The sequence below is a fragment of the Sphingobium lactosutens genome, assembly GCF_013393185.1.
In the GTDB taxonomy this organism is placed as follows: domain Bacteria; phylum Pseudomonadota; class Alphaproteobacteria; order Sphingomonadales; family Sphingomonadaceae; genus Sphingobium; species Sphingobium lactosutens_A.
The window spans coordinates 56,886-114,556 of record NZ_QJQX01000013.1 but is presented as its reverse complement, the minus strand read 5'-3'; the positions used below and the strand labels follow the sequence as shown (position 1 = coordinate 114,556).

Genomic DNA, 57,671 nt, shown 5'->3' with positions numbered 1-57,671 from the left:
TCTGGCTGAAATCCGGCACGCAAGCCGCAATCTGGTTCCTGCATGATCCGGCTGGAAAATGTCTCGAAGGCGTATCGGATACGCTCCGGGCCACGTTGGGTATTCCGCGACCTCAACCTCACGCTGGAGCGGGGTGAGAAGATCGGGATATTGGGGCGTAACGGTGCAGGCAAGTCGACCTTGATCCGTCTGATCGGCCGGGTCGAACAGCCGACGTCCGGTCGCCTCCTCACCGACATGTCGATTTCCTGGCCACTGGCCTTTTCCGGCGCCTTTCAACAGTCGTTGACCGGCCTCGACAATCTGCGTTTCATTTGCCGCGTCTATGGTTCCGATCCGGTAGAGGCAGCTGCCAAGGTGGACGATTTCGCCGAACTGGGTCGCTATATGCGCGAACCGCTCAGAACCTATTCCGCCGGTATGCGTGCAAGGCTGGGCTTCGGCATTTCGCTCGCCGTCGATTTCGACTGCTTTCTCATTGACGAGATTGTGGCGGTCGGTGATGCGCGCTTCCAGCAGAAGTGCCACGATGAACTGTTCGTGAAGCGCAAGGATCGCGCGATGATCCTCGTGTCGCATAATGATGGCTATATTCGCGAACATTGTGACCGTGCATCGGTGCTGGCCGGGGGGTCGCTGACCCATTTCACCGACATGGACGCGGCCTATGATTATTATCAGGCGCATGATCGCGAATGAAATGGCTGGCAGGGCTGCTGGAACGCTTCGTTTCGACGGCAATGGGACGATCCGCCACGGGGCCTTTCGCGCCTCGCCGGCTTTTGGTCGATGTTTCGACGATTGCGCAGCATGATGCCGGTACCGGCATCCAGCGCGTCGTGCGGGCGATCTGGCTCCATCTCCATCGTATGGATCTGGGTGATGTCATGCTGCTGCCGATCGCTGCAACGGCGCGGCGCGGCTATGGCATAGCCCGGTTCGATCGCGAAACCGGCCGGTTGTCGCTGCCCGAAACGGACGCGCCGCTGCTTCAGGCCGGGGCTGGGGATATGTTCCTGGGCCTGGATCTCGCCGCGCACCGCCTGTCGCGTCATGAACGTCAGATCGCGCGCTGGCGGCGGCGCGGGGCGACGATCCACATTCTCGTTTATGACCTGTTGCCGCTCCAACGTCCCGAATGGTTTCCGGAGAGCACTGGGCGCAATTTCCGCAAATGGATCAACGTGCTGGCCCGTCGTGCCGACAGCGCCATCTGCATCTCCCGGCAGGTCGCGGCTGATCTGGACGACTGGCTTGCCGCCATGAAGGCGCCGCGCCGGATGGCAATTGTGCGCCCCGTTATCTCGTTGAGCGGGGCGGTGGAGGCGACCAATCCCACGCAGGGCATTGGCGAGCGGGGGCATGACGCCATCAGGCGAGCCAGGAAGCGGCAGACGGTGCTGATGGTTGGCACGGTGGAGCCGCGCAAGGGGCATGACTGTGTGCTCGACGCAATGGCGCATCTCTGGCGGGTGGCGGGGGAGGATGCCCCTGACCTCCTGCTCGTTGGCCGCCCCGGCTGGCGCACCGAGACGTTGCAGGCGCGGATGCGGTCGCTTGAGGCGGAAGGCGCTCGCTTCACATGGCTCGAACAGGCATCGGACGAGCTGTTGAATGCGCTATATGCGTGCGCCGCCCTGGTCGTCATGCCGTCCCGCGGTGAGGGCTTCGGCCTGCCCATCGTCGAGGCTTTGTGGCAGGGGCGCAAGGTGCTGGCGCGCGATCTGCCGGTGTTTCGGGAATTGGCTCGGCCAGGGCTCTTCTATTTCGACGACGAAGCGCCCGATGCCCTCGGCGCCCATATCCTTAATGTGTTGCGGGAGCCTGATCCGGCGCCTTGGGCTATGGATGGCTGGGATGACAGCGCGATGGCGTTGCTGCGTGCGCTGGGTGTGACGGTCGACCCGGACGCCGTCGGGGATCGGCCGCTCGTCTCCTGATCGGTTCGTGTAATCGGCGCCATCATCCGTCAGGGCATTGTGCGGAGCCAAAGGCCAGCGCAGCCAAAAGTGGGAACCGGTTTTAGCTGCGCTGGCCTACGGTTCCGCTTAAACGATGCGACCACAAAACTTGGAGCGCGCGACCCGCGTCAGATAGTAGGCAGCACGATCGAGGCCGGCTGGCCGGCCCCGCTTGCCATCCTTGGGAAGCAGGGCCGTACCTTATCCCTCGCTCTTGATGGCGGCGATCATGACGCGCAGGTTCGCGCGCCAGTGCGGCGTGGGGCCGCCCAGCGCGGCGAAGGTCGATGCCTTGTCCAGCACCGAATAATGCGGTCGCGTCGCAGGGGTGGGATAGTCGCTGCTTGGAATTGGCACGATCCGCGCTTCCTGTCCCAGCAGGCCTGCCGCCAGCGCTTCCTCCTGAATCGCGACGGCGAAGTCGTACCAGCTGGCCGCGCCACTGTCCGTATAATGGTGCAGGCCGGTGATGCCGGCCCGGGCCATCGTCCAGAGCGCACTCGCCAGGCCGGGTGCATAGGTAGGCGTGCCGATCTGGTCGGCGACGACGCGCACCTCCGGCCGCTCACCCATTAGTCGAAGCATCGTCCGCACGAAATTGCCGCCCGTCGGCGCATAGACCCAGGCGGTTCGCACGATAAGCGCATTCGGACCCGCCAGTTCCTCGCCGACCAGCTTGGTGCGGCCATAGGCGCTCAACGGAGCGGTCGGCGCATCGGGCCGATAGGGCACGCCTGCCAAGCCGTCGAAGACGAAGTCCGTCGACACATGGACGAAACGGGCGCCGACCGCGCGGGCGGCGTCGGCCAGCGTGCCGACCGCCGTGCCGTTGATCGCCAGCGCCAGTTCCTCTTCCTGCTCGGCCTTGTCCACCGCGGTATAGGCGGCGGCGTTGAACAGCAGGTCGGGCCGTTCCCGCGCGACGAAGGCCTGCACGGCCTCCGGCTGGGTGATATCGAGTTCATCGACATCGACGCAGGTCAACATCGCGTCGGCTGGGGCTGTCGCCTGCAAGCCGCGACCCAACTGGCCCTTGGCGCCTACGATCAGCGCCTTCATGCGAAGGCCTCGATCTCGTCCAGCGTCTTGCCGACCGCGTCCTTGCCCGACAATTGCGGCTCCAGTCCCTCAAGCGGCCATTCGATCCCGACCGCGGGATCGTTCCACATCAGCGACTGTTCGGCCGAAGGATCGTAGGTGGCAGTGCATTTGTAGAGAAATTCGGTGCCGTCCTCCAGCGCGACGAACCCGTGCGCGAAGCCTTCGGGCACCCAGAACATGCGCTTGTTCGCGGCGGACAGTTCCAGGCCTACCCACTTGCCGAAATGGGGGCTGGACTTGCGCAGGTCGACCGCGACATCCCACACGCGACCGGCTGTGACGCGCACCAGCTTGCCCTGCGGATTGGGGTTCTGGAAATGCAGACCGCGCAGCACGCCGCGCGCCGACTTGCTGTGATTGTCCTGCACGAAGTGGAGGTCGAGCCCGGCTGCCTTGAAGGCGGTGGCATTCCAGCTTTCGTAGAAAAAGCCGCGATCGTCGCCGAATATGCGCGGTTCGATGATCAGCGGGCCGGGAATGGCCGTTTCAATGACGTTCATGCAATTGCGCCCTTACCCTTGAGCAGGTCCATCAGATAGTTGCCATAGCCGCTCTTGCGCAGCGGCGAGGCAAGAGCTTCGAGCTGGCCATCGTCGATAAAACCCTGCCGCCAGGCGATTTCCTCAGGGCAGCAGATTTTGAGGCCCTGCCGCTCCTCGGTCACGCGAACATAGAGCGCGGCATCGAGCAGCGATCCGTGCGTGCCTGTATCGAGCCAGGCGTAGCCACGCCCCATGATCTCGACGGAAAGCGATCCCTCCTCCAGATAGAGGCGGTTGAGGTCGGTGATTTCCAGCTCGCCACGGGGTGAGGGGGCCAGGTCGCGCGCCATGTCGACGGCGCGGCCATCATAGAAATAGAGGCCGGTGACGGCATAGTTGGACTTGGGCTGGGCTGGTTTTTCCTCGATCGTCTCGGCGCGGCCCTCCTTGTCGAAGGACACGACGCCGTAGGCGGCTGGATCGCCGACATAATAGCCGAAGACGGTGGCGCCGTTGTCGCGCTGCCCCGCGCGGATCAACAGGTCGACCAGGCCATGGCCGTAAAAGATATTGTCGCCCAGTACGAGTGTGGAAGGGTCGCTGCCGATGAAGTCGGCGCCGATATGATAGGCCTGAGCCAAGCCCTTGGGTTCGGGCTGGACGGCGTATGAGAGGGAAATGCCCAGTTCTTTGCCGTCGCCCAATAATGCCTGAAAGGAAGGAGCATCATGCGGCGTAGTGATGATAAGGATATCACGGATCCCCGAAAGCATCAGGGTCGACAATGGATAATAGATCATCGGCTTGTCATAGACAGGCATCAATTGCTTGGAGACGCCCTTGGTTAGCGGATAGAGTCTGGTACCGGACCCGCCCGCCAATATTATTCCCTTACGCACATCTGTCTCCCGTAGAAGGCTCCGGGGGGTGTAAATGGCGCCGGAAGCGATTGCAAGACGATGTTGCGGCGCATCAAAAATCGGCGATATGGAAATCGGATATCCTGCGCGCGTCTATATTATAGTTGTCTAGCTACAACGGTTGATATGGCGATGAAATCGTTCGCCTGCATGAGGGGTGGCTATGCCGTGACAGCGGAAGTGCGGGGTTTCTCATTGACATGCAGGGCGTTGCGGTCAGAGATACGGCCCATCAGGGGCTGAGAGGCGGGCGTTAAGTGGACGATATGGTGTCGACGACAAATAGGGGTGCGGCGAATGACGGTAGCCTGCGGAACCCCGCGGGCATGGCGGATGCGCCCGATATCCATCCCGTTGTTCAGGCCAAGCGCACGGCCGTTCTCGTCGTGGCGATGCATCGTTCCGGCACCAGCGCGCTGTCGCGCACGCTCAATCTTCTGGGGTGCGACACTTCGCCCAACCAGATGCCTGCGGACGAATATAATGCATCGGGCTATTGGGAATCCCGACCCATCTATGAGCTGAACGAGAAGATTCTCAGTTCGGGCGGTGCGGGATGGGCGGACTGGATGGAATTCAATCCCAACTGGTTCCGATCCTCCGCCATGGACCGCTATCGCGAACGGGCGGAGGCCTGCATCGAAGCGGAGTTCGGCAAGTCCAACCTGTTCGTGATAAAGGATCCTCGCCTTTCCCTGCTCATGCCCTTCTGGCGCACGGTATTCGAGGGGCAAGGGATCGAGCCGGTCGTCATCCATACGCTGCGTAACCCGGTCGAGGTCGGCCGTTCGCTGGAGCGTCGCAACAAATTCCTGATGTCCAAGGGTATCTTGTTGTGGCTGCGCTACACGCTGGAGGGGGAGCGTGGCACACGGGGATTGCGCCGCTTCTTTACGACCTATGACGATCTGATGGACGATTATGTCGGTTTCATCGAGCGCTCGCAGGAAAATCTGGGCCTGTTCTGGCCCCGCAATTCCGACAAATTGCGCCGTGAACTCAGCACCTTCCTGGCGGACGGGCTACGCCATCACAAAGAAGCCGGGAAAAGCCTGCGTTCGCTGAGCTATGCCGCAAAATGGGTGGAGACCACCTATGACGTGCTCAAGGATTTCGCGGCAAATGGGGAAAACGACGCCGGAAGGGCGGTGCTGGATGCCGTCCATGCCGAATTTACCGCAGCGGGCCATGCGCTCGGTTCGATCGTCAAGGAAAATGACGAGCGTTTTGCGCATATCGGTCAGCTCAAGCAGGAGCATGAAGAAAGCGAGGCGCGCAAGGCCGAACTGGAGCAGGCTGTCGCGCAGGCGAAAAGTCAGCAGGATGCGGTAAAGGTCGAACGGGCCGCCGTCGAAGCCAAGGCGGCCGCAGCGCTTCAGCGCAGCGAGGCGCTGCAGAAGGAAAAGGCTGCGGTCGAGGATCAGCATCGCGCGACGCAAAAGGAGCGCGAGGAACTGCGGCAAAAGACGCAGGCGCTGGAAAGCGCCGTGGCGCAGGCTCGCCAGCAACGCGACGAGATCAAAGCGGCGCAGGCTGAAATCGAGGCCCGGGCCGTGAAGGCGCAGGAACAGGCCGACGCGATTCAGCGCGCCAAGACCGCACTGGAGCAGCGCCATCTGGCGACCCAGAAGGAACGGGACGGGTTGCGAGAAGTGAGGGCGCAACTGGAAGCGGAGCAGGCGGCTGCCGCCAAGGAACGGGACGATCTGCAGGACCGGGCGTCGAGCCTTGACGAGGCTCTGGCCGGAGCGGTTAAGGAGCAGGAGGCGCTCAAGGCGGCCCAGGCCGGGATTGCAGCCGAGGCGAAGGCGGCGCAGGAGCGCGCGGACGCGATTCAGCGGGCGAAGACGGCGCTGGAAGAAAGGCATCTCGCGACCCAGAAGGAGCGGGACGGGTTGCGCGAAATGAAGGCGCAACTGGAAGAAAAGCATCTGGCAACGCAGCAGGAGCGCGATACTCTCCGCGGGCTGCGCGAAAAGCTCGAAGCCGAGCAGGCCGTTGCCGTGCAGGAGCAGGCGGCGCTGCTGGCTGAAAAGCAGGCTCTGGAAACGGCGGCCGTGGATGCTGATCGCGCTCAGGCGACCCTCGCGGATGAAAAGGCCCGGTTGCAGGGCGAACTCGATATGCGGGATGAAGCGATCGGAACGCTGACTCGCGACCTGCAGGACAGGGATGCCGCGCTGGCGGTGCGCGACCGGGATCTGGCAAGCCTGACCGTCGTGCTGGCGGATACCGAGCGAACCTCCGGCGATCATCAGATCAAGGCCGTCCAGACCGAACAACTGGCACAGCAATGGGAAACGGAATCCCAGCGCCTGGCCGCGGAATTGCAGGCCGTGCGCGAGGCGGGCGAGGCTGAACTGTCGGCCTTGCAGCACGCCCTTGCCCAAACCGAAAGTGCACTGCGTCAGCGCCAGCTCGAAAGCGAGCAGACGGGCGAGGAACTGATTGCGATGCAGCGGCAGGCGAGGGTCGAGCGCGAGGCCTATGAAACCGCCAAGGCGGTCTTCGACCAGAAACTGGAGGAGGAACGCTTCCGCGCCTCTTCCATGGAGAGAGGCCGGGCCGCGGCGGAGCAGGAGATCCAGCGTCGCTTCGACGAGATTGCGAGCGTTACAGAGCAGTTGGTCGGGCGGGAAGCTGACCTTGCGGTTGCCCGTGACGAGATGGCGGGCATCGCCGAGCAGCTGGTCGGCCGCGAGGCCGAACTCGCTGCTATCCGCCATGAGATGGCCGGCCTGGTCGAGCAATTGATGGGGCGTGAGGCGGAGCTTGTCAGCAGCCGTGACGGCCTGGAGAGCCTGACCGCTTTGCTCGCCGCGCGGGATGCCGAATTGGTGGAGGCCGGCAGGGCGCTTGCGGATGTGCGCCAGCGGGCCGGCGAGCATGAGCAGGAAATCCACAGGCTCCGGCATGAAATGGATGTCGCCGAGGGACGCATGCGCGAGAATCTGGCGCAGTCGGGTGCCAGCGAGCGGCGCTTCGTCGAGACGATGCGCGACTTCACCGCCGTGCTGCAGGACAAGGATGCGCGCCTGGTGCAGCTTGAGCAGCAGCATGGCATCGCGCTTCAGTCGGTGGAGACGGCGCGTGAAGGCGCCCGGCAGCAACGCGACATGTTGCAGGCGATGATGATCGCCAGCCGGGAGGATGTGGAAGCCCGGCGGAACGACGCCATGGGTACGCGCCAGGCCGGTGAGCAGATATACCAGCAATTCCTGGTGACGCTCCGGGCGATGCTGGCGCAGGCTGTCTTGCCCTTTCCGGCGCTCACGCGGCGCAAGACCATCGAACGGCAGCGGCGGATATTGGAGGACCATGCCGGCTTCGATCCTGCCTGGTATATCGCCGCCCATGAGGATCTGCGCGATTCGGGCGTCGACCCCTATCGTCACTATATCCGCCATGGCGTGGCGGAAGGGCGCGCGCCCAACGCGACGATGGAGGCATTGCGCGCCAGGATGTCCCCAGACCGGAATTGAGCCGCACGCGCGTCGTTCGGCCGTAACGCCGGCTGAACGACGCGGGTGCCGTTGTCGCCCGTCACGGCGTTCGCCCGAACATCATTGCGGTGCTGATGTGCCTTCCTCGACGGAAGACCAGTCTCCTTCCGTCTTTTCTGAAGCGCGTCTTCATCCCGTGGCAAGAGGCGCACGCCGGCGCTTCGCTACTATATCGCAATGATGGCGAAACATTGGAGCGACGAACTTGATCCGACCGGGCCGGATCATCTGTCCTGGTCCATGACTATTCGATTGTTCGACGTATCAACTTCACAAATATCGTGCAGTTTGTGGGCGTCATGGGCACGGATAGGACAAACTTAACGACTTTTTACACTTGCTTTGGCACGCCCCAAAGGTCAGGCTATATCCGTCCCAGTGACGATTAATGGCAGACGCAAGTCCATTGCGCTGAGGATGACCGGGGCCATGGGAGAGGCTACCGACGAGCCATTTGGCTGATCGTCAGGAATAAGAGGGGAAGTTGGTGCAGAATGTGAAATTGGCCGGGGCGGTGTCTGCCGATGACGTTGCCCGGATCAAGGAGTCGGACCTGTTCGACGCCGCATGGTATCTCAAAACCTATCCGGACGTTGCAATTCTCCAGATGGACCCGGTCGAGCATTATCTCTGGCTCGGGGCACGGCTGGGGCGCAATCCTTCTCCCCATTTCAGCACGACCTCCTATCTTGAGGTCAATCCCGACGTGCAGCAGGCCGGGATCAATCCTCTCACCCATTATGCCAGGAGCGGGCAGCGGGAGGGGCGCAGGATCGCACCGCGTCGCCGCGCGCTCGATCCCCAGTCATGGCTAAAGGGCGATGTGTCGGTCATCGACGATGCGCCCTCCATTCTCCTGTGCGCCCATGAAGGCAATGCGCAGATGTTCGGCGGGGAGCGCAGCTTCCTCGATATGCTCGAAGCGCTCGCGCAGATGCGGCTGAATGTCTATGTCGCGATGCCTGGCGAAGGCAATCTCGACTATATCGAAATATTGCGCCAGAAAAGCAGTGGCGTCTTCTGCTTCCCTTATTTCCAGTGGTCGAAGAACCGCAAGCCCGATGAAACCTCGATCGAGGATTTCACCCACATCATCGAACAGTGCAATATCAGTCTGGTCTATTGCAACACGATCGTGCTGGTCGATCCGCTGATCGCCGCGCGGCGCGCCGGCCGGCTGACCGCCATCCATGCTCGCGAACTGATCGATCATGACGAACATCTCTGCAATCGCATGGGCATGGACGCGCAGGGCATCATCGATCGCGTCCTGCAGCAGACCGATTATGTGATCGCCAATTCCGCCGCGACCCAGCAATTATTCGCCCACAGCCGTCGCAGCTTCCATGTGCCCAACGTCGCCAAGGTCGATCTGCTCGACATGCCCAACGTGCTGGGTGAAAATATCATCTTCGGCATTGTCAGCTCCAACATTCCGAAAAAGGGCATCGCCGATTTCGTCGAGGTCGCGCGCAAAGCTGAATCGCTGGTTCCCAGCGCCCGCTTCCGCGTCATCGGGCCGGACAATGACTATGTGGCCGAACTGAAGGCCGGGGATTTGCCGGGCAATCTCGAATTTGCCGGCTACGCCCACAGCCCTGCCGAAGCGATGGAGCAGGTCAATGTCGTCCTGACCCTTTCGCACTTCGCTGAATCCTTCGGCCGGACGGTGGCGGAGGCGCAGGCCGCGCGCCGGCCGGTGATCGGCTATCGCTGGGGTGCTGTGCCCGAATTGATCGATGAAGGGCAGACCGGCTTCCTGGTGGGCTACAAGGATGTCGAGGCGGTGCTGGCGCGCGTCAACAAGCTGTGCAAGGAGCCGGGCCTGATCGCCACCATGGGTGAGGCGGGGCGGCAGAAGATTGTGCGCCAATTCGCGCCGGTCGCGCTGCGCAACAATCTGCGCCACGCGCTGTCCGCGATCCTGGCCGAGGATGTGCCGCTGCGTGCCGATGCGACCCGCCGGCTGACCATCATCGTGCCGGTCTATAACGCGCCCGACGCCGTGGAGCGTTGCCTCAATTCCGTGTTGGCCAAGACCGATCTCTCCGCCAACCGCGTGCTGATGATCAACGACGGCAGCAGCGATGAACGCATATTGCCGATGCTGGAGGCGTTCGCCCGCAATCCGGGCTTTCACCTGCTCGTCAATCCGCGGAACATGGGCTACACCCGCACGATCAACCGCGGCATCGACTGGGCGGACAAGGATGACATCCTGTTGCTCAACAGCGACACGATCGTCCATGACGGCTGGATCGAGGGCATGCAGAAGATTGCGCTCGGCACGCCGAAGGCCGGCACGGTGACGGCGATGGGCGACAATTCGGGCGCCTTCTCCTTCCCGACCGCCAACATCGTCAACCCCATGCCCGAAGGCTTCACCCATGATGAATGGGCGAAGCGGATCATCGCCTTCACCGGGGAAACCGCGCCGATCGATGTGCCCACCGGCAACGGCTTCTGCATGTATATCCGGCGCGATCTGCTGGCGCATGTCGGCCTGTTCGACGAGGATGCCTTTCCCCGCGGCTATGGCGAGGAAAATGATTTCTGCATGCGGACGATGAAGGCCGGGTGGAAGAATTTCATCACGCCGCACGCCTATGTCTTCCACCAGCGCACCGCCAGCTTCGGTGCGGAGAAGGAAGGGTTGATGAAAACGGCGATGGAAATCGTCAACCAGCGTCATCCCGATTATGTCCGCCGGGTGCAGACCGCGTTCGGTTCGGGCCGGATGAAGGCGCTGCGGGCGCTGTCTGCCAGAGCCTATGAGGATGTCGCCGTGCCGGCCGTGCCCGCCTGGCGATCCGCGGCGGTGGGGGAGCCGGCCGACGGTTCCAGATATCGCGTCGGTCCCGAAAAGCGTTTCCAGTCGCTCAATCAGATGGTGATCGACTGGCATGGCCTGCGCGGGCAGGCGCCGCAGCGCGATCCCGATCTCGTGTCGATCATCGTCTGCGTCTACAATCAATATTCGCTGACCAACAAATGCCTCAACGCGCTGGCGCGCCACTGCGGCCGGGCGAAGATCGAAATCATCATGGTGAACAATGCCAGCGATGAGGAAACATCCGGTCTGCTCGACGAATGGGCGGCACGGGATGGCCGCATCACGGTGATCCATAATTTCGACAATCTGAACTTCTCGCTGGGCAACAATATCGGATTTGCCGCTTCGCATGGCGCTCGGGTGGTCTTCCTGAACAATGATACCGAAGTGCAGCCGGGCTGGCTGGAGCCGCTGCTGGCGCCGCTGGCGGACCCGGAAGTGATGGGGACGCAGCCCAAGCTTCTCTATCCCGACGGTCGTGTGCAGTGCGTGGGCGTGGTCTTCTCGGGCAAGACGCCGCTCGGCTACCCCATCTATGTGGATGAGGCCGCTGATTCACCGCTGGTGACGCAGAACCGGCGTTTCCGCGCGATCACCGGCGCCTGTTTCGCGATGCGCGCCACCGATTTCGCGTCGGTCGGTGGGTTCGACACCGTCTTCATCAACGGGCAAGAGGATATCGACCTCTGCTATCGCACAGGCCATGGCCGCAATGTGTTCGAATATGTCGCCGGGTCGACCGTCACGCATCATGAAGGGCGCACCAAGGGCCGCGGCCGCTTCATCATCCATAATCGCTACAGCTATGCTGCACGCTGGAGCAACGTCTTCCCTGGCGACGACGCTAGCTATTATATGCAGGACGGTTTTGCGGTCGCGGAATATGTGATCGATCGGCCGGAACTGGACGAAGCGGGTATCGCCTGCTGGCGCGCGCGGATAGAAGCGACAGCCACGAATCCGATATCCGTCAGCGGGTAATAATATCCTGTTCATGGAAAAATCCAAATTGCGGAAGAATTAAGCAAGAAATGCCCTTAGACGTTCGTCCCAATCTGATCATCGCCGGAGCACAGAAAGCGGGAACGACGACCCTGGCGACGCGCCTTGCCGCTCATCCGCAGATTTTTATGCCGCCCGAGAAGGAGCTGAATTTCTTCACCAAGGAGCGATGGTATCTGGAGATAGAAGCCTATCTCCAGCGCTACGTGTCGGGCGGTGAAGCGGTCTATCGACTGGACGCAACCCCTGGCTATCTCTGGACGGAGCGGGAAGATACCCGCTTTTACGTGCCTGCCAAGAGGGCCAAGCCGCCGATCCCGGAATCCATCAAATCCTTCCTCGGATCGCGAACGAAGATTCTCGTCATCCTGCGCCATCCTTCGCTGCGGGCCATTTCGGGCTTCTTTCACCAATTTCGCATGGGCCGTATCGGAACGGCCGACCGGATTCGGAACCTGCCGAAGAAATTCGGGTTGGTGGATATTGGTTTTTATTCCGATCATATCGCAAATTATCGAAAGGTCTTCAGCGAAGACAATATGCGAGTCTTCTTCCTTGAAAAGTATGGGAAGAATAAATCGGCCTATGATCGCGAGATATTCCAATGGCTTGGTCTTGACCCGGATGCGGTGGCGGATCGCGTGGGCAAAAATATCAAGGAAGACAGCAACGCGAATTTCCGGATCGGCTATGATGGCCGATCATTGATATTCCAGGATGGGATCGATCAGGTTCTGCGTCTGAAGATGCAGGACAATCGCTACAAGAAAATGCTCGAAGTCGATCCACCGATCGTCGAGCCGGAGGATATTGAATTTCTCAATAGCGTCTATCAGAAAGAAATTTCGCAGATGCGGAATCTGTATCCTGAGACGGCGGAGATATGGGACATGAATCCTACGCTGGCCGATTATTGATCCGCGAACGAAATTTCTGAAGAAAGAAAAGAATGAACGTTTCAAACAAGAATAAGGAGATCGTGGAGATATTCCGTAATTTCGGAATAAATCACAATATGTCGGCAAAGGAAATCGCTCGGCTCTGGGGTGAGATCGAACCGCCTGTACGCATATCGGAAACACGGATTTTTCATGACTTCAGCATGGGGGCCTTTTCCTATGTTTCCGGTGGCTTCCTCTATCATACGCATATCGGACGCTATTGCTCGCTCGCTAATCAGCTACATATCGGGCAGGGAAATCATCCGGTCGACTGGCTGAGTACGCACCCCTTCCAATATCAGCAGGGTATTTTCGATGTTCGCGACGGCTTTGAGTTCAAGGCCGAATATGAAGCCGACCGTTCGGCGCATGTGAAGAACGCCGTCCTGGGCCGCCCACAGCCCACCCGGATCGGCAATGACTGCTGGATCGCCCATGGCGTCTATATCAAAAATGGCGTGACGATCGGGGATGGCGCGGTCATCGGTGCGCGTAGCGTCGTGACCAAGGACATTCCGCCTTATGCCATGGCGGTCGGTTCGCCTGCCAAGATCATCAAGTTCCGCTTCGACGAACTGCTGGTCGAACGGCTTCTTCGCCTTCAGTGGTGGCGGTTCGCACCATGGCAGATGCGCGGCCTCGACATGTCCAACCCATCGCGGGCGCTCGATGGATTGGAGCAATTGATCGATGATGGCCTGGAAGAATATCGGCCGAAAAAGCTGGTCGTAAAGCGATGAGGTAGGGCACCGGCCGCAACGCGGCCCGTGGCTTTTTTAATGAAATGCCGCACTTTCATCGGCCAGTCTGGCCGACAGGATCTGCGCGAGAATCGCGACCAGCTCCGAAAGTGGTTCATTGCTCTCACGGCACTTTTCCACGACCTGATTGCACAGCTGCAATTGCTGCTCGGTCGTCTGGAATGGATGATGCAGAACTTGGGTCACGCTTCAGCCTCTTGTCATGAATGAGCCTGGCGTGGTCGCCTCGGTCGCACAGGGTGCGAAAATTCGCCCCGGATAATATCCATTGATCTATCTGCCGGCCCGCGCGGGAGTCAACAAGTTTCTCTATTGAATAAGTAGAAAATAGGCGGCTGGCCTGCGCATCGATGCCGTGGATCGCTCCTGTTCAGCCATCGTCCAAGTTCATATGGTTAGCATGATGGATCGCTATTGGCATTCTCACGTTGATCCCGTTCCCGAAGATGAAGGATATCGGATATGGCGCGTCAGTTGACTGCTGTGAAATGGACTTGCCTGTTGATCTGCGGGGCAAGCGCAACGATCGCCGCTTCGGAGCCGCGGCGCCGTCTGTCCATGGATTTCGACGAAGGGCAGGCAATGGCGTCGAAGCAATCGAGCACCATTGTTGATGCGCGTAGCCGGCAGGATTTCCGCGCGACGATCGACAAAGGCACCAAGGCGGCGGATCGTCCCCAAATCGTGTCGCAGGGATGCCATACCCCGCCCAGCTGCCTGCGCGTGTCATTGGATCCGAGCGAGAAAGGGGCGGCCAAGAACAAGATCATGTACAGCTTCTGGTCGCATTACAAACCCTTGCCCGGTGGGGAAGGGGGCAGAATCGTGATCGGCGACGGCGGCACGACGCGGATCCGTTTTTCCATGAAGCTGGACAATCGCTATGACACGCCGCTGCATCAGATGATCCATTTCCAGATCTTCCAGCCGGCCAAGGCGGGCGGCAATCCCAATGGCGAGGATATCAAGCCCGGCGGCCCTGTCGTGTCGCTGCGAATCGTCCCGGTGTCGCGACGCAAGGACAAGTCACCGGATGTAGAAGAGTTCATTATCGCCGTCCGCAATCCGGGAGCACTGAATTATCGCTATTATGACACGCGCGATCCCGGCGTTCTCTATCGCGGCACGATCCGTAAGGGGGAGTGGAACAGCTATAGCTTCGTGCTCCAGTCCGCGCGGCGTGGCGGCGATATGGCTGGCAGGATCGGTTTCTGGCTGAACGACCAGGAAAAGGTCGACAAGATCGTGCCATGGGGTTTCAACCCGGCCCAATTTGCCGTCAGCCCGCAACTGGGGGCGGAGCTTGGCAGCTATCGCAGCGCGGACGTCACCGGCCACCAGACCGTCTATTTCGATGATGTGACGATCGATCGCTGACGCATTTGCGAACGGGCAGGGGCCACCTGCCCTTCAATTGGAGCGAGATGACTTTACGTTGAGATGGCGGGATTTGTCTTATGTCATCCTGCTCAAAAAAAGCCCGCCGACGCTGACGCATCCGGCGGGCTTTTTTGCGTCCATCACGGCTGCAAAGGCTTGGGAGCCGCTCCCTGAAGGAGCGGCTCCCTAACTTCCAAAGCGCTTATTCCATGTCCTCGGTGGTGAAGTCCTCACCCTGGACGGCGGCCAGTGGATCGTCGCCGATCGCCGCTTCCGGGCCCTGGCGCAGTTCGGCCGCATGCTCTTGCGCAGCGGTCTTGGGCGCGATCAGGTCGACCTGGCTGGAAGCGCGCAGCGCGGCCCGCATCGCCGCGTCACGCGACGAGGCGGCAACGCGCATGCGGTTCATGCCCGCGCCGGTGCCCGCCGGGATGAGGCGGCCGACGATGACGTTTTCCTTCAGGCCGACCAGCGTGTCCTTCTTGCCCTGAACCGCCGCTTCCGTGAGGACGCGGGTGGTTTCCTGGAAGGACGCGGCCGAGATGAACGAACGGGTCTGCAGCGAGGCCTTGGTGATGCCGAGCAGCACCGGCTTGCCCGCGGCGGGCGCGAAGCCCGGCTGGAGCTTGCTGTTGATCTCGTCCATTTCCTCGCGGTCGACCTGCTCGCCCACCAGCAGCGTGGTGTCGCCGGACTCGATGATCTCGACCTTCTGCAGCATCTGACGAACGATCGTCTCGATGTGCTTGTCGTTGATCTTCACGCCCTGCAAGCGATAGACTTCCTGGATTTCCGCGACCAGATATTCGGCCAGCGGCTCGATGCCGAGAACTTCCAGAATGTCATGCGGGTCAGGCGAACCACCGATCAGGTTGTCGCCACGCTTCACATAGTCGCCTTCCTGAACGTCGATCACCTTGCTCTTGGGGATCAGATATTCGACCGGCTCGCCGCCATCCTCAGGATTGATGGCGATCTTGCGCTTCGCCTTGTAATCCTTGAGGAACTGGACGCGGCCCGACACCTTGGCAATGATCGCATTGTCCTTGGGCTTGCGGGCTTCGAACAGTTCGGCGACGCGCGGCAGACCACCGGTGATGTCGCGGGTCTTGGCCGCTTCGCGGCTGACACGCGCCAGCACGTCACCGGCCTGAACCGGCGCACCGTCATCGACCGACAGGGTGGCACCCACCGCCAGCATGTAGCGGCCGGCTTCACCCGACTGGTCGTCAAGCAGGGTGAGGCGCGGACGGAGATCTTCCTTGGTGCGGGCGGCGCCGCGATGCTCGATCACCACGCGCTGCGCGATACCGGTCGCTTCGTCGGTCTGCTCGGTCAGCGTCTTGTTGTCGATCAGGTCGACATACTTAACGATACCGGGCTTTTCCGTGATCACCGGCATGGTGAACGGATCCCACTCGGCGAAGCGGTCGCCCTTCTTCACGGTGTCGCCATCCGCAAACAGGATGGTGGCGCCGTAAGGCAGGCGGTGCGTTTCGCGCTCGCGACCCTCATTGTCGATGATCGCGATCTCGCCGTTGCGAGCGAGCGACAGGCGGCGGCCGTTCTTGTCCATGATGGTCGGCATGTCACGCAGTTCGATCGTGCCGTCCGACATGGATTCGAGGTTCGACGTTTCGTTGAAGTTCGCCGCGCCGCCGATGTGGAAGGTACGCATGGTGAGCTGCGTACCCGGTTCACCGATCGACTGCGCCGCGATGACGCCGACCGCTTCGCCGATATTCACCGGTGTACCGCGGGCGAGGTCACGGCCGTAGCACTTGCCGCACACGCCCATCTTGCTTTCGCAGATCAGCGGGCTGCGGATCTTCACGGCCTGCGTGCCGATCGCCTCGATCTGCGCGATCATGGCTTCGTCCAGCAGGGTGCCGATCGGGATCACCACGCTGCCGTCCTTGCTATCGACGATGTCCTGCGCCGTGGTGCGGCCCAGGATGCGCTCGCCGAGCGAGGCGATGACCGAACCACCCTGGACGATGGCCTTCATCTCCAGCGCCTTTTCGGTGCCGCAATCTTCCTCGACGACCGTGCAGTCCTGCGACACGTCGACCAGACGGCGGGTCAGATAGCCCGAGTTCGCCGTCTCGAGCGCGGTGTCCGCCAGGCCCTTACGAGCGCCGTGGGTCGAGTTGAAATATTCAAGGACGGTCAGGCCTTCCTTGAAGTTGGAGATGATCGGCGTCTCGATGATCTCGCCCGACGGCTTGGCCATCAGGCCGCGCATACCGGCGAGCTGCTTCATCTGGGCCTGCGAACCACGGGCGCCGGAGTGAGCCATCATGTAGATCGAGTTGATCGGCGCCAGACGGCCGGTCTGCGGATCCTTGGGCTGGGCGCGGATTTCGTCCATCATGGCGTTCGCGACCTGGTCGCCGCAACGGCTCCAGGCGTCGATCACCTTGTTGTACTTTTCCTGCTGCGTGATCAGACCGTCCTGATACTGCTGCTCATAATCGGCCACCAGCGCCTTGGTTTCGTCAACCAGCGTCACCTTGCTGTCGGGGATGACCATGTCGTCCTTGCCGAAGCTGATGCCGGCCTGGAATGCATGACGGAAGCCCAGCGACATGATGGCGTCGGCGAACAGCACCGTGTCCTTCTGGCCGGTGTGACGATAGACCTGGTCGATGACGTCGCCGATTTCCTTCTTGGTCAGAAGGCGGTTGACGACGTCGAAGGGCACCTTGTGCGACTTGGGCAGACATTCGCCCAGCAGCATGCGGCCCGGCGTGGTCTCAAAGCGCTTCATATACTGCTGACCGTTCTCGTCGGTCTGCGGCACGCGGCTGATGATCTTCGAGTGCAGGGTGACGGCCTTGGCATAGAGAGCCTGGTGGACCTCCTGCATGTCGGACAGGAGCATGCCTTCGCCCGGCTCGCCTTCGCGCTCCATGGACAGGTAATAGATACCCAGCACCATGTCCTGCGACGGAACGATGATCGGCTTGCCGTTGGCGGGCGAGAGGATGTTGTTGGTCGACATCATCAGCACGCGGGCTTCCAGCTGGGCTTCCAGCGAGAGCGGCACGTGGACGGCCATCTGGTCGCCGTCGAAGTCGGCGTTGAAAGCCGAGCAGACGAGCGGGTGCAGCTGGATCGCCTTGCCTTCGATGAGGACCGGCTCGAACGCCTGGATGCCCAGGCGGTGCAGCGTCGGCGCGCGGTTCAGCATGACCGGGTGCTCGCGAATGACTTCGTCGAGGATGTCCCAGACTTCCTTGCGCTCCTTCTCGACCCACTTCTTGGCCTGCTTCAGGGTCATGGACAGACCCTTGGCGTCCAGACGCGCGTAGATGAACGGCTTGAACAGTTCGAGCGCCATCTTCTTGGGCAGGCCGCACTGGTGCAGCTTGAGTTCCGGGCCGGTCACGATGACCGAACGGCCCGAATAGTCGACGCGCTTGCCGAGCAGGTTCTGACGGAAGCGGCCCTGCTTGCCCTTGAGCATGTCGGACAGCGACTTGAGCGGACGCTTGTTGGCGCCGGTGATGACGCGGCCGCGACGGCCGTTGTCGAACAGGGCGTCGACGGCTTCCTGCAGCATGCGCTTTTCGTTGCGGACGATGATGTCCGGCGCACGCAGTTCCATCAGCCGCTTCAGGCGGTTGTTACGGTTGATGACGCGGCGATACAGGTCGTTGAGGTCCGACGTCGCGAAGCGGCCGCCGTCCAGCGGAACCAGCGGGCGCAGTTCCGGCGGAATGACCGGCACCACGTCCAGGATCATCCATTCGGGACGGTTGCCCGATTCCAGGAAGCTCTCGACGACCTTCAGGCGCTTGATGATCTTCTTGGGCTTCAGTTCCGACTTGGTGGTCGCCAGCTCTTCGAGCAGCGCCAGCTTCTCGCCTTCCAGGTCGAGGTCCATCAGCATCTGCTTGACGGCCTCGGCGCCGATGCCGGCGGAGAAGGCGTCCTCGCCATATTCGTCCTGCGCGTCGAGCAGTTCGTCCTCGGTCAGCAGCTGGAACTTCTCCAGCGGCGTCAGGCCCGGCTCGGTGACGATGTAGGATTCGAAATACAGCACGCGCTCAAGCTGCTTGAGCTGCATGTCGAGCAGCAGGCCGATGCGCGAAGGCAGCGACTTCAGGAACCAGATATGCGCGACAGGGGCGGCCAGTTCGATATGGCCCATGCGTTCGCGGCGGACCTTGGACACGGTCACTTCCACGCCGCACTTTTCGCAGACGATGCCCTTGTACTTCATGCGCTTGTACTTGCCGCACAGGCACTCATAGTCCTTGATCGGACCGAAGATGCGGGCGCAGAACAGGCCGTCACGCTCGGGCTTGAACGTGCGATAGTTGATGGTTTCCGGCTTCTTGATCTCGCCGAAGGACCAGCTGCGGATACGCTCCGGGGAGGCGAGGCCGATCTGGATCTGGTCGAAGGTTTCCGGCTTCTGGATCGGATTGGCGAAGTTCGTCAGTTCGTTCATATTTCAAGTCCCTCTAGAGGGTGTATTTCTCGGGCGAAGACGGGGAGCGGGCGCCGCCATGACGGCGCCCGGCAATCCCTTATTCCGCCGCTGCCGCGAAACCGTCGTCGTCCTCGACCTCGTCCATGGACGCGAGTTCGACGTTGAGACCCAGCGAGCGCATTTCCTTGACCAGCACGTTGAAGCTTTCGGGAATGCCGGCCTCGAACGTGTCGTCGCCCTTGACGATCGCCTCGTAGACCTTGGTGCGGCCGACCACGTCGTCCGACTTCACCGTCAGCATTTCCTGCAGCGTGTAGGCGGCGCCATAGGCCTGGAGCGCCCACACTTCCATTTCACCGAAGCGCTGGCCACCGAACTGCGCCTTACCGCCCAGCGGCTGCTGGGTGACGAGCGAGTAGGGGCCGATGGAGCGTGCATGGATCTTGTCGTCGACCAGGTGGTGCAGCTTCAGGACATATTTGTAGCCCACAGTCACCTTGCGGTCGAAGCTGTCGCCGGTGCGGCCGTCGAACAGAGTCACCTGACCCGATTCATCCAGGCCTGCCAGCTTCAGCATCGCCGACACGTCGGCTTCGACCGCGCCGTCGAACACCGGGGTCGCCATCGGAACGCCGCCACGGACATTCTGCGCCAGCTCGACGATATCCTCGGCACTGCGCTGGTCGATCTCGGCGGTGTAATTGGCGCCATAGATCGTCTTGAGCAGGTCCTTGATCGCTTCTGGCGGTGCGCCGGCCTCGGGGTTCGGATTGGCTTCGCGCCAGCTGTCCAGCGCCTTGCCGATCTGGGCGCCCAGGCCGCGAGCGGCCCAGCCCAGATGCGTCTCGAAGATCTGACCGACGTTCATGCGCGACGGCACGCCCAGCGGGTTCAGCACGAAGTCGACCGGGGTGCCATCCTCCAGGAACGGCATGTCTTCGGCCGGCAGGATGCGCGAGATGATACCCTTGTTGCCGTGACGGCCGGCCATCTTGTCACCCGGCTGCAGCTTGCGCTTCACCGCAACGAAGACCTTGACCATCTTCAGCACGCCCGGGGGCAGTTCGTCGCCGCGCTGCAGCTTGTCGACGCGATCCTCGAACTTCTCGACAATCAGCTTCACCGCTTCGTCATACTGCGCCTTGACGGCTTCGATGCCGGTCTGACGGAGATCGTCCTCGACCGCGAACTTCCACCATTCGTGACGCTCGACTTCTGCCAGCAGGTCCTCGTCGATGACCACGCCCTTCTTGACGCCCTTGGGCGCTGCCGAAGCGGTCTGGCCGATCAGCATTTCCGCCAGACGGTTGAAGGTCGCACGGTTCAGAATGCCGCGTTCGTCCTCGCGATCCTTGGCGAGGCGGTCGATTTCCTCCCGCTCGATCGCCATGGCACGCTCGTCCTTGTCGATACCGTGGCGGTTGAACACGCGCACTTCGACGACCGTACCGGCAACGCCCGGCGGCAGACGCAGGGACGTGTCGCGCACGTCGCTCGCCTTTTCACCGAAGATCGCGCGGAGCAGCTTTTCTTCCGGGGTCATCGGCGATTCACCCTTGGGGGTGATCTTGCCGACCAGGATATCGCCCGGCTCCACTTCGGCGCCGATATAGACGATGCCCGCCTCGTCGAGGTTGCGCAGCGCTTCTTCACCAACGTTGGGGATGTCGCGGGTGATGTCTTCCGGCCCCAGCTTGGTGTCGCGGGCCATGACCTCGAACTCCTCGATATGGATCGAGGTGAAGACGTCATCCTTCACGATCCGCTCGGAGATCAGGATGGAGTCTTCATAGTTGTAACCGTTCCAGGGCATGAACGCGACGAGCACGTTGCGGCCCAGCGCCAGCTCGCCCATCTCGGTCGACGGGCCGTCGGCGATGACGTCGCCGGCCTGCACCAGTTCGCCCACCTTCACCAGCGGACGCTGGTTGATGCAGGTGTCCTGGTTGGACCGCTGGAACTTCTGCAGCGTGTAGATGTCGACGCCCGACTGGCCGGGTTCGACATCGCCGGTGGCGCGAATAACGATACGGGTCGCGTCGACCTGGTCGACGATGCCCGCGCGCCGCGCGGCGATGGCAGCGCCCGAGTCACGCGCAACCGTGCCTTCCATGCCGGTGCCGACGAACGGCGCTTCGGCACGGACCAGCGGCACCGCCTGACGCTGCATGTTCGATCCCATGAGCGCGCGGTTGGCGTCGTCATTTTCCAGGAACGGAATGAGCGAGGCCGCGACCGACACCAGCTGCTTGGGGCTGACGTCCATCAGGGTGATGTTGTCCTTGGGCGCCATCAGGAATTCGCCGGCTTCACGGGCGGAAATCAGATCCTCGGTGAAGCTGTGGTCGGCGTTCAGCTCCGCGTTCGCCTGCGCGATCGTATGCTTGGCTTCTTCCATCGCCGACAGATAGACGACGTCGTTCGTCACCTTGCCGTCGATCACCTTGCGATAGGGCGTTTCGATGAAGCCATATTTGTTGACGCGGCTGAAGGTCGCAAGGCTGTTGATCAGACCGATGTTCGGGCCTTCGGGCGTTTCGATCGGGCAGATACGGCCGTAATGGGTCGGGTGAACGTCGCGGACTTCGAAGCCGGCGCGCTCACGGGTCAGACCGCCCGGCCCAAGCGCCGACACGCGGCGCTTGTGGGTGACTTCCGACAGCGGGTTGGTCTGGTCCATGAACTGCGACAGCTGCGAGGAGCCGAAGAATTCACGCACAGCAGCCACGGCGGGCTTCGCGTTGATGAGGTCGTTCGGCATCACGGTCGACACGTCGACGGAGGACATGCGTTCCTTGACCGCACGCTCCATGCGCAGCAGGCCGACGCGATACTGGTTCTCCAGCAGCTCGCCGACCGAGCGGACGCGACGGTTGCCGAGATTGTCGATATCGTCGATCTCGCCCTTGCCGTCCTTCAGGTTCACCAGTTCCTTGACCACGGCGAGGATGTCCTCGACGCGCAGGGTGGTGACGGTGTCCTCTGCGTCCAGGTCGAGGCGCATGTTCATCTTGACGCGGCCGACGGCGGACAGGTCATAGCGCTCGGCGTCGAAGAAGAGGCCGGCGAACAGCGCTTCGGCCGTTTCCTTCGTCGGCGGTTCGCCGGGGCGCATGACGCGATAGATGTCGCTCAGCGCCTGGTCGCGTTCCTCGGCCTTGTCGGCCTTGAGCGTATTGCGGATCCAGGGACCGGTGGTGACATGGTCGATGTCGAGCAGTTCCAGGCGATCGATGCCCGCACGGTCCAGCTTTTCGAGGTTCTCAGGCGACACTTCGTCGCCGGCCTCGATGTAGATCTCGCCGGTGCTTTCGTTGATCAGGTCGTAGGCGCTGTAGCGGCCGAAGATTTCCTCGGTCGGGATCAGCAGCGTCTCAAGCCCGTCCTTCTCCGCCTTGTTGGCGGCGCGGGGCGAAATCTTATGACCGGCGGCGAACACGACTTCGCCCGACTTGGCGTCGACGATGTCGAAGGCGGGCTTCAGGCCGCGCCAGGCTTCGGCGAGATAGGGAATCTGCCAGCCGCCTTCGCCGCGGACATATGTCACCTTGTTGTAGAACTCGCCCAGAATGTCTTCCGGCGTCAGGCCCAGCGCGAACAGCAGCGCTGTGACCGGCAGCTTGCGCTTGCGGTCGATACGAACGTTGACGATGTCCTTGGCGTCGAATTCGAAATCCAGCCAGGAACCGCGATAGGGGATGACGCGCGCGGCGAACAGATATTTGCCCGACGAATGGGTCTTGCCACGGTCATGGTCGAACAGGACGCCCGGCGAACGGTGCATCTGCGACACGATGACGCGTTCGGTGCCGTTGACGATGAAGGTGCCGTTCTGCGTCATGAGCGGCATGTCGCCCATGTACACGTCCTGCTCCTTGATATCGAGGACCGAACGGGTTTCGGTGTCCTGGTCGACTTCGAACACGATCAGGCGCAGCGTGACGCGCATCGGCGCAGCATAGGTGATGCCGCGCTGGCGGCATTCCTCGACGTCGTACTTCGGGTCTTCCAGCTCGTAATGAACGAAGTCCATCTCGGCGGTGCCGGCGAAGTCGCGGATCGGGAAGACCGAGCGCAGCGTCTTTTCCAGACCCGACACATAGCCGATCGACGGGTCGGAGCGCAGGAACTGCTCGTAGCTCTCCCTTTGCACTTCGATCAGGTTCGGCATCTGCACCACTTCGTGGATGTCGCCGAACACCTTGCGGATGCGCTTCTTAGCGCCGGTGTTGATCGTTGGGAGAGCCTTGGTCGCCATGCGTTGTCCTTGCCTTCATTCGTCGCGTTTTTTCGCATCCCGGCGAAAATTCAGCCTGGCATGGAGGATAAAAGGGGTGATTCGCCCATTTTCCGCCACGCAAAAAAGTGCGGGCCGGGACTGTCCGATCCGCACTGTCAGCGTCTTGTGATCCCAGGATTTCCGCCCATTCTAACCGAAACCGTGCGCAACGCGGTCCGGAACCCGGCAAGAAATCCAAGGCCGATCCATGGGCGCAATCGCGCCGTCCGGATCGGAGTTCGCCGACCCATATAGGCCAGCCCGTCGGATTTGTGAAGGGGCGGCCGGGGATCGTATTTCTTATCTGCTTCTCCGGCGCCCGCGAAGGATGTTCAGGGCGATGCCGGCTTGGCCGCCATATCGGGCGGCCCGATCTTCACCGTCTCGAACCGCTCCTTGCGCCGGATGCCGGCCAGCCCGCTGTCGCCCGGCGCGACCGGCGTCGGCAGCGCCACCGTGGGGACGCGCTGGCGCATGCACTGGCTCGTGGTGGCGCGGGGCGTCTGCGCGCAATTCCACAGCGCCCGCTGCAATCCGCTGGCGGCATTGTGGATATAGGCGAAGCTCATCGTCTCGATCTCGCCATCGCCCAGCGGCAGCTTGGTCGGCGCGCTGCCCGCCCGCCAGGCCATGATCCGGCATTCCGTGCGTCCGGAGCAGAAGGTCTGCGCCATGGCGGGCCAGTTGTCCGGCGTGCCCGTGGGCGGCAGTTCGACCATGAAGCTCTTGCCGTCCGGTCCCAGCACCGTCAGGCGCACCCCGCCGATCGTCTTGCCCAGCGACGCCGCATCGATCGCCTGCTGCGGTTGCGCCGCGAGCGCTACCGCACCCAGGCCTGCCACCAGCACCGGCTCTCCTTCCGCGGATGGCGCATTGCCTTCCAGATGCGCGGTCGACAGGCGCGCAATCTTCGGGATTAGCGGCTCGCCCCCCTCGGCTCGCTTGCGGAAAGCAGGCGGCGTTCCCCACCAGCCGCGCCAGCGGAAGAAGAGGTGGGTGCCTACCGCGGTGATCTTGTCCAGGCTGCCGCTCCAATAGGGCACGACCCAGTCGGTATGATAATGGGTGGCGTGGCCGACCGGCTTGTAGACCTTGCCGGCCAGCGCGCCGCGCGCAATGTCGCGTGCGCGCTCCCACGCCGCCTGTCCCGGCGTCCGCGCCAGCGCCCCGTCGCAGGTGAAGGTGAACTGGCAGCCGGTGGTCCGCTCCTGCCCCTGGAACACCACGCCACATACGCTCTTGGGAAAGGCGGGATGGCGCACACGGTTGAGCACGACCTGCGCCACCGCCTTCTCGCCCACGCTATCATCACCCGCTTCATAAAGTTCCGCCGCCGCCAGGCAGTCGGTCGCCCGCGCCAGATCCGTCTCCGATCCGGCGAAGACATAGGGGCGAGCGGCCGGATTGGGATCGCGGGAAAAGGGAATGGACTCGTTGAAGCTGCGCGCCTGATCGGGGGGCAGCGCATAATTCTCGACCGGATCGACCGCTGGGGGCGGCGTTTTCGGCCTACGCAGCCGCGCCGCCGCCATCGCATCGAAACGGGCCGACGCACCGGGCGGGCGTGGCCGGCTTTCCCAGCCGGCCACCGCCACGGGCAGGCCGACGAACAGCAGCGCCCAGACCAGCCACATGAAGGCATGTGGCCGGCTTTTGGGGGATGCGTCGGTCATGCGCTGTCCGGTACGATCTTATTCGGGCAGGAAGTCCGGCACCGACAAATAGCGTTCGCCGGTATCATAGTTGAAGCCCAGAACACGGCTACCGGCCGGGAGTTCCTTCAGCTTCTGCGCGATTGCGGCAAGGGTGGCCCCCGAAGAGATGCCGACCAGCAGCCCTTCTTCGGTCGCGGCACGGCGGGCAAAGGCCTTCGCATCCGCCGGATCGACCTGGATAACGCCGTCGAGCAGCTGGGTGTGGAGGTTCGCCGGGATGAAGCCCGCGCCTATGCCCTGGATCGGGTGCGGGCCGGGCTGGCCGCCGCTGATGACCGGCGACAGGGTCGGCTCGACCGCATAGACTTTCAGGCCGGGCCATTGCTTCTTCAGCACTTCGGCGACGCCGGTGATATGGCCGCCGGTGCCCACGCCCGTCACCACCGCATCGATCGGCGTGTCGGCGAAGTCGGCCAGGATTTCCTGCGCCGTGGTGCGGACATGCACGTCGATATTGGCGGGGTTCTCGAACTGCTGCGGCATCCAGCTGTCGGGCGTCTGCGACACCAGTTCCAGCGCGCGCTCGATCGCGCCCTTCATGCCCTTCTCGCGCGGGGTGAGGTCGAAGCTGGCGCCATAGGCCAGCATCAGCCGGCGGCGTTCGATCGACATGCTTTCGGGCATGACCAGGACCAGCTTATAGCCCTTGACCGCCGCCACCATGGCAAGGCCAACGCCGGTATTGCCGGACGTCGGCTCGATGATGGTGCCGCCGGGCTTGAGTTCGCCGGAGGCCTCCGCAGCCTCGATCATGGCGAGGGCAATGCGGTCCTTGATCGATCCGCCGGGGTTCGACCGTTCCGACTTGATCCAGACTTCGGTGCCATCCGGCGCGTCGGCGAACAGCCGGCTGACGCGGATATGCGGCGTATTGCCGATGGTTTCGAGTATCGTGGCAGCTTTCATAGGGCCTTCTCCTGGCTGGCATCTGCTCGCCCGTTTACGGGTGGATCGAAGCTACGTGCTAGGCGCAATTCGGGGAAGAGTCGCGCCCAAATAAGGGTGATGATGATCGCGCCCACGCCGCCGCCGATCACCGCCGCGACCGGGCCGACCAGCGCGGCGAGGAAGCCGGATTCCGCCTCGCCCAGTTCGTTGGAGGCGGAAATGGTGAGCTGCGACAGGCTCGACACGCGGCCGCGCATCGCATCGGGCGTGTGGATCTGCACCAGCGACTGGCGCACGAAGACCGACACCATGTCCGCGCTGCCCAGCACGACCAGCGCGACAATGCCGGCCTCCACCGCGATGCTGCGCGGCAGGAAGGCGGTGCAGCCGAAAGCGATGGTGGACAGGCCGAAGAGGATGACCGCGGCCAGCATCTTGAGGCCCACCTCCGTCTTCATCGGGCGAAAGGAGAACCACAGCGCAGTTGCCGCCGCGCCGACGCCGGGCGCTGCGGCCAGATGACCCAGGCCGGCCGACCCTACATGCAGGATATCGCGGGCATAGACGGGCAGCAGCGCGGTCGCGCCCGCCAGCAGCACGGCGAACAGGTCGAGCGTGATCGTCGCCAGCACCAGCCGGTTGCCCTTCACATAGGAGAAGCCGTCGATCATCTGGCGCACCGGATGGCGGCTGGTGTCGCGTGGCGGCTGGGGCACCTTGCCGATCATCAGCATGCCCAACAGCGCCACAGCATAGAGTGTCGCGGCCAGCGCATAGGCGCCCCAGGGCGTCGCCGCATAGGCATAGCCGCCCAGTGCCGGTCCCGCGATCATGCCCGCCTGCCAGGCGACGCTGGAAATGGCGATGGCCTCGGGCAGCACCGCAGGCGGCACGAGGTTCGGCGCCAGCGCGCCATAGGCCGGCCCGTTAAAGGCGCGGGTGATGCCGACAATGACCGCGATGCCGAAGATCAGCGGCAGGCTGACCCAGCCTTCATAGGTCGCAAAGGCCAGCAGCCCCGACGCTATGGTCAGCAGCGCCAGCGTGATGCGGGTGATGACCCGCCGGTCATAATGGTCCGCGACCCAGCCGGTGATCGGCGTCAGGAAGAAGAGCGGCAGGAACTGCGCCAGCCCGATCAGCCCCAGCTGCGCCGAAGCGCCCGCCGTCGACATCGTTTCGCGTGCGATATTATAGGCCTGCCACGCCAGCACGATCATCATGCTGTACTGCGCCAGCACGGCGCACAGCCGCCCGACCAGATAGGCGCGGAAATTGCCGAAATGCAGCGGATGACGGGGCGGGAGAGGGGCTGTCATGGGGAGGGCTTTAGAGCATTCTGAAGTCGGCTGGAACAGCCGACGGCTCGCAGAATGCGGTAATCAAAAGACAAATAAAGCCGTGAACGATTCAATCTCATCGTTCACGGCTCTAGCCGCGCGTCGGAGCGATAGGCAATCACTCCGCAGGCTGCCGGCATACAAGATTTGCTTTGCCGCTTATGAGCGACAGAAGAGGATGTGGCGAAAAATATTTCCCATCCGCGATCATGACGGAGGCGTGGTAGAGCGCTTACGCCATCTCGCTGGTGAAATAGCCTTTCAACCAGTCCCTGAGATTGTCCAGATCGCTGTCCAGCTTCACCGCCGCGCCAAGGTCGGGCTGGCCGGGCCATCCGGCGTCCGCGACCGCCACGCCGGCCGCGCTGCGTGTCCCTTCATAGCGGGGCAGGACGTGGAAATGGACGTGCGGGTCGACCATCATCAGCATCAGATAGTTCATCCTGCCGTAGTTCACCGCTTTCGCCAGCGCAGCCTCGATCGTGGCGGTGACGGTCTTGAGTTCGGCATGGGCCTCGGCCGGCAGGTCGCCAAAGGCGGTCGCGTCGCTTTTCGCCGCCAGTATCAGCGATCCCAGCGTCGGCTGGGCGGGGCGCAGCAGGACCAGCCAATGGTCGAACTCCGCCACCAGAGTCGCGGGCCAGCCAAATTTCTCGATCGTCGCGTTCATGCTGCCGCCGCCTCGGCTTCATCCATCCAGCTGACGATCGGCCGGCCGCTCCGGCTGACGGCATAGGCCTGCCCCAGCCGCACGGCGTGCACCACCAGCGAAATGATCGTCCACCAGGCCAGCGCGATCAGGCCGATGTCGGGGCGGCCGAGCAGCAGCGCGCCGAACAGGATCACCATGTTCGGGTTGCGGCGCGCGGTGATTAGGCGGAACTGGCTGTCGAAGGGGCGCCAGACGTGAATGTCCATCTTGAAGTCCTTGAGGAACATCCCTTCGATCAGCCGTTGCAGCACATAGCCGGCGATCACCGCGGTCATGATGAAGGTGAAGGTGGCGGGCGACAGTTGCAGCCCCCAGTAAACCAGGCCCGTGCCCCAGAAATACCACCAGAAGGGCGGGTGGACCAGGTCGACGCCATGGTCGATCACATTGCCCCATTTGGACGAGGTAATCGTGCAGCGGGCGAGCTTCCCGTCGACCGTGTCCAGCACCATGAAGATGAAGCCGGAGAGGAAGCCGCTCCAGTACATGCCCTTGGCGAAAAGGAAGGTCGCGACGAGACAGAGGGTGACGCCGATCACCGACACCATGTTGGGGGTCATCTTCAACTGCGCGGCGATGCGGGTCAGGATCAGCGCCAGTTCGGGCCAGAGATATTTGGTGAGCAGGTCGGTCACGCCCTTATAGGCGCCGAAATAGCTGCGCCGCTCGATCTCTCGCCGGGTCGATGGGGTGAGTTCGCGCACCATCGGCTGCTCCAGCTTGCGCAACTGGCGGTTATAGAGCTTGCGGCCGTCCGACAGGTCGATGACATGCGGGGCGGTGAGGGGATCGCTGCCCTGCGTCACCTGTCCGACGATCGGCGTACCGGCCCAGGCGAACAGCGTGCCCGGCGTTTCCAGTGCCAGGCGCAGCAGCAGCGGGTCGAAGGCATAGGTGAGGTTGAAGAGCAGTTCATGCCCCTCAGCCAGCGTGCTGCCGTTCTTTGCGGAACTCTCGGCCATGCGACGGTTGCGCTCGGCATTGGTCATGCCCCAGATCGGCGTCGCATTCTCGCCGATCAGGCGAACGGGGCCGAGGGTGGTGGTCAGGATCTGGCTCATGCAGGACTCTTGGCAAAATTCAGGATCAGGTCGGCCTGCCGCTGCGAGGCGGGGACCGGGGACAGGTCGATGGATTGCTGCATCGCCGCCTTTTGCGCAGCAACATAGGTCGGTTGCAAGTCGTTCGCGCGGGACAGGGCATCCGGCAGGGCATCCGCGCGCTCGATCACCTGCCCCAGCTTCCAGTGGGCGAAAGCGTCACCCGACCCGTCGCGCCGATCGAGGTTGAGGAAGATGCAGGGGCGCGGTTCGATCAGAAACTCATAGACCTGGCTCGACACGTCGCCGAGATAGGCGTCCGCGCTCATCGTATAGCTCATGTCGATCGAATGGCGGCTGCCCATATCGACGCGAATATGGGGAGCGCTGCTGGCGATCGGCGGCGCCTTGCGCGCCAGCTTCGTATGCGGCGCGATGATGACGTTCCAGTCCTCCAGCGACTCAAGCGCTGCCAGCATTGCCGGTCCATGGTTGATCCAGGAGGAAAGCTGCGGGTCGAAATGCGGATTGTAGAGCAGCACCGGCCTGTCATCGGGAAAGAAGCGCTGGCGCTCCGCCTTCAGCTCGAACTTGGGATAGCCGCCGACTGCGACCGTCTCCTCGGTGCAGAGGCCGCGGTCGATCATGCGGCGCCGATCCTTCTCGCCGGCGACCAGCGTCAGGTCGAAATCGCGGTGGCGCTTCTTGTAGCCGCCTTCCCGGTCGCCCGCGCCGTGCTTGATGAGGATCAGCCGGGAGCGGAAGCCGGGGACGCGGCGCAGCCAGGCGCTGCTGATCTCGGTCGTCACCAGCGTGGGGAAGCGGGCAATGGTCGGATAGTTGAGCAGCAGCGTCGCCAGCCGCGAGGGCTGGCGGAACAGCGAGTCGGGTCCGGAGGGCGGGCGGCGCAGCCGAATGCGGGTCAGGCGACCGTCGGGATCATAGCTGTCGACCAACGCCAGTATCTGGTCCGAGGGCGAGAGGATGCTGACCCGTATATCGGGTCGACGCGCGAGTTCGAGCGCGGCGGGCAGCCAGTGATAGAGCTGCTGCGCTTCGGCGATGGCGAGAAAGGCGATGTCGATCGGCAATATGAAGTTTCCCACAGATTTCGCCGCCCTAGCGTGGATATTGAAGGAAGCAAGAAGCGGGCCGATCGATCAGCGAATAATTGCAAGCCATTTGCAACAAGGACTTGGGGACAGAAACATGGTCCTCAGTGCTGGACCTTTGCAGATTTTTCGCTATGCGGACCCCCAACAGACAGACATCGACGAAGAGGCTCGACGAGCGATGGCCGAATTTGCTTTGCCCAAGAACAGCAAGATCAACGGCAAGGGTGTGACCCACAGGGCACCCGAAGGTGCGACGAATGTCCGCAGCTTCAAGGTCTATCGCTATGATCCCGAATCCGGCGAAAATCCGCGCTACGACACGTTTGAGATCGACCTCGACAAGTGCGGTCCGATGGTCCTGGACGCGCTGCTGAAGATCAAGAATGAATATGATCCGACGCTGACCTTCCGCCGGTCGTGCCGCGAAGGCATTTGCGGTTCCTGCTCGATGAACATGAACGGCCGCAATGGCCTGGCCTGCACCACCGCGATCGACGAGTGCGCGGGCAAGCAGGTGCAGATCACGCCGCTGCCGCACATGGACGTCATCAAGGATCTGGTGCCGGACTTCACCCACTTCTATGCGCAGTATAACTCGATCCAGCCTTGGCTGAAGACCGTGTCGCCGCCGCCGTCGGGCAAGGAGCGGCTCCAGTCGCCCGCCGACCGCGAAAAGCTGGACGGTCTCTACGAGTGCATCCTGTGCGCCTGCTGTTCGACCAGCTGTCCTAGCTATTGGTGGAACAGCGACAAGTTCCTGGGTCCGGCAATCCTTCTCCAGGCCTATCGCTGGCTGGCCGACAGCCGCGACGAATATACCGGCGAGCGTCTCGACGAGCTGGAAGATCCCTTCCGCCTCTATCGGTGCCACACCATCATGAACTGCGCGAATGTCTGCCCCAAGGGTCTTTCGCCGGCCAAGGCGATCGCCGAAACCAAGAAGATGATGGTCGAACGGCAGCTGTAAGTTGGCGAGTGACGGCGTTGCGGGCGGGAAACCGCTGACCGAGGGAAAATGGTCGGGTTGGACGCAATGGTCCGACCCGCATCCCGATACTTTCCTGCAAGCCATCGGCCGTGGTTACATGCGTGGCGAGAGCGCGACGAAGGCGCTGGTGGGACTGGAAACACGGTCTAGCCATCGCAATCGACTCGACACGCTACATGGCGGTTTTCTGGCTGCCTTCGCCGATCATGCCTATTTCGGTGGCCTTTGGGCGATGGGGCGTGAGGAGCAGGTCAATGGCGTGACCATCGACCTTTCCATGCAATATCTCGACGCTGGCAAAGTTGGACCCGACCTGATCGCTGAGTTGGAAGTGCTGCAGGAAACCGGGCGGCTCTTCTTCCTGCGGATGCTCATCACTCAGAACGGCCAGCCGGTCGCGGCGTCCACCGCGACACTGCGCAAGATGCCAACCCGCAAGTGACGAGCGTCATCGCCCGCTACGACGCGCTGGTGCAGGCCGGCGAACTGAGGCCTGACCCGGACCAGCGTGCGGGCGCGGAACGACTCGATCGGCTACAGCAGGAGCTGGAGGCGGCCCCGGCGCGCGGATCGACCCTGTGGAAGCTGCTGCGCAAGGCGCCCGAGCCGCCGCGCGGCCTTTATATGTGGGGTGGGGTCGGGCGCGGCAAATCGATGCTCATGGACCTGTTCTTCGATACGGTTCAGGTGAAGCGCAAGAAGCGCGCCCATTTCCACGAATTCATGCTCGACGTCCATGCGCGGCTGGCCGAGGCGCGCAAGTCGGAGACGGGCGATCCGATCCCGCCGGTGGTCGAGTCGCTGGCCGAAGAGGCGCGGCTGCTCTGCTTCGACGAGATGGTCGTCAACAATATGGCCGATGCCGCGATCATGTCGCGCCTGTTCACCGGCCTGCTGGAAAAGCGGGTGACGATCGTCACCACGTCTAACCGCGAGCCGGACGAACTCTACAAGAATGGCCTAAACCGCCAGCTTTTCCTGCCTTTCATCGACCTCATAAAGGCGAAGCTGGACGTGATGACGCTGAACGGGCCGACCGATTACCGGCGCGACCGCCTGGGCGATTCGAAGCTGTGGCATGTCCCTAACGGCCCGGAAGCGACGAGGGCGCTGTCCGAAGCCTTTTTCCGCCTGACCGACTTTTCGGTTGAGGATCGGGCAAAGGTGCCTTCGGAGGAAATCGTCGTGCAGGGTGGGCGCACCATGCATGTGCCCAAGAGCCTGAAGGGCGTTGCGGTCTTCTCGTTTAAGCGGCTCTGTGCGGAGGCGCGTGGCGCGCCGGACTATCTGGCTATCGCGCGCAAATATCACACCGTCATCATCGTCGGTGTTCCAGTGCTGGGGCCGGAGAAGCGCAACGAGGCTGCACGCTTTGTGACGCTGATCGACTCGCTCTACGAGTATAAGGTGAAGCTGCTGGCGTCAGCCGATGCGGAGCCGATGCGACTCTATCCGGAGGGCGATGGCGCGTTCGAGTTCGAGCGTACCGTGTCGCGCCTGATGGAAATGCAGTCCGACGACTATCTGGCGCTCGGCCACGGGCCGAAATAGGCTTTTCGCACATCGATCAACTCGTCGCCGGGTAGAATCCACCCGTCCGATGTTGCGTGCGCCGTTCATCTGAACGCAATTTTTATAAAGGAAAACAGGCCGGGCGCCCCCGAGGAGGAAAGACGCCCGGCAGGATACCTCTGCAGGGAAGGCTGGGGACCAGGGTAGGAGCCCTCAGCGACAGGGTGTGAATCGGCCTTAATGCAATTGCGAACGAATTGCAAAGATAATTTGGCTTCCACGGATTTCCGCGGTTGAAACCCCTCTCCGAAGGGCGTAGGCGGGCCAGCAATTCCAGTAGTCACGACTTGGAGGATGATTGCATATGGCCCGTAACAAGATCGCGCTCATCGGCGCAGGCAATATCGGAGGCACGCTGGCGCACCTCGCGGCGCTCAAGGGTCTGGGTGATATCGTACTGTTCGACGTCGTAGAAGGCGTGCCGCAGGGCAAGGCGCTCGATCTGTCGCAGTGCGCTTCGGTCGAAGGTTTCGACGCGAAGATTACCGGTTCGAACGATTATGCCGACATTGCGGGCGCGGACGTCATCATCGTCACCGCTGGCGTCGCCCGCAAGCCGGGCATGAGCCGCGACGACCTGCTGGGCATCAACCTCAAGGTCATGAAGGCCGTGGGCGAGGGCATCGCCGCCAACGCGCCCGACGCCTTCGTCATCTGCATCACCAACCCGCTCGACGCGATGGTGTGGGCGCTTCGCGAATTTTCGGGGCTGCCCCACAACAAGGTCGTTGGCATGGCCGGCGTTCTTGACAGCTCGCGCTTCAACCACTTCCTCGCCGAAGAATTCAGCGTGTCGGCCAAGGACGTCACCAGCTTCGTGCTCGGCGGCCACGGCGACACCATGGTTCCGGTGATCGAATATTCGACCGTCGCCGGCATCCCTGTCCCCGACCTGATCAAGCAGGGCCGTTCGACCCAGGAGCGCATCGACGCCATCGTGCAGCGCACCCGTTCGGGCGGCGGCGAGATCGTCGCGCTGCTCAAGACCGGTTCGGCCTTCTATGCGCCCGCCACCAGCGCGATCGCCATGGCTGAGGCCTATCTGGGCGACAAGAAGCGTCTGCTGCCCTGCGCCGCCAACCTGACCGGCCAATATGGCGTCGACAATCTCTATGTCGGCGTGCCGGTCATCATCGGCAAGGACGGCGTCGAGCAGGTCATCGAGATCGAGCTGAACGACGAAGCCAAGGCGAACCTCCAGGTGTCGGTCGACGCCGTCAAGGAACTGCTGGAAGCCTGCAAGGGTATCGATCCCTCGCTCGCCTGAGCTTTCAAGCTGCACCGTCCCGTTCCAGGTAAGTGCGCAGCCTGGAACGGGACGCTTTAGACCCAAGTGCCACGTCCACAGAGAATAAAGGGACACATATGTCCATTCTGGTGAACAAGAACACCAAGGTCATCACCCAGGGTATGACCGGTGCCACCGGCACCTTCCACACCGAACAGGCTCTGGCCTACGGCACCCAGATGGTTGCCGGCGTGACCCCCGGCAAGGGCGGCACGACCCATATCGGCCTGCCGATGTACGACACCGTCGCGGAAGCCAAGTCGAAGACCGGCGCCGATGCTTCGGTCATCTACGTTCCGCCGCCGTTCGCCGCCGACTCGATCCTGGAAGCGATCGATGCCGAAATCCCGCTGATCGTCGCGATCACCGAAGGCATCCCGGTTCTCGACATGGTCCGCGTGAAGCGCGCTCTGTCGGGTTCGAAGTCGCGCCTGATCGGCCCGAACTGCCCCGGCGTCCTGACCCCCGGCGAGTGCAAGATCGGCATCATGCCCGGTTCGATCTTTTCGAAGGGTTCGGTCGGTGTCGTGTCGCGTTCCGGCACGCTGACCTATGAAGCCGTGTTCCAGACCACCAACGCTGGCCTGGGCCAGACCACCGCGGTCGGCATCGGCGGCGACCCGGTCAACGGCACCAACTTCATCGACGTGCTGGAACTGTTCCTGGCCGACGACGCCACTGAATCGATCATCATGATCGGCGAAATCGGCGGCGACGCGGAAGAGCAGGCTGCCCAGTTCCTGATCGACGAAGCCAAGCGTGGCCGCAAGAAGCCGATGGCCGGCTTCATCGCGGGTCGTACTGCCCCTCCGGGCCGTCGCATGGGCCATGCCGGCGCGATCGTGTCGGGCGGCAAGGGCGACGCGGAAAGCAAGATCGCAGCGATGGAAGCGGCCGGCATCAAGGTTGCCGCCAGCCCGTCCGAGCTGGGTTCGACGCTGGTCGAAGTGCTGAAGGGCTAAACAGCTCCTATAATATGAGGGCGGCCGGGCTGCACCCCGGCCGCTATTTTCCCGCTTCCGCGACTGCACGCGGCTGGGATGGGACAAGGCAATGGGTTACGAGAACCAGGAATTCGAGATTGAGCGAGGCCCAAGCTGGGCGCGCGATAACTGGCCGCTGAGCGATACCGACGATCTGACGGGGGCAATGGACCCCACGCAGATGCAGGTCGCCGTGAAGGCCGCCGCCAAGGCTGCGGGCAAGGCCGTGTCGGACACCGACGCCGTTGCCGCCGCCGATGATGCCATCCGCGCGCAGTTGCTGATCCGCACCTATCGCGTGCGCGGTCATCTGGCCGCCAACCTCGATCCGCTGGGCCTGGCCAAGCGTGACCTGCCGGCTGACCTCACCCCGGAATATCACGGCCTGACCGACCTCAACAAGAAGGTCTATCTGGGCGGTACGCTGGGCGTGCAATATGCGACCGTGGCGGAGATCGTCGCGATCCTGCGCGCCAATTATTGCGGCAATGTCGGCCTTGAGTACATGCACATCGCCGACGTGGAGGAGCGCCGCTTCCTTCAGGACCGTCTGGAAGGCAAGGACAAGGAAATCCACTTCACGCCCGAGGGCAAGAAGGCGATCCTGGCCAAGGTCATCCAGGGCGAGCAGTATGAAAAGTTCCTGGGCCGCAAATATGTCGGCACCAAGCGCTTCGGTCTCGACGGTGGCGAGTCCATGATCCCCGCGCTCGAAGCGGTCATCAAATATGGCGGGTCGTCGGGCGTGCGCGAGATCGTGTTCGGCATGGCCCACCGCGGCCGCCTGAACGTGCTGGCCAATGTGATGGCCAAGGGCTTCCGCGTCATCTTCCACGAATTTTCGGGCGGCACCGCCAACCCCGAAGATGTGGGCGGTTCGGGCGACGTCAAATATCACTTGGGCACGTCGACCGACCGTGAGTTCGACAGCATCAAGGTGCACATGTCGCTGGTTCCCAACCCTTCGCACCTCGAAACCGTCGATCCGGTGGTGCTGGGCAAGGTCCGCGCGCAGCAGACCTTCCGCGATGACCTGGCCAAACATGAGCAGGTCCTGCCCGTGCTGATCCACGGTGACGCGGCGTTTGCGGGGCAGGGCATCGTCTGGGAATGCCTCGGCTTCTCGGGCGTGCATGGTTACAATACCGGTGGCTGCGTCCACTTCATCATCAACAACCAGATCGGCTTCACCACCAGCCCGCAATTCTCGCGCGGCTCGCCCTATCCGTCGGATGTGGCGAAGGGTGTCCAAGCGCCGATCCTGCACGTCAATGGCGACGATCCCGAAGCCGTGACCTTCGCGTGCAAGCTGGCGATGGAATATCGCCAGACCTTCCACCGCGACATCGTGATCGACATGTGGTGCTATCGCCGCTTCGGCCACAATGAAGGCGACGAGCCGGGCTTCACCCAGCCGCTGATGTATAAGGAAATCCGCCAGCATCCGCCTGTCAGCGACGTCTATGCGGCGCGCCTGAAGGCGGAAGGCGTTGTCGACGATGCGTTCGTTGCCGGCACCACCGACGAGTTCGTTGCCCATCTGGAAGACGAATTCGAGGCGGCCAAGAGCTACAAGTCGAACAAGGCGGACTGGTTCGCCGGCCGCTGGTCGGGCCTGCACAAGCCCGCCGACGCGGAAACCGCGCGCCAGAGCGTGGAATCGGCGATCAGCACCAAGCTGTTCGACGGCCTCGGCAAGACGCTGACCACCGTTCCCGAAGGCCACAACATCCACAAGACGCTGAAGCGCGTGCTGGATGCCAAGGCCGAGATGTTCAAGTCGGGCGAGAATTTCGACTGGGCGACCGGTGAGGCGCTGGCCTTCGGCTCGCTGCTGTCGGAAGGCTATGGCGTCCGTCTTTCGGGTCAGGACTCGGGTCGCGGCACCTTCAGCCAGCGTCATGCGGTCTGGACCGATCAGGACAGCGAGAAGAAGTACATCCCGCTCTCGACCGTGCCGCATGGCCGTTTCGAGGTGCTGGATTCGCCACTGTCCGAATATGGCGTGCTTGGCTTCGAATATGGCTTTGCCTTGGCCGATCCGAAGAGCCTGGTGATCTGGGAAGCCCAGTTCGGCGACTTCGCCAATGGCGCGCAGATCATCTTCGACCAGTATATCGCCTCGTCGGAAACCAAGTGGCTGCGGTCCAACGGCCTCGTCTGCCTGTTGCCGCACGGCTATGAAGGGCAGGGGCCGGAGCATAGCTCGGCCCGTCTGGAGCGTTACCTCCAGCTCTGCGCGGAAGGTAATATCCAGGTCGCGAACATCACGACCCCGGCCAATTACTTCCACGCCCTGCGCCGCCAGATGCTGCGTCCGTTCCGCAAGCCGCTCATCATCATGGCGCCCAAGTCGCTGCTGCGTCACAAGCTGGCGGTCAGCAAGGCCGAGGACTTCCAGGGTGAAACCCAGTTCAAGCGCATCCTGTCAGACCCGAATGCGGCGCCGGACAAGGATACGAAGCGTCTGGTCCTATGTTCGGGCAAGGTCTTCTACGACCTGATGGAAGCCCGTGACGCCGCCGGCGACACGGACGTGCAGATCGTTCGCATCGAACAGATCTACCCGTTCGCGACCGACGCTCTGGCCAAGCGCATCGAGCGCATGACCAACCTGGAAGAGGTCGTCTGGTGCCAGGAAGAACCGCGCAACAACGGCGCCTGGTTCTTCGTGGAACCCTATGTCGAGGAAGCGCTGGCCCAGGCCGGCAAGGCGCCGATGCGCGCCCGCTATGCCGGTCGCAAGGCGTCCGCCTCGCCCGCCACGGGCCTGGCGTCGCGCCATGTGTCCGAACAGGGCGCCCTCGTCGCCGATGCGCTGGGTCACAGCGTTCGTGAAGAAATCCGTCGCCAGAAGAAAGGCTGATTTAGCTCATGGCAACCGAAGTCAAAGTCCCCACGCTGGGCGAATCCGTTACCGAAGCAACCGTGGGCCAGTGGCTCAAGAAGCCCGGTGAAGCCGTTAAGGTCGACGAGCCGATCGTCAGTCTGGAAACCGACAAGGTCGCGGTTGACGTGCCTTCGACCGTCGCCGGCGTCATGGGCGATATCATCGCCAAGGAAGGCGACACGGTCGAGGTCGGCGCGCTGCTGGCCTATGTGAACGAAGGCGGTGCTGCCGCTGCTGCTCCGGCCCCTGCTGCCGCTGCGCCCGCCGCCAAGGCGGAAGCCGCTGCCCCGGCGCCGGCGGCCTCGGCTCCTGCCGCTTCGGACGACGAAGACGGCGGCAACCTGACCCTGTCGCCGGCGGTCCGCCGCCTGGTGCTGGAGCATGGCCTTGATCCGAGCAAGATCAAGGGCACCGGCAAGGATGGCCGCCTGACCAAGGACGACGTCACCGCCGCCGTCGCCGCGGGCACCGCCAAGGCGGCCGCGGGTGCGGTCGCTGCCGCCCCTGCCGCCGACGCCCCGGCCGCTGGTCCGAGCCGCAAGCAGGAACGCGTCAAGATGACCCGCCTGCGCCAAACCGTCGCCAAGCGTCTGAAGGAAGCGCAGAACAACGCCGCCCTGCTGACGACCTACAACGACGTCGACATGACCAACGTCATCGAAGCGCGCGCCAAATATAAGGACCTGTTCGAGAAGAAGCATGGCGTCCGTCTGGGCTTCATGGGCTTCTTCACCAAGGCCGTCTGCATGGCGCTCCGCGACATTCCGGGCGTCAATGCGCAGATCGAAGGCGACGAGATCGTCTATAATGATTTCGCCGACATTTCGGTCGCCGTCTCGGCCCCGACCGGCCTCGTCGTTCCGGTCATCCGCAACGCGGAAAGCCTGAGCGTCGCCGATATCGAAAAGACCATCGGCGGCTTCGGCAAGAAGGCCAAGGAAGGCAAGCTGACGATGGAAGATATGAAGGGCGGCACCTTCACCATCTCCAATGGCGGCGTGTTCGGCTCGCTGCTGTCTAGCCCGATCATCAACCCGCCCCAGTCGGCGGTTCTGGGCCTGCATCGCATCGAGGACCGTCCGGTCGTCCGCAATGGCGAGATCGTGATCCGTCCGATGATGTATCTGGCGCTCAGCTACGACCATCGTCTGATCGACGGTCGCGAAGCGGTGACTTTCCTCGTCGCGGTCAAGAACGCGATCGAGGATCCGACCCGTCTGCTGATCGACCTGTAATAATCATCGTTTAACATCGCCCCGGCTACGGCCGGGGCGTCTTCGGTCCTTGAATCGGACCGGAGAAATGCCAGCTTTGACTGGCATGACTGGAGAAGGGAAAACCCCATGTCCGATTTCGATTATGACGTCCTGGTTATCGGTGCTGGCCCCGGTGGCTATGTCGCCGCGATCCGCGCTGCGCAGCTGGGCCTAAAGACCGCCTGCGCCGAAAGCCGCGAGACGCTGGGCGGCACCTGCCTCAATGTGGGCTGCATTCCGTCCAAGGCGCTGCTGCACGCGTCCGAACTTTACGACGAGGCCGCGAACGGTGCGCTCGCCAAGCTGGGCGTCAAGATCGACAAGATGAGCCTGGACCTGCCCACCATGCAGGGCCAGCGTATCGACGCGGTCAAAGGGCTGACCGGCGGCATCGAATTCCTGTTCAAGAAGAACAAGGTGACGTGGCTCAAGGGCCTGGCCAGCTTCACCGGCGCCAACGCCGTCGAAGTCGGCGGCGAGAAGGTGACGGCGAAGAACATCATCATCGCCACCGGTTCGTCGGTCGCGCCGCTTCCCGGCGTGGCGGTCGACAATGCAGGCGGCAAGATCGTCGATTCGACCGGCGCGCTGGAACTGGACAAGGTTCCGGGCCATCTGGTCGTCGTTGGCGGTGGCGTGATCGGCCTTGAACTGGGCAGCGTGTGGCGTCGCCTGGGCGCCAAGGTCACGGTGGTCGAATATCTCGACCAGATCCTGCCCGGCATGGACGGCGAAGTCCGCAAGGAAGCCAACAAGATCTTCAAGAAGCAGGGCTTCGAATATAAGCTCGGCACCAAGGTGACGGGCGCCGAAGTCGGCAAGAAGGGCGTGACCCTGACCGTCGAACCGGCCGCCGGTGGCGACGCCGAAAAGATCGAGGCCGATGTCGTCCTTGTGTCGATCGGCCGCCGTCCTAACACCGAAGGTCTCGGCCTCGACAAGATCGGTCTGGAACTCAACCAGCGCGGCCAGATCGAAACCGATCATGACTTCGCGACCAAGGTTCCCGGCGTCTGGGCGATCGGCGACGTCATCCCCGGCCCGATGCTCGCGCACAAGGCCGAAGACGAAGGCATTGCGGTGGCTGAGAATATCGCGGGCCTGACCGGCATCGTGAACCATGACGTGATTCCGTCGGTGGTCTATACCAAGCCGGAAATCGCGGGCGTGGGCCTGACCGAGGAAGCGGCCAAAGAACGCGGCGCGGTCAAGGTCGGCAAATTCCCCATGATGGCGAACAGCCGCGCCAAGACCAATCACGAGCCTGAAGGCTTCGTGAAGGTGATCGCCGACGCCGAAACCGACAAGGTGCTGGGCGTGTGGATCATCGCTACGGTCGCCGGCACGATGATCGCCCAGGCGGCGCAGGCGATGGAATTCGGCGCGTCCAGCGAGGACATCGCCTATACCTGCCACGCGCATCCGACCCACAGCGAAGCGATTAAGGAAGCGGCCATGGCCGTGACCGGCAAGCCGATCCATATGTGATCGGTCGCGAGATCGGACTGTAAAGAAAAGGCCTCCGCGTTGCGGGGGCCTTTTCTTTTTTGCCACGAAGCAGGATCATGCCGGCGAGACGCACGTTCGTCCGGAACGGGTTGGAGAGGAGCGAGGATGATCCATCATGTTTCGGTGGGCACCAACGACGTGGCGCGTGCCCGGATATTCTACGATGCGGTGCTGCCGATATTGGGGCTGACATTGATGAAGGCATCTGCAACCTCCGCTGATTATGGCAGCGGGCATCTGATGTTCAGCGCCGAAACGCCATTGGATGGCAAGCCGGCGACAGCAGGCAATGGCAGTCATGTCGCCTTCGGTGCGGAGGACCGGGCGATGGTCGACCGCTTTTACGCAGCCGCCTTGGCGAGTGGCGGACGAAGCGATGGCGCGCCGGGGATCAGGGACCAATATGACGCGCATTATTATGGCGCGTTCGTCTGTGACCCTGACGGTAACAAGATCGAGGCGATGACCTACGCGGGCAAGTGAACCGGCCAGTCAGGCGCGGAGCAACTGGCCGTTCGTCGCCGGGATTGCATCCGGCGTTGCGAGCGCACGGCGGACGCAAACGCGGTTGCGGCCCTTTTCCTTGGCTTCGTAAAGCGCGCTGTCGGCGCGGGCGATGGCATCATGGATCGACGGGTCGGCCTGGTGCAGGCTCGTGAGGCCGAAGCTGGCGGTCAGCGGCTGGGGCAGGCCGAGGCGTGCGGCCGCCTGCTCGACGAAGTGGAGGCGGACGGCCTCGGCCACCTTGAAATGGTCGATGTCGCAAGCGATCAGACTACCGCCCTTGCGCCGAAGCCGGGCGACCGCCTCATCGAAGCCGCGTCGATTGAGCAGGCCTGACAGCGGATCGACATGGGCATCGTGGCGATAGCGGACGATCAGGTCCAGCACGCAGGCAGCCAGCGCCGACAGCGCAAGGAACAGGCCGAACATGCAGGCCAGCGCCTGCATCAGAAAGGCATAGTCGCTGTCGCGGAAAGGCACGCCGCTCGGCAAGGTGAAGGATATGGTGCTGCCGCGCACCAGATTGTCGAGCGAGACGAGGACCGCAGCGGCATAGAGCGCGCGGTCGGGCCAGCCACGCAATCGACCGCGGGCCGCGATCAGCGGCAGGGAAATGAGCAGGAAGCAGCCGAAATCGGACGATACCAGTTCCAGCGGCACATTGCCGTTCAGCACGGCGAGACCGCATAGCGCCACTGATCCACCCCAGATGAAGAGGCGCAGGCGGAGCATCCAGTTGCGGCGCCAGCGGTCCAGCAACGCCTGGCTGAACAGCAGGAAGCCGGTGGCGAAGAACAGGTCGGCGACGATGCCCCAAAGGTCGGTGGGAAGCGCCTGGAATGCGGCCGGCACGGCAAAGCCCCCGGCGACGGAGAAGAAGGCGCCGCTCCACCAGCCCGCTCCACGCGCCCCCCAGCCCCAGACGATGAGGAAGGCGACGCCGAAACTGGCCATCATGATCGGCAGGAAAAAGGCGAAATTCTCACCCACAGCGGGGTCGTTTCCTTGGCGTTATGGTTAATACGGCGAGAGGCGGTCCGCCGATCCGTATCGGGCAGGCTAGAGGCTGATGCTTAACAAAGGGTGTGATCGGTTGATCGACCGAGATTCAGAAATCCGGTCGGCGCTTTTCCCGGAACGCCGCCACGCCTTCGGCAAAGTCGGGCAGGGTGAAGGCGTCGCGGAACAGCGCCAGCGTGGTTGCATCGTCATCCGCCTGTCCATCGAGAATGCGCCGGATGATCGCCTTCGACGATCGCACGCTATGCTGGGCGTTGCCGGCGATGATGTGCGCGAGAGCATCGGCAGCAGCAAGCGGATCGGCGGCGATCTCGTCGATCAGGCCGATCGCCAATGCGTCATCCGCATCGTGCAGCGCGCCAGTGAAAAGGATGCGTTTGGCCCGCGCCGGCCCGACCAGATCGACCAGCAATTTGGTGTCGAACAGCGAATAGACGATGCCGAGCTTCGCGGGCGTGATGCCCAGGCGCGTGGTGGGAGATGCGATGCGCAGATCGCAGGCGATGGCAAGGCCGCACCCGCCGCCCACGCAATCGCCGTCGATCGCGGCGATCACCGGCTTTTCGGCATGGGCCAACGCATATTGGCTGGCGCGGATCGCCGCCTGATTGGCGATGCGCCAGTCCTCCGCGCCCGAACAGGCGGCAAATTCGTTGATGTCGGCACCGGCGCAGAACAGGCCGGCGGCAGCGGAAGCGAGGATCAGTACGCGGACGCTGTCATCGGCCATGGCTTCCCCCACCAGATGGGGTAGCTGCTCCCACATGGCCTGGGTCATGGCGTTGCGGCGATCCAGCCGGTCGATCAGCAACCGGGCGATCGGACCGTCCTGCTCCAGCCTCAGGCTCATGCCGGCCAGCGTTCCAGCAGCGGCACCAGTTCGTCGAAATGATGGATCACCGCGTCCGCCTTCAGATTTTCGACCGGGCCGTCGAGGAAGCCGAAGCTGACGGCGACATTGGCGATGCCGGCATTGCGCGCGCCGGCAATGTCGTTGATCGTGTCGCCGACGAAGATGGTGCGGCCGCCGCCGGCGCGCTCGATCATGGCGTGGATCGGCGCGGGATCGGGCTTGGACACGCCGACCGTGTCGCCGCCGATGATGCTGGCGAAGCGATCCGACAGGCCGATCTGGTGCATCAGCGGAATGGTGAAGCGCTCCGCCTTGTTGGTGCAGATGGCGAGTTTCACGCCGCGCGCGGCAAGCTGGTCCATCGCTGCGATCAGGCCGGGATAGGGAACGGAGTGGATGGCGAGGTTCTGCTCGTAATAATCGAGCAGGATCGGGAGGATCTGGGCCAGCGTCGGCTCGTCATAGCCGCCCGACGCATCCAGCGCGCGCTGGAGCATGACCTTCGCGCCCTTGCCGACGAAGGGATGGATCGCCGCGACGGGAAAGGGGGGGCGGCCGATCGTGCCGATGGCATAGTTGACCGCCGCGGCCAGATCGCCGCTGGTGTCGATCAATGTGCCGTCCAGGTCGAAGCCGACGATATCGAAGGGGATGGGGTTCAGATTTCTCGCTGCCATGCTGCGCCATGCCGCGCCCATGGTGGCCATGGCAAGTCAAACATGGCAGAGGGAGTGTCCGTTTACCGCTCATTGCCAAGGACCTGTCGAAAGTGACCGCTCCCAACCCGATTTCACGCCCGCTCGCCGTCATCATCCTTGCCGCCGGGCAAGGGACTCGCATGAAATCCGCGCTGCACAAGGTGCTGCACCCGGTCGCCGGGCGGCCGATGCTGTTGCACCTGCTGGCGACCGTGAGCGACCTCAGACCAGAGCGGCAGGTCGTAGTCGTCGGCGCCGGGCGCGAGCAGGTGGAGAAAGCGGTCGCTGGCACCGGCGCGGTGATCGCGGTGCAGGATCAGCAACTCGGCACCGGCCACGCGGTCGCGCAAGCGCATGATGCGCTGGCGGGTTTCGCCGGCGACGTGCTGATCCTCTATGGCGACGTGCCGCTGGTAGGCGCGCCAACGATGCGGGCGATGCTCGACCGGCTGAGCCGGGGCGACGAACCGCGCGCGGTGGTGCTGGGTTTCCGCCCCGATGACGCCGCCGCCTATGGCCGGATCATCGCCGACGGGCAGGGCATCATCGAGAAGATGGTCGAGTATAAGGACGCCAGCGAGGCGGAACGCGCCGTCACGCTCTGTAACAGCGGGTTGATGGCGGTGCGGTCGACCGACCTGTTCGTGCTGCTCGACCAGATCGGCAATAATAATGCGGCCGGCGAATATTATCTGCCCGACATCGTCATGCTGCCCGATGGTCAGAGCGCGGTGATCGAAACCGAAGCCTGGGAAGTGGCCGGCGTGAACAGCCGGATCGAACTGGCGGGTGTCGAGGCGATGTGGCAGGCGCGCCGCCGGATCGAGGCAATGCGCGAGGGTGTGACCTTGGTCGCGCCGGAAACGGTCTTCTTCGCCTATGACACGGTGCTGGGCCGCGACGTGGTGGTGGAACCAAACGTGGTCTTCGGTCCCGGCGTCACCGTGGCGGACGATGTGACGATCCACGCCTTTTCCCATCTTGAGGGCGCGAGCGTCGCAAGCGGGGCGGACATCGGTCCCTATGCGCGGCTGCGTCCGGGCGCCGAGATCGGCATCAAGGCGAAGGTCGGCAATTTCGTCGAGATCAAGAAAGCAACGCTGGGCGAGGGGGCCAAGGCCAACCACCTGTCCTATATAGGCGACGCCAGCGTGGGGGCGGGAGCCAATATCGGCGCGGGCACCATCACCTGCAACTATGACGGCTTTTTCAAATACAGGACCGAAATCGGCGCGGGCGCCTTCATCGGCTCCAACAGCGCGCTGGTGGCTCCGGCGAGTATCGGTGCTGGCGCGATCGTGGCGGCTGGTAGCGTCGTGACACGGCCCGTCGAGGCGGATTCGCTCTGTCTGGTCAGGCCCGAGCAGGTCGGCAAGGCCGGCTGGGCAGCGGCCTTCCGCGACCGGATGAAGGCGAAGAAGGCCGCCAAATGATGGCGATTTCAGCGTTTCTGGGAAAACAATGGTCTAGGGGTGGCCACTCCGCGCCGCCATTGCGGACCGACAAAGGCGCGCGCGGCGGGAGGCTCTGGCGCAAATTCCTGTGGAGCCTGCTGGTCCTGATCCTGCTGATCGCGGGGCTGCTGGGCTGGCTGCTGCTCAACGCCCGCGCCATGCCGATCGTGCGCGAAGCGGAAATCATGCTGCCATTTCCCATCGATTCGCCGCATGAACCGCTGACCGTCGCCTTGCTGACCGATACGCATTTGTCCGGCCCGGACAACAGCCCGGAGCGGATGCAGCGTATCGTGGCGCAGATCAACGGGTTGAAGCCCGACCTCATCTTGCTGGGCGGCGATTATATCGGCGACGACAAGGGTGGAGCGATCTACGATGCGGAGCAGAGCATCGCGTCCTTTGCGGGCCTACACGCGCCGCTGGGCGTGGTGGCGGTGCTCGGCAACCATGACAGCCGTAGCAAGAAGAACCCGCGCGCGCTGAGCGGACCGGACTGGCAGGCGGCGTTCGATCGGATCGGCATCACCCTGTTGCAGGATGGTGCGGTGCGGCGCGGTCCGCTGGCGATCGGCGGGTTGAAGGATATCTACACCCGGAAGATCGATATTCCCGATACGCTGGCGGCCATGCGCCGGGTCGGCGGCGCGCCGGTCATCCTGTCGCACGGCCCGGACGTCTTTCCCCGGCTGCCCGACGATGCGTCGCTGACTCTGGTCGGCCACACCCATTGCGGGCAGATCGCCTTCCCCTTCTGGGGCGTCGTCTATGTCCCGTCAAAATATGGCACCCGCTATGCCTGCGGCCTCTATCGCGACGGCGGCAAGACGATGATCGTTGCGGGCGGCGTCGGCACCAGCGGCCTGCCCGCCCGGATGCTCGCTCCGCCGGACATCTGGTTGATTACCATCCGCCCTGAATGAAATAGTTTTCATGACCGGGCCATGGCGCTGTTGCGCAGGCGTCATTAATGGCATGGCATTGGAATCGCGCCACAGGGCGCTCACTGGTTCATCCTGTTCGACGGGGCATATTTCATGTGCGGTATCATCGGAATCATCGGCAAGGACGACGTGGCCGACCGGCTGGTCGACGGCCTCAAGCGCCTCGAATATCGCGGTTATGACAGTGCGGGCGTCGCCACCGTTCATGGCGGAGCTATCGATCGCCGCCGGGCCGAGGGCAAGCTCGCCAATCTGGTGAAGGAACTGGGCGCGGCGCCGCTGCCCGGCACCACGGGCATCGCCCATACGCGCTGGGCCACCCATGGCGCGCCGACCACCAGCAATGCGCATCCTCACGCAACCAATGAGGTCGCGCTGGTGCACAATGGCATCATCGAGAATTTCAAGCCGCTGCGCGAGGAACTGATGTCGCGGGGCCGCAGCTTCGACAGCCAGACCGATACCGAGGTCGTCGCCCATCTAGTAAGCGAACTGGTGGAGGCGGGCGCGTCGCCCAAGGAAGCCGTGGCGCAGGTGCTGCCCCGCCTGCACGGAGCCTTTGCGCTGGCCATCGCCTTTCGCAGCCATCCCGACATGCTGATCGGCGCGCGGTTGGGGTCGCCTCTGGTCGTGGGCTATGGCGACGGGGAAACCTATCTTGGCTCCGACGCGCTGGCGCTCGCCCCGCTGACCCAGCGCATCGCCTATCTGGACGAGGGCGACTGGGTCGTCATCACGCGCGAAGGCGCGGAGATTTTCGACAAGGACAATAACCCGGTCGAACGGCCGGTGACGATTTCCGGCGTATCGGGCGCGATGATCGACAAGGGCAATCATCGCCACTTCATGCAGAAGGAGATTTACGAGCAGCCGGTCGTCGTCGCCCAGACGCTGCGCTCCTACCTGCGTCGCATGGAAAACCAGATCGCGATGCCCGACATGGATTTCGACCTGGGGCAGGTGAAGCGCATCACCATCGTCGCCTGCGGCACCAGCTATTATGCCGGTCTGGTCGCCAAATATTGGTTCGAGAAATTCGCCCGCGTCCCCGTCGACATCGATGTGGCGAGCGAGTTCCGCTATCGCGAACCGGTTCTGGAGCAGGGCGGCCTGGCCCTTTTCATCAGCCAGTCGGGTGAGACAGCCGACACGCTGGCCGCGTTGCGCCACGCCAAGGCAGAAGGGCAGATCATCGCCGTGGTGGTGAACGTCCCCACCAGCAGCATGGCGCGCGAGGCGGACCTGCTGCTGCCGACCCATGCCGGGCCGGAGATCGGCGTCGCCTCGACCAAGGCCTTCACCTGCCAGCTTGCCGTGCTGGCAGCGCTTGCGGCCAATCTGGCGCGCGCCAAGGGCCGTTTGACGCCGGAAGAGGAGGCCGAAATCGTCTGGCACCTGTCGGAAGCGCCCGCCGCGCTCAACGAAGCGCTCAGTCGCGATGGCCAGATCGAGGCGATGGCCCACCTGATCGCGCCGGCGCGTGACGTGCTTTATCTGGGGCGCGGGCCGGACTATCCGATGGCGCTGGAAGGGGCGCTCAAGCTCAAGGAAATCAGCTATATCCACGCCGAAGGCTATGCCGCTGGCGAGATGAAGCATGGTCCGATCGCCCTGATCGACGACGCCGTTCCGGTGATCGTCATCGCGCCCAGCGGCCCACTGTTCGAAAAGACCGTCAGCAACATGCAGGAGGTGCAGGCGCGCGGCGGCAAGGTGGTGCTGATCTCCGATGCGGAAGGCATCGCGCTGGCCGGTGAGGGCTGCATGGCGACGATCGAGATGCCGCAGGTCCATCCGCTGATTGCGCCACTCGTCTACGCCGTGCCGGTGCAGTTGCTCGCCTATCATGTCGCGGTGGCCAAGGGCACGGACGTCGATCAGCCTCGCAACCTTGCCAAATCGGTGACTGTAGAGTGATGCAGCCTCTCTTGGAGGCATCAGCGCGGATCCGAGGGTTCTCCGCCGTCAGCTAAAGGCGACGCTTCTCTTGCGCCGCGCGGTTCATCTGTCGATGCTGAGGGTTTCCCGAAGATCATGAAGCTCGCCCACATTTTCGGGTCATCGGCATAGGGTTTTTCGCCTTTCGCGTTCCGGGCGTTCATCGTGGCCAGCTGGGCCTTTTGCATGGCGACTTCCGGCCAGTCGCCTGCCTTCAGCCGTTCGACAAAGCTGGTCATCAAAATGGCCGTCGCTTGATCGCTCACATTCCAGAGACTGGCCACGACTTGTCCCGCTCCCGCGGCTGTCCAGCTGCGGGCGATGCCGAAGCCGCCACCATCCAATATTCGGCCCAAGGCTGTCTGGCAGGCGCTGATGACGACCAGCGGGTGATGGCGCTTCCAGCCCGGAAACCGTTCCTGGCGGATGTGGCCCGCATAATAATGCCCCTGCTTGCCCGACATGGCGATGAAACCACGGGTGAGCGGGTTCACCGGATCGGCGACCGCATGCGTCGCCAGATAGATCAGTCCGGCATCGGGACGCGCCGCGATGGCGCGCGTCAGATTGTCGCGCGTGGCCGCCGCGCCCATCATCAGCACCGTGCCCGGATCATTCAGTTCCCGCGCCACCATGATCGCTTCGCGTTGCGCGCCCGGAAGCGGCGCCCAGTCGAACTGCCTGTCGTTCGACAGGTCCGGATTGCCCACGATGATCGCCTTGTCGATGTCGAGCGCGCGATAGTCGAAAGTGGGATCGGGGGCGATCAGCGCATCGACGTCGGGAAGGATCACGAACGACCAGTGCGATGCCGCCGGACCGTTGCGCAGTGGCAGGGCTGCATAGGGCGCCGTGCCGCTGTCCATCGCCGGAACCAGGAGAAGCCGGCCACTGCGCGTGCCCAGAGCATCGCCGACCGCGCCGGGGAGCAGCATCGCACGGGTGCGCTCCAGCGTCTCCTTGCGCAGGCGCACGGCCTCTGGCGAGCGGTCCCGGATCAGGTTGCCGCGCTCGACATCCGGCGACGGCGCTGGCGTTCCCTTGGGCCAATTGCTGCGCGTGGCGGCGAGGCGGCGGACGCCCAGCCCGTCGATCATCAGCGACAATCCGGTATATTCCTGGTCATAAAACCCATGTGCTACGCCACCGTCAGGGCCGATCAGCCAGGCGTTCATTGCCTTGCCGCCGCGCAGGGCGTGGATCAGCGCAAAAGTCGCTATGCCGTCGCGGGATAGGTCGGCCAGCCGATCGCGAATGGTGGAGAGGTCGCGCTCGGCCTTGGCGAGATCGCGTTCCTTTCCGGGGGCGACGACCTTTCCGGTCAGCTCCTTGTTGCGTAGCACCTTGGCGAACAGTTCGGATCCCGCAATGGCTTCCAGAAGCTGGGCGCGATCGGTGGGGGTGAGTTCGACGGGCATTGCCGTGGCTGGCGCGGAGGCCAAAGTGGCGGGGCGCGCAATCGGCCTTTTGGCGGCCTCCTTGTGATCGGGGGGCGATGCGGGCGGATTCGCGTTGCAGCCCGACAGGCCTAGAGCCAACAGCATGACGGCTGACCGCAATAGCGGATGCCGCCACATCACACCGGGACCGTGATCTGCTTGCCGGCGAAGACCGCCTGCCAGCTTTCGATCTCGGAAACGACGATCGAATCCATCTCGTGCGCGAGGTCCGCCACCACGGCATAATCGATCATGGCCTCCTGATCGGCTGCAAGCATCCCGATGCGCTGATCGAGCCCGTCGAGCCGTTCCGCGGTGATGCGAGAAATCGCGGAGAAACGCTCGAAATCACCGAAATAGCGGATGCCGGCGATGGCCGCGCCGAAAGTTGGGAAAGATACGCCGAGGAAGGTGAAGAGCTTCGAGGTTGCGTGCGGAAGCTCTTCGGCAATCAGGCCTGCGGCGGCGCCGATCTCGATCAGCAGATAGGTGGATACGGACATCACCGCGAGAATGAACAGCGTCTCGGACATGCGATCCAGGCTATGGTGGACATGCCGTAACCGGCGTGCCTTTTCTACATGATAGTCGCGCTGCTCCACGACGTGGCGGCCGAGCAGGTTCGTCATTGCCCTGCGCAGATAGTCGCGGGTAATCGGCGCGGTGGGCAGGCCGACATCCCGCAACGCCGCACGGGCATAATATTCCGGCCAGCTCGTATAGATGCCCTGCGGCCAGCGACCTGGCGGGCGCGCCACGCCGAGCGCCAGCAGGATCGGCGCATGGCGCAAATATTCCGCCACTCGGCGTGTCGTGAACCAGCGGCTGTGCCAGCGCTGCCGGACTCCCCGCCAGGTAATCAGGATGATCGCTGCCAGCAGGATGAATTCGATACCGGCAAAAGGCCATTTCTGCGCGCCCAGCGGCTGATAGGCTATGCCTGCGGCGATCGCGAGCGACGAGAGCAGGAAATTGGCAACCATCCCGCCGCGATAGGCGTCGGAGAGGTGGGTCGATATCCCGTCCGCCCAGGCGAAACGCCGCAACAGGGATCGCTCGACGGCATCGGCAAAGCCGCCCCCCAGTCGAGGAAGGGCGCGAATATCGGCCAATAACCGGGCGCCGCTGCCGGCAGCAACGGCTTCGGGCGGCTCATATCGCTGAACCAGCGACCGGAACGGCCGGCCTTCTCCGGCAAACATCGCTTCGATCCGGCGATAGCCCCCTGAAAGCGGATGGCTTCGCAAGGGCCAGGCTTCGTCCTGAAGGCCGGTCGTGCGCGCCGGTGGCATGATATCTGTCCCCGGGCGCAAGGCGGAACGGATGATCCGGCTCAGCGCCGCCATTCGGTCTTCCGCCGGCGGGCATGATATCAGCGCTTCGGAAGATCGCATGATCCGCCAATCCGAAGGCGCGGAAGGATGGATGCAGATCACGACGCCATGCTGTTCGAGCACCTTCGCGATGGTATGCCCGGTCCCGCCGACAAGGCTGCGGTTTACGCCGTCCCATACGGCGATCACGATGTCGGCCTGTTCGATCATGACCCGCGCCGCGAGGGCCACGCGTTCCGCCGAGAGGGCGGCAAAGCCCTGAGCCTTGGTCATGGAACCGGGATCGGCCAGCATGGCAAGCAGCGCGTCGCCTATATCGTCATCGCGTTCGGCCATTTCGAACAGCCGGACCGTGTCGAAGCTCCGGTCCAGCATGCGCGCCCGCGCCAGCACGTGCGGGTCGGCAGGAAGCCGGCCTTCGAGCAGAGCGCGGACATCGTCCAGGTCATGGGCGCGGCTCGCCACCGCCCGATAGAGCGCTCTGCCGAACGGCAAGGGGGCAATGACCTCCCATTTTCGGGCCAGCGCCATGTCGGCGACCATCTGGTCGGTTCCATCGGCAAGCATGCCGTACAGGCGCATGGGCTCCATCGGCCCCAGAGCCTCTGCTTGCGCGTCAAGGGCGGACTGTATTGCATCGCAGATTTCGGCGAGTGCGGCGGCGACGGCCTCGCGATGGGCGGCGAACAAGGGATTGTCTTCCCGATGGCCGGTTACGCCCAATGTCAGGCGACAGGGTGGCAGTGGCGGAACTTGAACCATAAGGGCAGCAGCACCCCCGGATGGCAGGGACAATATACTGAATTTCCGCCGTCGCCGGCGGTGCAAAGTGCGGCCTTTGCATGTTAACAGTCAAGTTACCCTTATGCGCCCGAAGACTCGGATGCTGTTCTGCGGAACTTGGGAGGGAAGCTTGGACCATTCCTTGCCCGGTGAAGTCGTCGGTCGGACGCTGTTCCTCAGTTATTCACGCGATGACCGCGACCGCGTGATGCCCATCATATCCGCATTGGAAAGACGCGGCCTGACCGTCTGGTGGGATGGGTTGCTGGCAGGAGGACAGCGCTTCGCCCATACAACGGAAAGCGCATTGGAGAGCGCCGATATAATATTGGTGGTCTGGACGGCCCGTTCGATCCAGTCGCATTGGGTGCGTGATGAAGCCACTCGTGGCCGTGATCGTGGCCGCATGGTCTCGGTGACGCTGGACGGCGTCGAACCGCCGCTGGGGTTCCGGCAAGTCCAGTATATCGACCTTGCCCAATGGACGAAGCGGGCGGATTCTTCCCTATTCCGGGAATTGTTGCGGGCTGTTGAAGCTGTCGCTGCGGCACCGGGAAACGCCCTCAGCATCGAACGGCCCCAATCGGCGACGGCGCAGGGCGGGAGGAAGCTGTCACGGCGGGGCGCCATGATCGCCGGCGCGAGCGGCATCGCGGCGCTGGCCGGCGGGTACACCACATGGCGTTCCGGCCTGCTGTCACCAAAGGCGAACGACAAGAGCATCGCCGTGCTGCCGTTCGAGAATTTGAGCGACGATCCCAAGCAGACCTATTTCTCCGACGGCCTGTCGGAGGAACTGCGCGCCACGCTCAGCCTCAATCCGCAGCTTGCGGTGGCCGCGTTGACGTCTTCGGACAGCTTTCGCACCGGCGCACGGACGATCGCCCAGATCAGCAGGGTCCTCGACGTGGCCTATATATTGGAAGGCAGCGTGCGCAGGTCGGGAGAGAGCCTGCGCGTGACGGCGCGGCTTATCAAAGGGGCTACCGGGTTCCAGTCATGGTCCGAAACGTTCAACCGCAAGCTGGCAAATGTGCTCGACGTTCAGAACGAGATAGCGACCAATGTCGTCGATTCCCTGATCGTCTCGCTGGACGGGGACAAGGCGAGCGGCAAAAGGCGGATCGGCGGTACGTCCAGCCTTGCGGCATTCGACAGCTATCTGCACGGCATGGCGCTCTACAACCTCGCGGCGGACGAACGTTCCGACCGCGGCGCGCTTGCTGCATTCGACCGTGCTGTTTCCATCGATCCAGCCTATGCGGCGGCGCATGCGGCCCGGTCCCGCGCCCTGACGGTAATCGGCAGCAGCTATGCAAGCGGCAAGGAACTGGCCAGATATTTCGACGAGGCGATCGCCGCCGCTCGCAAGGCCATTCAGCTCGCACCGTCGTTGGCGGAAGGGCATTCTGCGCTCGGCTTCATATTGTCGAACGGGCGGCTCGATCTTGCGGGGGCGCGGCAGCCCTATGAAAAGAGTTTCGAACTTGGCTACGGCAATGCAGCGATTCTTGGCAGCTTCGCCCTCTATGCCGCTTTTATCGGCACCTTCGACGATGCCCGCAAGGCCACGGCGCGGGCTACCCGGCTCGATCCGCTCAACGCCTCGGTGTTGCGAACGGCGGCCATAGTCGAATTTTGCGCGCGCGCCTATGACGCAGCGCAACAGGCCGTTCGCGGGGCACTCGCGCTCAACCGGAAGGTCAACAATGTCCATCGCATTCTTGGCGACATTGCGCTGGTAAAAGGCGACTATGCTGCCGCGAAAGGGTATTTCGAGGCCGAAACCAGCCCTTTGTCACGCATTCGCGGCCTTGCGATCACCGATGCGCGGCTGGCGGGGCAAGCCGCCGGAGATCGGCGTTTCGCGGAGATGAAACGGAAATATGGCGATAATTCCCTGTACCAGCAGGCGCTCATTTTTTCGCAATGGGGCCGCAAGGGCGATGCGCTCGCTGCGCTGGAACGGGGGCTGGCAATCGGCGATGCAGGACTCGTATTGGCCAATACCGATCCGCTGCTCGACCCGATTAGACAGGAATACCGCTTTCAGACAATCTTGCAGCAGATCGGACTCGGCCATGATCGAGTCGCATGAAGGGGAGAGGATATGATCAGGGCCTGGTTCGCCACACTCACCGGGACGGCCATAGTCGCGCTCGCCGCATGCAGTCCGTCACCGGACAAGTCGGCAGCGCCCAAGCAGACCGAAACCCCGGTCGCTTCGCCTGAAGGCAATGCTTCGCTGCCGCCTGCCGCCGCGCCGAACGCTGGTCAGCCGGGGCAGGGGGCCGTGATCGACGAAAATATGTCCGACGATGATCGCGGCAATGATACGGGGCGGAAGCCTGCGTCGAGGGCGACGCAAACACCGCCATAATTTCAGGGGCAGGTAGCAGGATGGCGGCGCCCCTGGGAACGCCGCCATCGCTTTTGGATCAGAAGCGGACCTTCGCGCCCATCGTCATGTAGCGACCGATGCTGTCATAATGGATCGAGCCATAGGTGGTCAGCGGCGGATCGCGGTCGAACAGGTTGTTGACGTTGGCGAACAGCGTGAAGCGATCAGCAATGGTCGCCTGCGCACCCACGTCGACATAGACGCGGGCGGCGATGTCGTTGTTGGCGATGTTCAGCAGATGGTTGAACTTGCCGCCGCCGACATAGCGGACGCGGGCGTCGACCGAGACGTCCTGGCTGCTATAGTTGATGCTGCCCGTCGCGCGCCAGTGCGGCGTGCCGAAGTTCACATTGTCGCCCACGTCGCCGGCACGGTCGACCGTGCTGGTGCCGTCGTTGATGATGACCTTGGGCACATAGGTGGCCAGACCGCGAAAGCGCATCGTGCCGCCCAGGCTGTCGCTGACCTTGTTCAGCGGCAGGGTATAGGTCGCCTCGATATCCACGCCCTTGGTCTTATATTCGGCCAGGTTGATATAGGTGGTGTAGAGGGTCGTCGGCGCGCCCGAAGCGTCGCGGACGATCTGGCTGCACAGCAGGGTGTTGCCGTTGGCGCAGTTGGTGATGACGTCCTGCGCGCCCAGCGAGGTGATCGCGTCCTTCAGCTTGATGTTGTAATAGTCGACCGACAGGTTGAAGCCCGGCAGGAAGGTCGGCGTGAAGACCGCGCCCAGCGTCAGTGTGCTGCCGATTTCCGGCTTCAGATTGGCGTTGCCGCCACCGAAGCGGGTGATCGAGTAGGTCTGGCCATCTTCCACGACGGTGGTGAAGCTGGTCGTGCTGGTGGTGAACAGTTCGGCCAGGCTGCCTGAACGAATGTCACGCGAACGCGACACGCGGATCAGCAGATTGTCGAAGATGCGGTCGGTCAGGCCCAGCTTCCACGACCAGATGCCGCCGCTGGTGCTGTAACGGCTGTAACGGGCTGCACCATTGACGTCGATCTTGCTGAACGGCTGGTCGAGCAGCGGGATGGCGACTTCGCCGAAACCCTCCTGCACGTTGAACCCGCCGTCCAGCGGCGAGAAGTTGAAGCGGCTGAAGCCCTTGGCGGCCGAGGTGGCGTCGAGGCTGTTTGTGACCTGTTCTTCCCAGCGCGCTTCCGCACCGAACGCGACCGAAACGGGGCCGGCCCAGGTTTCGAACAGGTCGCCGCGCAGGCTGGCGCCGGCGCTGTCCAGCTTGGTCGTGTAGACGACGCGGGCGGTGTTGCCGAACACATAGTCGATCGCGGCCTGATCGGCCGTGCCGGTGCCCAGGATGTTGAGCGGACGGCAGGCGGTGTTGGCGTCGGTCAGGGCGGCGCGGCAGACGATGTTGCCGCTGGAGTCACGCACCGCGTCCAACGCATTGGTCAGGTTTGTGCCGGTGATCTGGTTGTGATAGCTCTGCATGTTGCGCATTTCGCCATGGCTGTAATAAGCCGAATAGCGCCATTTGCCGTCCGCGAAGCTGCCATCGACGCCGACTGCGCCTTCCACATTCTGGCGATAATAGTCGAAGGTGCGGTATCCATAATCCTCGAACACGCGGCCGATCTTGACGCTGGTTTCACCGGCGGCGGCGAGCTGGCTCTGGATGTCCTGCGACAGATAGGGGTTGGTCGCCGACAGGGTGTAGGTACCGCTTTCCGCATAGAAGGGATATTTCGCCCAGATGCGACTGTAGCTGCCGTCCGCCCAGAAGGTGGCGTCCCCGACCTCGAAGCTGGCGCGGGCATAGCCGTTGACGCGCTGATAGGGATTGGTCAGCGAATATTCGTCGTTGGTCGCAACGCCTTCGCCGCCGACCATCGTGGCACCATTGACCATGCTGCCATATTGGAAGGGACGCAGCGTGCCGTCCGTATTGAAGGTCTGGCCCTTCAGCGCGCCGGCGTTGATCAGGCCGCCCAGGCTGGTGTTGGCGGCGTTGACGTCGCGCACCAGGATAAGCTGCGAGCTGCCGGCGGGCGTGAACAGGTTGGAACTGCCGACATTCTTGCGCGAATTGCGGTCAAGGATACCCTTGTCCTGCTGATATTCGCCACCGATCATGAAGTGGCCGCGACCGTCGGCGAACTTCGTGCCGAACGTGCCGTCGAAGCTGTAGCGATAGCCGTCCCCGCGCGAGGAGATGCCGTTCTGGGCACCGATGGTCAGGCCTTCCAACTCATCGTCCAGGATGATGTTGACCACGCCGCCGATCGCGCCCGACCCCCAGGCCGCCGATGCGCCGCCGGTGACGACCTCGACTCGTTTCACCAGGCCCTGCGGCACGGTGTTGAGGTCGACCGCGCCGGTGAAGCGGCGGTTGTTGAGCAGGGTCAGCGTGCGGGTGACGCCCAGGCCGCGAAGGTCCATCGCCGAGGAAGAGGAGTTGGTGTTAGCGACGGTGCTGGCGGGCGACTGGGTCGCGCGGAACTGGGGCAGGTCGTTCAGGACTTGCGCGATGCTGGGACGGGCGCCCTGGCGCAGTTCGGTGTCGCCGATGATGGTGGTCGGCGTCGGCGCCTCGAAACCCTTGCGGTCGATGCGCGATCCGGTGACGACGATCGCCGGCTCGGCTTCGTCGGCAGCATCGGCTGCGGGTGTGTTCGCCTGCGCCATCGCCATACCGCCATGCGCCAGCGACAGGATGAGACCGGCGGTGCCAGCCATCAGCAAATGTCGAAAACCGGTCTTGAATTCAGTCATATATAGTCCCCTTTTTCGTCTTCTTGGATTTTGGCCGCGACCCGGCGGCTCTTTTGAATGGCGTGGAAATCGGTCAGTCGGCGCGCCGGAACAGCAGGTCGTAGGCGCGACCCTCGCCGAAGCGCAGGGCGGTGACGGCACCGTTCGCCTCGCGCTGGAACTTGACGGTGATGCGCCCGGCGTCCGGCATCGCTTCGCCCGTGAACACGTCGGCATAGGCGGGGCTGAGCGTCTGGTCGGACCAGCGCGGGCCGCTATAGACCAGCGCCTCGCCCTGCTGGCGGAAGGTCAGACAGGCGTTGGCGTCGACGGCGCAGAACTTCCCGACATAGGGCGTGGCGTCGAAGGTCGTGACCGCCTCCACCTTGCGATAGGCAATCTTCTCGCCCTCGCGATTTTCGCGGACGAGACTGGTTTTTGGCCCGATTTTGGAGAAGGCGAAGATGTCCTCGCGCAGCGCCCAGCGGCCGGGGCCGACCGGTGTCATCAGCTTGCCGTCGGCGCGCAGTCGGCCCTGCTCGTCGCTGTCGAACTTCACCGGAAAGCCGTTCATGCCGTCGGCATAGAGACCCGATGGCAATGCTCCCTTGGGCGAATAAGGCTTGTCCTTCCACGCCGGCAGGAAGATGTCGGCAACTGCGCGGCCCAGAACCGGGGTGTCGGCATTGC

At 63.2% G+C, this 57,671-nt stretch carries 41 protein-coding genes (2 of these 41 cut by a window edge); 22 read left to right on the top strand and 19 right to left on the bottom strand.

The window, feature by feature from the left end; all coding sequences use genetic code 11:
• The 3 genes in view from DM806_RS00910 to DM806_RS00900 are tightly spaced (each overlapping or abutting the next) and all read left to right on the top strand, a layout consistent with a single transcriptional unit that may run on beyond the window.
• Positions 1–46 carry the final stretch of an ABC transporter permease gene (locus DM806_RS00910; protein WP_179041398.1) on the top strand. 764 nt of this gene lie to the left of the window's left edge, so only the last 46 of its 810 coding nucleotides appear in the window; its start codon lies beyond the left edge, outside the window; the stop codon is at positions 44–46.
• Positions 43–699, top strand: a complete 657-nt coding sequence (locus DM806_RS00905; RefSeq protein ID WP_179041397.1) for an ABC transporter ATP-binding protein — start codon at positions 43–45, stop codon at positions 697–699. Before DM806_RS00910 ends, DM806_RS00905 begins: the two co-directional genes overlap by 4 nt.
• On the top strand, positions 696–1,940 hold the full coding sequence (locus DM806_RS00900; protein WP_179041396.1) for a glycosyltransferase family 4 protein: 1,245 nt from the start codon (positions 696–698) through the stop codon (positions 1,938–1,940). The genes DM806_RS00905 and DM806_RS00900 overlap by 4 nt, the downstream gene beginning before the upstream one ends.
• Before the next feature lie 222 nt (positions 1,941–2,162).
• Here the strand turns inward: DM806_RS00900 and rfbD are convergent, their stop codons facing one another.
• From rfbD to rfbA, 3 genes are read right to left on the bottom strand one after another with little or no spacing between them, the layout of a single operon-like run.
• Complete coding sequence (rfbD, locus tag DM806_RS00895; protein WP_179041395.1) at positions 2,163–3,020, bottom strand: dTDP-4-dehydrorhamnose reductase; 858 nt, start codon at positions 3,018–3,020, stop codon at positions 2,163–2,165.
• Positions 3,017–3,562, bottom strand: coding sequence for a dTDP-4-dehydrorhamnose 3,5-epimerase (gene rfbC, locus DM806_RS00890; RefSeq protein WP_179041394.1), 546 nt, complete (start codon positions 3,560–3,562; stop codon positions 3,017–3,019). Before rfbC ends, rfbD begins: the two co-directional genes overlap by 4 nt.
• Positions 3,559–4,443, bottom strand: a complete 885-nt coding sequence (rfbA, locus tag DM806_RS00885; protein ID WP_179041393.1) for a glucose-1-phosphate thymidylyltransferase RfbA — start codon at positions 4,441–4,443, stop codon at positions 3,559–3,561. Before rfbA ends, rfbC begins: the two co-directional genes overlap by 4 nt.
• Before the next feature lie 347 nt (positions 4,444–4,790).
• Between rfbA and DM806_RS00880 the strand changes: the two genes are divergently transcribed.
• The 4 genes from DM806_RS00880 to DM806_RS27545 all read left to right on the top strand — a co-directional run bounded on the left by DM806_RS00880 (position 4,791) and on the right by DM806_RS27545 (position 13,483).
• Positions 4,791–7,946, top strand: coding sequence for a hypothetical protein (locus DM806_RS00880; protein WP_179041392.1), 3,156 nt, complete (start codon positions 4,791–4,793; stop codon positions 7,944–7,946).
• Between the two features lie 508 nt (positions 7,947–8,454).
• Positions 8,455–11,781: a glycosyltransferase gene (locus DM806_RS00875; protein ID WP_179041391.1), complete on the top strand. Its 3,327-nt coding sequence runs from the start codon at positions 8,455–8,457 to the stop codon at positions 11,779–11,781.
• Between the two features lie 50 nt (positions 11,782–11,831).
• Entirely contained in the window at positions 11,832–12,719 is an 888-nt protein-coding gene (locus DM806_RS00870; protein WP_179041390.1) for a sulfotransferase domain-containing protein, read from the top strand.
• A 32-nt stretch (positions 12,720–12,751) separates the two neighbouring features.
• Complete coding sequence (locus DM806_RS27545) at positions 12,752–13,483, top strand: CatB-related O-acetyltransferase (protein ID WP_306294726.1); 732 nt, start codon at positions 12,752–12,754, stop codon at positions 13,481–13,483.
• Between the two features lie 36 nt (positions 13,484–13,519).
• Here the strand turns inward: DM806_RS27545 and DM806_RS00860 are convergent, their stop codons facing one another.
• Positions 13,520–13,690: a hypothetical protein gene (locus DM806_RS00860; protein ID WP_179041389.1), complete on the bottom strand. Its 171-nt coding sequence runs from the start codon at positions 13,688–13,690 to the stop codon at positions 13,520–13,522.
• A 276-nt stretch (positions 13,691–13,966) separates the two neighbouring features.
• On the opposite strand from DM806_RS00860, the gene DM806_RS00855 reads away from it, so the two are divergent.
• On the top strand, positions 13,967–14,881 hold the full coding sequence (locus DM806_RS00855; RefSeq protein WP_179041388.1) for a hypothetical protein: 915 nt from the start codon (positions 13,967–13,969) through the stop codon (positions 14,879–14,881).
• A gap of 205 nt (positions 14,882–15,086) precedes the next feature.
• Here the strand turns inward: DM806_RS00855 and rpoC are convergent, their stop codons facing one another.
• The 8 genes from rpoC to DM806_RS00815 all read right to left on the bottom strand — a co-directional run bounded on the left by rpoC (position 15,087) and on the right by DM806_RS00815 (position 30,390).
• Positions 15,087–19,343: a DNA-directed RNA polymerase subunit beta' gene (rpoC, locus tag DM806_RS00850; RefSeq protein WP_179041387.1), complete on the bottom strand. Its 4,257-nt coding sequence runs from the start codon at positions 19,341–19,343 to the stop codon at positions 15,087–15,089.
• Positions 19,344–19,422: 79 nt separating this feature from the next.
• Positions 19,423–23,583: a DNA-directed RNA polymerase subunit beta gene (gene rpoB / locus DM806_RS00845; protein ID WP_179041386.1), complete on the bottom strand. Its 4,161-nt coding sequence runs from the start codon at positions 23,581–23,583 to the stop codon at positions 19,423–19,425.
• A 353-nt stretch (positions 23,584–23,936) separates the two neighbouring features.
• Entirely contained in the window at positions 23,937–25,277 is a 1,341-nt protein-coding gene (locus DM806_RS00840) for a cell wall hydrolase (protein WP_179041385.1), read from the bottom strand.
• Between the two features lie 18 nt (positions 25,278–25,295).
• Positions 25,296–26,225 (bottom strand): cysteine synthase A, encoded by a 930-nt coding sequence (gene cysK / locus DM806_RS00835; protein WP_179041384.1) that lies wholly within the window; start codon positions 26,223–26,225, stop codon positions 25,296–25,298.
• Positions 26,222–27,526, bottom strand: a complete 1,305-nt coding sequence (locus DM806_RS00830) for an MFS transporter (RefSeq protein ID WP_179041383.1) — start codon at positions 27,524–27,526, stop codon at positions 26,222–26,224. The genes cysK and DM806_RS00830 overlap by 4 nt, the downstream gene beginning before the upstream one ends.
• A 253-nt stretch (positions 27,527–27,779) precedes the next feature.
• Complete coding sequence (locus tag DM806_RS00825) at positions 27,780–28,217, bottom strand: HIT family protein (RefSeq protein ID WP_179041382.1); 438 nt, start codon at positions 28,215–28,217, stop codon at positions 27,780–27,782.
• The gene (locus DM806_RS00820) at positions 28,214–29,320 is read right to left on the bottom strand and encodes a CDP-alcohol phosphatidyltransferase family protein (RefSeq protein ID WP_179041381.1); all 1,107 of its coding nucleotides are present in this window, start codon (positions 29,318–29,320) and stop codon (positions 28,214–28,216) included. Before DM806_RS00820 ends, DM806_RS00825 begins: the two co-directional genes overlap by 4 nt.
• The gene (locus tag DM806_RS00815; RefSeq protein ID WP_179041408.1) at positions 29,317–30,390 is read right to left on the bottom strand and encodes a CDP-glycerol glycerophosphotransferase family protein; all 1,074 of its coding nucleotides are present in this window, start codon (positions 30,388–30,390) and stop codon (positions 29,317–29,319) included. Before DM806_RS00815 ends, DM806_RS00820 begins: the two co-directional genes overlap by 4 nt.
• Before the next feature lie 202 nt (positions 30,391–30,592).
• Between DM806_RS00815 and DM806_RS00810 the strand changes: the two genes are divergently transcribed.
• From DM806_RS00810 to DM806_RS00770, 9 genes are all read left to right on the top strand, one after another.
• Positions 30,593–31,381 (top strand): succinate dehydrogenase iron-sulfur subunit, encoded by a 789-nt coding sequence (locus DM806_RS00810; protein WP_179041380.1) that lies wholly within the window; start codon positions 30,593–30,595, stop codon positions 31,379–31,381.
• 1 nt (position 31,382) lies between these two features.
• Positions 31,383–31,844: a PaaI family thioesterase gene (locus DM806_RS00805; protein ID WP_179041379.1), complete on the top strand. Its 462-nt coding sequence runs from the start codon at positions 31,383–31,385 to the stop codon at positions 31,842–31,844.
• A complete protein-coding gene (gene zapE / locus DM806_RS00800; protein ID WP_179041378.1) occupies positions 31,841–32,953 on the top strand; it encodes a cell division protein ZapE in 1,113 nt (370 codons plus the stop codon). The genes DM806_RS00805 and zapE overlap by 4 nt, the downstream gene beginning before the upstream one ends.
• A gap of 325 nt (positions 32,954–33,278) precedes the next feature.
• Complete coding sequence (mdh, locus tag DM806_RS00795; protein WP_179041377.1) at positions 33,279–34,241, top strand: malate dehydrogenase; 963 nt, start codon at positions 33,279–33,281, stop codon at positions 34,239–34,241.
• A gap of 98 nt (positions 34,242–34,339) precedes the next feature.
• On the top strand, positions 34,340–35,224 hold the full coding sequence (gene sucD / locus DM806_RS00790; RefSeq protein ID WP_088182010.1) for a succinate--CoA ligase subunit alpha: 885 nt from the start codon (positions 34,340–34,342) through the stop codon (positions 35,222–35,224).
• 91 nt (positions 35,225–35,315) lie between these two features.
• Positions 35,316–38,111 carry a 2-oxoglutarate dehydrogenase E1 component gene (locus DM806_RS00785; protein ID WP_179041376.1) on the top strand — a complete coding sequence of 932 codons (2,796 nt, stop codon included), beginning with the start codon at positions 35,316–35,318 and terminating at the stop codon, positions 38,109–38,111.
• Between the two features lie 8 nt (positions 38,112–38,119).
• Complete coding sequence (odhB, locus tag DM806_RS00780) at positions 38,120–39,370, top strand: 2-oxoglutarate dehydrogenase complex dihydrolipoyllysine-residue succinyltransferase (RefSeq protein WP_179041375.1); 1,251 nt, start codon at positions 38,120–38,122, stop codon at positions 39,368–39,370.
• A gap of 108 nt (positions 39,371–39,478) precedes the next feature.
• Complete coding sequence (gene lpdA, locus DM806_RS00775; RefSeq protein ID WP_179041374.1) at positions 39,479–40,879, top strand: dihydrolipoyl dehydrogenase; 1,401 nt, start codon at positions 39,479–39,481, stop codon at positions 40,877–40,879.
• Between the two features lie 126 nt (positions 40,880–41,005).
• Positions 41,006–41,383 (top strand): VOC family protein, encoded by a 378-nt coding sequence (locus DM806_RS00770; RefSeq protein WP_179041373.1) that lies wholly within the window; start codon positions 41,006–41,008, stop codon positions 41,381–41,383.
• A gap of 9 nt (positions 41,384–41,392) precedes the next feature.
• On the opposite strand, the gene DM806_RS00765 is transcribed toward DM806_RS00770, so the two are convergent.
• The 3 genes from DM806_RS00765 to DM806_RS00755 all read right to left on the bottom strand — a co-directional run bounded on the left by DM806_RS00765 (position 41,393) and on the right by DM806_RS00755 (position 43,939).
• Entirely contained in the window at positions 41,393–42,394 is a 1,002-nt protein-coding gene (locus DM806_RS00765) for a GGDEF domain-containing protein (protein ID WP_179041372.1), read from the bottom strand.
• 118 nt (positions 42,395–42,512) lie between these two features.
• Positions 42,513–43,274 (bottom strand): enoyl-CoA hydratase/isomerase family protein, encoded by a 762-nt coding sequence (locus tag DM806_RS00760; RefSeq protein WP_179041371.1) that lies wholly within the window; start codon positions 43,272–43,274, stop codon positions 42,513–42,515.
• The gene (locus DM806_RS00755; RefSeq protein WP_179041407.1) at positions 43,271–43,939 is read right to left on the bottom strand and encodes an HAD family hydrolase; all 669 of its coding nucleotides are present in this window, start codon (positions 43,937–43,939) and stop codon (positions 43,271–43,273) included. Before DM806_RS00755 ends, DM806_RS00760 begins: the two co-directional genes overlap by 4 nt.
• 176 nt (positions 43,940–44,115) lie before the next feature.
• Here DM806_RS00755 and glmU point away from each other — a divergent pair, with 176 nt between their 5' ends.
• The 3 genes from glmU to glmS all read left to right on the top strand — a co-directional run bounded on the left by glmU (position 44,116) and on the right by glmS (position 48,290).
• Positions 44,116–45,408 carry a bifunctional UDP-N-acetylglucosamine diphosphorylase/glucosamine-1-phosphate N-acetyltransferase GlmU gene (gene glmU, locus DM806_RS00750; protein WP_256869019.1) on the top strand — a complete coding sequence of 431 codons (1,293 nt, stop codon included), beginning with the start codon at positions 44,116–44,118 and terminating at the stop codon, positions 45,406–45,408.
• 107 nt (positions 45,409–45,515) lie between these two features.
• Positions 45,516–46,352 carry a metallophosphoesterase gene (locus DM806_RS00745; protein WP_256869020.1) on the top strand — a complete coding sequence of 279 codons (837 nt, stop codon included), beginning with the start codon at positions 45,516–45,518 and terminating at the stop codon, positions 46,350–46,352.
• A 114-nt stretch (positions 46,353–46,466) separates the two neighbouring features.
• Complete coding sequence (glmS, locus tag DM806_RS00740; protein ID WP_179041369.1) at positions 46,467–48,290, top strand: glutamine--fructose-6-phosphate transaminase (isomerizing); 1,824 nt, start codon at positions 46,467–46,469, stop codon at positions 48,288–48,290.
• Positions 48,291–48,310: 20 nt separating this feature from the next.
• Here the strand turns inward: glmS and DM806_RS00735 are convergent, their stop codons facing one another.
• Positions 48,311–49,855, bottom strand: coding sequence for a CHAT domain-containing protein (locus DM806_RS00735; RefSeq protein ID WP_179041368.1), 1,545 nt, complete (start codon positions 49,853–49,855; stop codon positions 48,311–48,313).
• Positions 49,856–49,887: 32 nt separating this feature from the next.
• Positions 49,888–51,846: a hypothetical protein gene (locus DM806_RS00730; RefSeq protein WP_179041367.1), complete on the bottom strand. Its 1,959-nt coding sequence runs from the start codon at positions 51,844–51,846 to the stop codon at positions 49,888–49,890.
• A gap of 151 nt (positions 51,847–51,997) precedes the next feature.
• Between DM806_RS00730 and DM806_RS00725 the strand changes: the two genes are divergently transcribed.
• Both DM806_RS00725 and DM806_RS00720 read left to right on the top strand, forming a co-directional pair.
• The gene (locus tag DM806_RS00725) at positions 51,998–53,965 is read left to right on the top strand and encodes a TIR domain-containing protein (RefSeq protein ID WP_179041366.1); all 1,968 of its coding nucleotides are present in this window, start codon (positions 51,998–52,000) and stop codon (positions 53,963–53,965) included.
• 12 nt (positions 53,966–53,977) lie between these two features.
• Complete coding sequence (locus DM806_RS00720; RefSeq protein WP_179041365.1) at positions 53,978–54,247, top strand: hypothetical protein; 270 nt, start codon at positions 53,978–53,980, stop codon at positions 54,245–54,247.
• 58 nt (positions 54,248–54,305) lie between these two features.
• Here DM806_RS00720 and DM806_RS00715 read toward each other — a convergent pair whose 3' ends face one another.
• Complete coding sequence (locus tag DM806_RS00715; protein ID WP_218647266.1) at positions 54,306–57,002, bottom strand: TonB-dependent receptor domain-containing protein; 2,697 nt, start codon at positions 57,000–57,002, stop codon at positions 54,306–54,308.
• A 73-nt stretch (positions 57,003–57,075) separates the two neighbouring features.
• On the bottom strand, positions 57,076–57,671 hold the final stretch of the coding sequence (locus DM806_RS00710) for a serine hydrolase domain-containing protein (protein WP_256869018.1). The gene runs 1,036 nt beyond the window's last position; the window shows 596 of its 1,632 coding nt (coding positions 1,037–1,632); its start codon lies beyond the right edge, outside the window — the gene reads right to left on this strand; it ends in the stop codon at positions 57,076–57,078.

Excerpts from the sequence above, each read along its gene's own strand:
- DM806_RS27545 (WP_306294726.1), top strand. The coding sequence starts at position 12,752 with ATGAACGTTTCAAACAAGAATAAGGAGATCGTGGAGATATTCCGTAAT.
- rpoC (WP_179041387.1), bottom strand. The coding sequence starts at position 19,343 with ATGAACGAACTGACGAACTTCGCCAATCCGATCCAGAAGCCGGAAACC.
- rfbD (WP_179041395.1), bottom strand. The coding sequence starts at position 3,020 with ATGAAGGCGCTGATCGTAGGCGCCAAGGGCCAGTTGGGTCGCGGCTTG.
- DM806_RS00785 (WP_179041376.1), top strand. The coding sequence starts at position 35,316 with ATGGGTTACGAGAACCAGGAATTCGAGATTGAGCGAGGCCCAAGCTGG.
- DM806_RS00840 (WP_179041385.1), bottom strand. The coding sequence starts at position 25,277 with ATGACCGACGCATCCCCCAAAAGCCGGCCACATGCCTTCATGTGGCTG.
- sucD (WP_088182010.1), top strand. The coding sequence starts at position 34,340 with ATGTCCATTCTGGTGAACAAGAACACCAAGGTCATCACCCAGGGTATG.
- DM806_RS00880 (WP_179041392.1), top strand. The coding sequence starts at position 4,791 with ATGGCGGATGCGCCCGATATCCATCCCGTTGTTCAGGCCAAGCGCACG.
- DM806_RS00810 (WP_179041380.1), top strand. The coding sequence starts at position 30,593 with ATGGCCGAATTTGCTTTGCCCAAGAACAGCAAGATCAACGGCAAGGGT.
- DM806_RS00820 (WP_179041381.1), bottom strand. The coding sequence starts at position 29,320 with ATGAGCCAGATCCTGACCACCACCCTCGGCCCCGTTCGCCTGATCGGC.
- glmU (WP_256869019.1), top strand. The coding sequence starts at position 44,116 with ATGAAATCCGCGCTGCACAAGGTGCTGCACCCGGTCGCCGGGCGGCCG.
- cysK (WP_179041384.1), bottom strand. The coding sequence starts at position 26,225 with ATGAAAGCTGCCACGATACTCGAAACCATCGGCAATACGCCGCATATC.
- glmS (WP_179041369.1), top strand. The coding sequence starts at position 46,467 with ATGTGCGGTATCATCGGAATCATCGGCAAGGACGACGTGGCCGACCGG.
- DM806_RS00825 (WP_179041382.1), bottom strand. The coding sequence starts at position 28,217 with ATGAACGCGACGATCGAGAAATTTGGCTGGCCCGCGACTCTGGTGGCG.
- odhB (WP_179041375.1), top strand. The coding sequence starts at position 38,120 with ATGGCAACCGAAGTCAAAGTCCCCACGCTGGGCGAATCCGTTACCGAA.
- DM806_RS00900 (WP_179041396.1), top strand. The coding sequence starts at position 696 with ATGAAATGGCTGGCAGGGCTGCTGGAACGCTTCGTTTCGACGGCAATG.
- DM806_RS00735 (WP_179041368.1), bottom strand. The coding sequence starts at position 49,855 with ATGCTGTTGGCTCTAGGCCTGTCGGGCTGCAACGCGAATCCGCCCGCA.
- DM806_RS00855 (WP_179041388.1), top strand. The coding sequence starts at position 13,967 with ATGGCGCGTCAGTTGACTGCTGTGAAATGGACTTGCCTGTTGATCTGC.
- DM806_RS00730 (WP_179041367.1), bottom strand. The coding sequence starts at position 51,846 with ATGGTTCAAGTTCCGCCACTGCCACCCTGTCGCCTGACATTGGGCGTA.
- rfbC (WP_179041394.1), bottom strand. The coding sequence starts at position 3,562 with ATGAACGTCATTGAAACGGCCATTCCCGGCCCGCTGATCATCGAACCG.
- DM806_RS00715 (WP_218647266.1), bottom strand. The coding sequence starts at position 57,002 with ATGACTGAATTCAAGACCGGTTTTCGACATTTGCTGATGGCTGGCACC.
- DM806_RS00720 (WP_179041365.1), top strand. The coding sequence starts at position 53,978 with ATGATCAGGGCCTGGTTCGCCACACTCACCGGGACGGCCATAGTCGCG.
- mdh (WP_179041377.1), top strand. The coding sequence starts at position 33,279 with ATGGCCCGTAACAAGATCGCGCTCATCGGCGCAGGCAATATCGGAGGC.
- rpoB (WP_179041386.1), bottom strand. The coding sequence starts at position 23,583 with ATGGCGACCAAGGCTCTCCCAACGATCAACACCGGCGCTAAGAAGCGC.
- DM806_RS00905 (WP_179041397.1), top strand. The coding sequence starts at position 43 with ATGATCCGGCTGGAAAATGTCTCGAAGGCGTATCGGATACGCTCCGGG.
- DM806_RS00870 (WP_179041390.1), top strand. The coding sequence starts at position 11,832 with ATGCCCTTAGACGTTCGTCCCAATCTGATCATCGCCGGAGCACAGAAA.
- DM806_RS00830 (WP_179041383.1), bottom strand. The coding sequence starts at position 27,526 with ATGACAGCCCCTCTCCCGCCCCGTCATCCGCTGCATTTCGGCAATTTC.
- lpdA (WP_179041374.1), top strand. The coding sequence starts at position 39,479 with ATGTCCGATTTCGATTATGACGTCCTGGTTATCGGTGCTGGCCCCGGT.
- DM806_RS00760 (WP_179041371.1), bottom strand. The coding sequence starts at position 43,274 with ATGAGCCTGAGGCTGGAGCAGGACGGTCCGATCGCCCGGTTGCTGATC.
- DM806_RS00770 (WP_179041373.1), top strand. The coding sequence starts at position 41,006 with ATGATCCATCATGTTTCGGTGGGCACCAACGACGTGGCGCGTGCCCGG.